The sequence below is a fragment of the Microbacterium sp. NPDC007973 genome (genome assembly GCF_042958465.1).
GTDB lineage: Bacteria > Actinomycetota > Actinomycetes > Actinomycetales > Microbacteriaceae > Microbacterium > Microbacterium galbum.
The window spans coordinates 1-57671 of the sequence record NZ_JBIBJJ010000005.1; the positions used below are offsets into that span (position 1 = coordinate 1).

Annotated in this window: 43 protein-coding genes (1 of these 43 running past the window's edge); 9 read left to right on the forward strand and 34 right to left on the reverse strand. The window is 70.4% G+C overall.

Annotation, left to right across the window (positions count from 1 at the left end; translation table 11 throughout):
- Positions 1 to 129: 129 nt before the first annotated feature.
- Genes ACFZA2_RS16410 through ACFZA2_RS16420 form a run of 3 tightly spaced genes read right to left on the reverse strand, consistent with a single transcriptional unit; the run spans position 130 to position 3388 of the window.
- On the reverse strand, positions 130 to 1464 hold the full coding sequence (locus ACFZA2_RS16410) for a glycosyltransferase family 2 protein (RefSeq protein WP_391406960.1): 1335 nt from the start codon (positions 1462 to 1464) through the stop codon (positions 130 to 132).
- Positions 1461 to 2450 (reverse strand): hypothetical protein, encoded by a 990-nt coding sequence (locus ACFZA2_RS16415; protein WP_391406962.1) that lies wholly within the window; start codon positions 2448 to 2450, stop codon positions 1461 to 1463. Before ACFZA2_RS16415 ends, ACFZA2_RS16410 begins: the two co-directional genes overlap by 4 nt.
- A complete protein-coding gene (locus ACFZA2_RS16420; RefSeq protein ID WP_391406964.1) occupies positions 2447 to 3388 on the reverse strand; it encodes a WcbI family polysaccharide biosynthesis putative acetyltransferase in 942 nt (313 codons plus the stop codon). The genes ACFZA2_RS16415 and ACFZA2_RS16420 overlap by 4 nt, the downstream gene beginning before the upstream one ends.
- Before the next feature lie 67 nt (positions 3389 to 3455).
- Between ACFZA2_RS16420 and ACFZA2_RS16425 the strand changes: the two genes are divergently transcribed.
- Genes ACFZA2_RS16425 through ACFZA2_RS16440 form a run of 4 tightly spaced genes read left to right on the forward strand, consistent with a single transcriptional unit; the run spans position 3456 to position 7541 of the window.
- On the forward strand, positions 3456 to 4595 hold the full coding sequence (locus ACFZA2_RS16425; RefSeq protein WP_391406966.1) for a glycosyltransferase: 1140 nt from the start codon (positions 3456 to 3458) through the stop codon (positions 4593 to 4595).
- Positions 4595 to 5728, forward strand: a complete 1134-nt coding sequence (locus tag ACFZA2_RS16430) for a glycosyltransferase (protein WP_391407211.1) — start codon at positions 4595 to 4597, stop codon at positions 5726 to 5728. The genes ACFZA2_RS16425 and ACFZA2_RS16430 overlap by 1 nt, the downstream gene beginning before the upstream one ends.
- Positions 5725 to 6729 (forward strand): hypothetical protein, encoded by a 1005-nt coding sequence (locus ACFZA2_RS16435; RefSeq protein ID WP_391406968.1) that lies wholly within the window; start codon positions 5725 to 5727, stop codon positions 6727 to 6729. Before ACFZA2_RS16430 ends, ACFZA2_RS16435 begins: the two co-directional genes overlap by 4 nt.
- Positions 6726 to 7541, forward strand: coding sequence for a galactosyltransferase-related protein (locus ACFZA2_RS16440; protein ID WP_391406970.1), 816 nt, complete (start codon positions 6726 to 6728; stop codon positions 7539 to 7541). Before ACFZA2_RS16435 ends, ACFZA2_RS16440 begins: the two co-directional genes overlap by 4 nt.
- A gap of 67 nt (positions 7542 to 7608) precedes the next feature.
- Here the strand turns inward: ACFZA2_RS16440 and ACFZA2_RS16445 are convergent, their stop codons facing one another.
- From ACFZA2_RS16445 to ACFZA2_RS16465, 5 genes are read right to left on the reverse strand one after another with little or no spacing between them, the layout of a single operon-like run.
- A complete protein-coding gene (locus ACFZA2_RS16445) occupies positions 7609 to 8766 on the reverse strand; it encodes a serine hydrolase domain-containing protein (protein ID WP_391406972.1) in 1158 nt (385 codons plus the stop codon).
- Positions 8763 to 9722 (reverse strand): family 43 glycosylhydrolase, encoded by a 960-nt coding sequence (locus ACFZA2_RS16450; RefSeq protein ID WP_391406974.1) that lies wholly within the window; start codon positions 9720 to 9722, stop codon positions 8763 to 8765. Before ACFZA2_RS16450 ends, ACFZA2_RS16445 begins: the two co-directional genes overlap by 4 nt.
- Positions 9723 to 9751: 29 nt before the next feature.
- Positions 9752 to 10576, reverse strand: coding sequence for a carbohydrate ABC transporter permease (locus tag ACFZA2_RS16455; protein ID WP_391406976.1), 825 nt, complete (start codon positions 10574 to 10576; stop codon positions 9752 to 9754).
- Entirely contained in the window at positions 10573 to 11544 is a 972-nt protein-coding gene (locus tag ACFZA2_RS16460; protein WP_391406978.1) for a carbohydrate ABC transporter permease, read from the reverse strand. Before ACFZA2_RS16460 ends, ACFZA2_RS16455 begins: the two co-directional genes overlap by 4 nt.
- Positions 11544 to 12896, reverse strand: coding sequence for an ABC transporter substrate-binding protein (locus ACFZA2_RS16465; protein ID WP_391406980.1), 1353 nt, complete (start codon positions 12894 to 12896; stop codon positions 11544 to 11546). The genes ACFZA2_RS16460 and ACFZA2_RS16465 overlap by 1 nt, the downstream gene beginning before the upstream one ends.
- 178 nt (positions 12897 to 13074) lie before the next feature.
- On the opposite strand from ACFZA2_RS16465, the gene ACFZA2_RS16470 reads away from it, so the two are divergent.
- Positions 13075 to 14097 carry a LacI family DNA-binding transcriptional regulator gene (locus ACFZA2_RS16470; protein ID WP_315994556.1) on the forward strand — a complete coding sequence of 341 codons (1023 nt, stop codon included), beginning with the start codon at positions 13075 to 13077 and terminating at the stop codon, positions 14095 to 14097.
- 150 nt (positions 14098 to 14247) lie between these two features.
- Here ACFZA2_RS16470 and ACFZA2_RS16475 read toward each other — a convergent pair whose 3' ends face one another.
- The 4 genes from ACFZA2_RS16475 to ACFZA2_RS16490 are packed head-to-tail and all read right to left on the reverse strand — an operon-like array spanning position 14248 to position 19124.
- Positions 14248 to 15930, reverse strand: coding sequence for a glycoside hydrolase family 13 protein (locus ACFZA2_RS16475; protein WP_391406983.1), 1683 nt, complete (start codon positions 15928 to 15930; stop codon positions 14248 to 14250).
- A gap of 31 nt (positions 15931 to 15961) precedes the next feature.
- A complete protein-coding gene (locus ACFZA2_RS16480; RefSeq protein WP_391406985.1) occupies positions 15962 to 16897 on the reverse strand; it encodes a carbohydrate ABC transporter permease in 936 nt (311 codons plus the stop codon).
- Positions 16894 to 17808 (reverse strand): carbohydrate ABC transporter permease, encoded by a 915-nt coding sequence (locus ACFZA2_RS16485; RefSeq protein ID WP_391406987.1) that lies wholly within the window; start codon positions 17806 to 17808, stop codon positions 16894 to 16896. Before ACFZA2_RS16485 ends, ACFZA2_RS16480 begins: the two co-directional genes overlap by 4 nt.
- Entirely contained in the window at positions 17805 to 19124 is a 1320-nt protein-coding gene (locus ACFZA2_RS16490) for an ABC transporter substrate-binding protein (RefSeq protein ID WP_391406989.1), read from the reverse strand. The genes ACFZA2_RS16485 and ACFZA2_RS16490 overlap by 4 nt, the downstream gene beginning before the upstream one ends.
- Before the next feature lie 105 nt (positions 19125 to 19229).
- Here ACFZA2_RS16490 and ACFZA2_RS16495 point away from each other — a divergent pair, with 105 nt between their 5' ends.
- Both ACFZA2_RS16495 and ACFZA2_RS16500 read left to right on the forward strand, forming a co-directional pair.
- Positions 19230 to 20459 carry an ROK family protein gene (locus tag ACFZA2_RS16495; RefSeq protein WP_391406991.1) on the forward strand — a complete coding sequence of 410 codons (1230 nt, stop codon included), beginning with the start codon at positions 19230 to 19232 and terminating at the stop codon, positions 20457 to 20459.
- A gap of 66 nt (positions 20460 to 20525) precedes the next feature.
- Positions 20526 to 21809, forward strand: coding sequence for an alpha-amylase family glycosyl hydrolase (locus ACFZA2_RS16500; RefSeq protein WP_391406993.1), 1284 nt, complete (start codon positions 20526 to 20528; stop codon positions 21807 to 21809).
- A gap of 77 nt (positions 21810 to 21886) precedes the next feature.
- Here ACFZA2_RS16500 and ACFZA2_RS16505 read toward each other — a convergent pair whose 3' ends face one another.
- Complete coding sequence (locus ACFZA2_RS16505; RefSeq protein ID WP_315994549.1) at positions 21887 to 22537, reverse strand: response regulator; 651 nt, start codon at positions 22535 to 22537, stop codon at positions 21887 to 21889.
- On the reverse strand, positions 22534 to 24228 hold the full coding sequence (locus ACFZA2_RS16510; protein WP_391406995.1) for an ATP-binding protein: 1695 nt from the start codon (positions 24226 to 24228) through the stop codon (positions 22534 to 22536). The genes ACFZA2_RS16505 and ACFZA2_RS16510 overlap by 4 nt, the downstream gene beginning before the upstream one ends.
- Positions 24229 to 24343: 115 nt before the next feature.
- Here ACFZA2_RS16510 and ACFZA2_RS16515 point away from each other — a divergent pair, with 115 nt between their 5' ends.
- Positions 24344 to 25870, forward strand: coding sequence for a CitMHS family transporter (locus ACFZA2_RS16515; protein WP_391406997.1), 1527 nt, complete (start codon positions 24344 to 24346; stop codon positions 25868 to 25870).
- A gap of 178 nt (positions 25871 to 26048) precedes the next feature.
- On the opposite strand, the gene ACFZA2_RS16520 is transcribed toward ACFZA2_RS16515, so the two are convergent.
- The 11 genes from ACFZA2_RS16520 to ACFZA2_RS16570 all read right to left on the reverse strand — a co-directional run bounded on the left by ACFZA2_RS16520 (position 26049) and on the right by ACFZA2_RS16570 (position 45892).
- Entirely contained in the window at positions 26049 to 30473 is a 4425-nt protein-coding gene (locus tag ACFZA2_RS16520) for a beta-L-arabinofuranosidase domain-containing protein (RefSeq protein WP_391406999.1), read from the reverse strand.
- Positions 30474 to 30701: 228 nt separating this feature from the next.
- Positions 30702 to 32075: a hypothetical protein gene (locus ACFZA2_RS16525; protein WP_391407001.1), complete on the reverse strand. Its 1374-nt coding sequence runs from the start codon at positions 32073 to 32075 to the stop codon at positions 30702 to 30704.
- Entirely contained in the window at positions 32056 to 32811 is a 756-nt protein-coding gene (locus tag ACFZA2_RS16530; protein WP_391407003.1) for a TIGR03943 family putative permease subunit, read from the reverse strand. The genes ACFZA2_RS16525 and ACFZA2_RS16530 overlap by 20 nt, the downstream gene beginning before the upstream one ends.
- Positions 32804 to 33841 (reverse strand): permease, encoded by a 1038-nt coding sequence (locus ACFZA2_RS16535; RefSeq protein WP_391407005.1) that lies wholly within the window; start codon positions 33839 to 33841, stop codon positions 32804 to 32806. Before ACFZA2_RS16535 ends, ACFZA2_RS16530 begins: the two co-directional genes overlap by 8 nt.
- A gap of 87 nt (positions 33842 to 33928) precedes the next feature.
- Complete coding sequence (locus ACFZA2_RS16540) at positions 33929 to 38338, reverse strand: family 43 glycosylhydrolase (RefSeq protein WP_391407007.1); 4410 nt, start codon at positions 38336 to 38338, stop codon at positions 33929 to 33931.
- 181 nt (positions 38339 to 38519) lie between these two features.
- On the reverse strand, positions 38520 to 39557 hold the full coding sequence (locus ACFZA2_RS16545; RefSeq protein ID WP_391407008.1) for a LacI family DNA-binding transcriptional regulator: 1038 nt from the start codon (positions 39555 to 39557) through the stop codon (positions 38520 to 38522).
- On the reverse strand, positions 39550 to 41085 hold the full coding sequence (locus tag ACFZA2_RS16550; RefSeq protein ID WP_391407010.1) for a sugar ABC transporter ATP-binding protein: 1536 nt from the start codon (positions 41083 to 41085) through the stop codon (positions 39550 to 39552). Before ACFZA2_RS16550 ends, ACFZA2_RS16545 begins: the two co-directional genes overlap by 8 nt.
- 73 nt (positions 41086 to 41158) lie before the next feature.
- Positions 41159 to 42178 (reverse strand): sugar ABC transporter permease YjfF, encoded by a 1020-nt coding sequence (locus ACFZA2_RS16555; protein WP_391407012.1) that lies wholly within the window; start codon positions 42176 to 42178, stop codon positions 41159 to 41161.
- Entirely contained in the window at positions 42178 to 43221 is a 1044-nt protein-coding gene (locus ACFZA2_RS16560) for an ABC transporter permease (RefSeq protein WP_391407014.1), read from the reverse strand. The genes ACFZA2_RS16555 and ACFZA2_RS16560 overlap by 1 nt, the downstream gene beginning before the upstream one ends.
- Positions 43218 to 44795: a sugar ABC transporter ATP-binding protein gene (locus tag ACFZA2_RS16565; RefSeq protein WP_391407016.1), complete on the reverse strand. Its 1578-nt coding sequence runs from the start codon at positions 44793 to 44795 to the stop codon at positions 43218 to 43220. Before ACFZA2_RS16565 ends, ACFZA2_RS16560 begins: the two co-directional genes overlap by 4 nt.
- Positions 44796 to 44914: 119 nt before the next feature.
- Entirely contained in the window at positions 44915 to 45892 is a 978-nt protein-coding gene (locus ACFZA2_RS16570) for an ABC transporter substrate-binding protein (protein ID WP_391407018.1), read from the reverse strand.
- 484 nt (positions 45893 to 46376) lie between these two features.
- Here ACFZA2_RS16570 and ACFZA2_RS16575 point away from each other — a divergent pair, with 484 nt between their 5' ends.
- Complete coding sequence (locus ACFZA2_RS16575) at positions 46377 to 46937, forward strand: flavin reductase family protein (RefSeq protein WP_315994539.1); 561 nt, start codon at positions 46377 to 46379, stop codon at positions 46935 to 46937.
- A 141-nt stretch (positions 46938 to 47078) separates the two neighbouring features.
- Here ACFZA2_RS16575 and ACFZA2_RS16580 read toward each other — a convergent pair whose 3' ends face one another.
- The 9 genes from ACFZA2_RS16580 to ACFZA2_RS16620 all read right to left on the reverse strand — a co-directional run.
- Complete coding sequence (locus ACFZA2_RS16580) at positions 47079 to 47885, reverse strand: MaoC family dehydratase N-terminal domain-containing protein (RefSeq protein ID WP_391407021.1); 807 nt, start codon at positions 47883 to 47885, stop codon at positions 47079 to 47081.
- Positions 47882 to 49111, reverse strand: a complete 1230-nt coding sequence (locus tag ACFZA2_RS16585; protein ID WP_391407023.1) for a CaiB/BaiF CoA transferase family protein — start codon at positions 49109 to 49111, stop codon at positions 47882 to 47884. Before ACFZA2_RS16585 ends, ACFZA2_RS16580 begins: the two co-directional genes overlap by 4 nt.
- Positions 49108 to 50073, reverse strand: coding sequence for a hydroxymethylglutaryl-CoA lyase (locus tag ACFZA2_RS16590; protein WP_391407025.1), 966 nt, complete (start codon positions 50071 to 50073; stop codon positions 49108 to 49110). Before ACFZA2_RS16590 ends, ACFZA2_RS16585 begins: the two co-directional genes overlap by 4 nt.
- Positions 50070 to 51344 carry a hydroxymethylglutaryl-CoA reductase, degradative gene (locus ACFZA2_RS16595; protein WP_391407027.1) on the reverse strand — a complete coding sequence of 425 codons (1275 nt, stop codon included), beginning with the start codon at positions 51342 to 51344 and terminating at the stop codon, positions 50070 to 50072. Before ACFZA2_RS16595 ends, ACFZA2_RS16590 begins: the two co-directional genes overlap by 4 nt.
- 121 nt (positions 51345 to 51465) lie before the next feature.
- Positions 51466 to 53268 (reverse strand): helix-turn-helix domain-containing protein, encoded by a 1803-nt coding sequence (locus tag ACFZA2_RS16600; protein WP_391407029.1) that lies wholly within the window; start codon positions 53266 to 53268, stop codon positions 51466 to 51468.
- A 7-nt stretch (positions 53269 to 53275) separates the two neighbouring features.
- A complete protein-coding gene (locus ACFZA2_RS16605) occupies positions 53276 to 54463 on the reverse strand; it encodes a M20 family metallopeptidase (RefSeq protein WP_391407031.1) in 1188 nt (395 codons plus the stop codon).
- A complete protein-coding gene (locus ACFZA2_RS16610) occupies positions 54460 to 55230 on the reverse strand; it encodes an ABC transporter ATP-binding protein (RefSeq protein ID WP_315994532.1) in 771 nt (256 codons plus the stop codon). The genes ACFZA2_RS16605 and ACFZA2_RS16610 overlap by 4 nt, the downstream gene beginning before the upstream one ends.
- Positions 55227 to 56996: a dipeptide/oligopeptide/nickel ABC transporter permease/ATP-binding protein gene (locus ACFZA2_RS16615; protein WP_391407033.1), complete on the reverse strand. Its 1770-nt coding sequence runs from the start codon at positions 56994 to 56996 to the stop codon at positions 55227 to 55229. The genes ACFZA2_RS16610 and ACFZA2_RS16615 overlap by 4 nt, the downstream gene beginning before the upstream one ends.
- A 3-nt stretch (positions 56997 to 56999) precedes the next feature.
- Positions 57000 to 57671: the 3' portion of an ABC transporter permease gene (locus ACFZA2_RS16620; protein ID WP_391407035.1), read on the reverse strand. Its footprint extends 372 nt past the window's final position; only the last 672 of its 1044 coding nucleotides appear in the window; its start codon lies off the right edge, out of view; the stop codon is at positions 57000 to 57002.

Consider the following 57671-nt stretch of genomic DNA (forward strand, 5'->3'; position numbering starts at 1 on the left):
CGCTCCGCTCTCCCCTGTGGGGCGAACAAGTAATAAGTTACGCCCGAACCACCACCCCGTCGAATCGAGCACACACCCCGGGCGTGTCGCGACCGCATCCCGGCCTCGAGAGTCGCCGTGCAGCGGGCCTCACACGAACCGTCCGACACTCCCCCATCCCCCGACCCACGCCTCCACGTGGGGCTGTGGACGGAGGACGTGCACCCCGTCCACCGTGACGGTCCGTCGGGCGAGCCCTTCGTCGTGGGCCCACCGCGCGACACGTCGACGAGCGCGTCTGCTGCGCGCACGGCCCACCGTCGCACCGTCCGTCGTCCTCAGGATGACGGTGCCGACGTCGCTTCCGCTGAGGGACGCCAAGGCGATGACGAGTTCGGCGTCGTCCACGATGACGAGGGGGACATCGAGCTCGAGGACGACGCGGGCGTCGAGCGGAGTACGGTCGGCCCGCACGCGCGGATCGTTCGAGAGCGCGCTCCCCGGGGGGATGGCATCCACCGTCACCGTCGCCCGCGGGAAGGCGGACAGGATCGAGTCGACGCAGACGAAGGCGGCCGCGGCGGTCAGGTCGCCGCGGACGCGTACTGCGAGGTCGGGTGTGCCGGGAAGAAGACCACGGCCGGCGGATCCGTCGATCGGGATCAGCTGGGCGAGCTGAAGGCTCTGTCGGTTGCCCTCCTCCGCGCGGTCGCGGTCGTCGCGTCCGGCCCAGTCGGGTCCGTCGTGCCACGCGACGGCGCTCGGGACATGGGCGAGTACCGCGCCGGCCTGCCAGGCGCGATGCGCCCACTCCCAGTCCTCTCCCCCGTAGGCGCAGAACGCTTCGTCGAACCCTCCGACGTCGTCGAAGAGCGCACGGGAGCAGGCGAGCACCGCGCTGATCACGTATCGGTACGAACGGTCGTCGGCGCGGAGCAGATCACCGCTGTCCGCGTAGGCCTCGCGCAGCCAGGCGGGCTCGTCCAGTTCGACGGCGGGCGCGACCTCGGCGATCGGCGCATCGACCGCCACGCCGGAGAGATCGGCGTGACGGCGGCGTCCGACCGTCACCGCCTCGGGCAGCAGGGCCGGCAAGCGGGTGAGCGTGCGCACGTACGCGGGCTCGGGCGTCGTGTCGGCGTCGAGGAAGCAGAGCACGTCGCCGGTGGCGACCGAGGCCCCCAGATTCCGCGCCGCCGCCGCGCGGAAGCCGCGGTCGTCCTGACGGACGAGCCGGACGCCGTCGGGGACGACGGGCGGTTCGGGGGAACCGTCGTCGGCGACGACGATCTCGAGGCGATCGGCCGGGTGGTCCTGACGGGCGAGCGCGGTGAGCGTGCGCGCGAGCTCCCGGGGCTGCGCGTAGTGGGTGACGACAACGGTGACCCGCGGGGGATCCGGCTCGCGGTGGGACACCAGGTCCCACCGGTTGCCCGGGACCCATGGCATCCGGTCGTTCCATCCCTCGGGGATGTCGGCGGTCATGGCGCGAGCCCTCCCCACCACCGCAGGTAGGCGCGGGCGGCGTCGGCGCGATCGAAGGGCAAGGGGGCGACGCCGTGCCAGGTCGACGAGGCGTCGGCGCGGGCCGCGGCGACGGCTCCGGCGAGCGCCTCGGGCTCGACGACGGTCAGGGTGCGGGGGCGCAGCTGCGCCATCTCGTCGACGTAGCGGTTGCGCACGGCGAGGGGACGACGACCCCACCCGATCCACGAGGTCAGCGAGCCCGACGCCGACACGTGGCGGTGGGCGATCACCGGCACCGCGACGCGGGCCACGCGCGCGGCCATATCGGCGTCGTCGAGCCATCCGGTCACCTCGACGGAGACGCCGGCGGCATCCGCGCGGCGGACGAACGCGTCGAGGTCGGCCGCGTGCCCCTCCGAGGCGCGACCGAGCACGGTGAGCCGGGGGACGCCCGCCGCGACGGCGGCCGCGAGCGCTTCGTCGTGGCCCTTGCCGGGGTAGAAGTAGCCGAGCACGCCGACGCCGTCGTCGGAGGAGGCGACGGACGCGGGACGCTCGTCGACCGGGAGCGGCACGACGGCGATGTCGCCGTGCCACACGTCCTCCTCGCGGAGGAGCTCGCGTTCGTGTGCGCTGTTGACCGCGACGGCACGTGCCGCCTCGGTGACCGCGCGGTAGAAGGCGCGGCGACGGGGACGATTTCGTTCGCCGTCGGACTCCTGCGGCACGTCGTGCAACGTGACGGTGAGCGGATGCCGAGCGGCCAGCGCCACGACGGTGCGCGTCGCCTCTTCGGGCGAGGCACCCCAGAGACGGTCGGTGACGTGGGCGTGCACGGGCGAACCCGGAGCGAGCGCGGCGAGCGCGTCGGGCGTGGCGATGCGGGCCCCGGGCGTCAGGCGGACCACCTCGGCGGCGATCTCCCGGGCGTACACCGCGACCCCGTGCGGCCCGGGGTGGACCAGGAGCACCGGGGGCGCGGCATCCGTGGTCTGCAGACTCATGCGGCGGCCGCCCAGGTGGCGAGCAACGGTGCCATGCGGTCGACGACGGCGGCCAGCAGGGCGGGACGCTCGCGGTAGAAGGCGAGGTGGGCCTCGCGGACGACGTCGGCCGGAAGCGTCTCTCCGGCGACGATCCAGTCGGGCCGGGGCGTGGCATCCAGGTTCCAGGCGTCGACGACCCAGTCCTCGAGCGGCGCGCGCACCGAGGCGAGGATCGGGCGCCCGGGATCGACGGCCCCTCCGGGCGCGCCGAGGGCGGCGACGATCCGCTCGCCGAGCGGGAGGAACAGAGCGTTGCCGGGATGATTCACCGTGCGCGCCAGATCCTCGACGACGGGGGCGAACAGATCGGATGCCACGACGTCGAGCCCCCGCGCCTCGCGGCGACGCAGTTCGGCACGGGAGCCCTCGGCGATCTCGCGCACCGCGGGGGGTTCGAGGGCGGCGGGGATGTCGATGCGCGCCGCCTCGGCGACGGTTCGCACGTCGTGGTAGGCCACGAGCGGTGGATCTTCGGGGAAGTCGGGGAGCCGCAGCACCGCCTGGAACGGGTGGAGGCCCGCGAACCGGACGGCCGGGACGGTGACGACACGGGCTGACGGCGCGAGGGACGCCCGGAGCTGCGCCGTTCCCAGCGCGAGCCCCCGGTAGTCGTCGCGGATCGGCTGGGTGACGAGGAACGACGCGCCGCGGAGGAGGTCGTGCACCCTCGCGGTGTCTTCGGCCGACAGCTCGTGGACCGCGGGCATGCGTACCGTCGGGAGGGCGTCGGAGGAGATCACCAGGCGCAGGGACTCGGCCTGACAGTTGCCCACGACGAGGCCGTAGCCGGAGGGCAGCGGAGCCTCTCCGTAGAACCCGGCGTAGTGGGCCCGGCGCGCTATCACCGCTTCGCCGTGGTCCGCAAGGCTTCCCAGCCGCGCCATGTCGCCACCCATGATGTGAACGTATCCGTCGGTGTCATCGTCGTCCCAACCGCCCCGTTGCATTGCGATGTGCCTGGCGATGCGGTACACGCACCGTCACGCACGCCTGCACGAGGAGGAAGAGAAGATCGTCACCAGCACCGTCCCCCCGGTCCGGGTCGCCGCCGTCCCCTCGGCGCACCCCTACGTCACCGCCGTCGCGGATCCCGCGCACGTGCTCCTGCTCGCCGATCCGCCTCCCCCGGGCGCCCCGGCCGGACAGTGGTGGCCGCCGCAGATCCTCCTGCCGGAATGGCTGCGGACGAATGCGGCGGACTTCGACGTGGTCCACGTGCATTTCGGCATCGAGTCGTATACGCCCGAGGAACTCTCCGAGACCGTCGCCACGCTGCGGGCCCTGGGGCGGCCCCTGGTCTACACGGTTCACGACCTCGAGAACCCCCAGCTGCTGTCGCAGGAGGCGCACCGCGCCTCGCTCGCCGTGCTGGCCGAGGCGGCCGACGAGCTCATCACCCTGACCGGGACGGCCGCCGACGAGGTCTTCGCACTCACCCGTCGTCGCCCGACGGTGATCGCCCACCCGACCCTGCTCGCCGAGACGGACCGCCCCTCCGGCGCGGCGCACGCAGCGACGCGCGTCGGCGTGCACCTGCGCGATCTGCGCCCGAACATCGACGGGGTGGGCACCACCGCGACGCTCGTGCGCGCCGTGGCCGACCTGCGAGCCCAGGGCGCGCGGGTCGAAGCGGTCGTGCGGATGAACGAGAACGTCCGCGACGCCGAGGCGGCGGCATCCATCGATCTGCTCGCCCGCGATGCCGAGGGCGTCACCGTCGAGCGTGGTGCCCGCCTCGACGACGAGGCGCTCTCGCACTGGCTCGCGGACCTCGACTCGTGCCTGCTGCCCTACCGGCACGGCACCCAGTCGGGATGGGCGGAGCTCTGCTACGACCTCGCCGTGCCCGTCATCGGCACGCGCGTCGGGCACATCGCCGCCCAGCACCCCGGCGACTTCCACAGCTTCGACGTGGGAGAGCCCGTGTCGCTCGCGCGGGCGATCGTGGATGCCACGGACGCTGCGTCGTCGACACCCGGCTCGCCGAAACGGGCGGCGGAGATCGAACGTCGGCGCACCGAGCGCCTCGGCGAACGGGATGCCGTGCGCGCCGCGCATCTCGCGCTGTACCGACGCGCGATGGCGACGGAGGAGGCGGCGTGATGCGGATCGGGAAGGCCCTGCGGGTCCTGGTGGTGGCGCCCTCGCGCTACGCCCTGCGCCAGCCGCACGCCGGCGGCCTCGAAGCGTGCGTGTGGGATCGCGTGCGATGGCTGCGCGAACGGGGTCACGAGGTGACGCTGTGCGCCGCGGACGGTTCGGACTTCCTCGGCGACGTGCCCGAGTTCCGGCTGCCGACCCCGGAGTGGAGCCGCCCCGAGGAGTCGTCCGACACCGAGTACCCCGCGGGGTACGTCGCCGCGGTCGAGGCCGCCTACGACGCGGCCCGGGAGCGCCTCATCGCCGATCGTCACCTCTACGACGTGGTCGACAATCACAGCCTGCACCCGGCACCCATCCGCTGGAGCCGGGAAGCCGGCATCCCGGTCGTGACGACGCTGCACACCCCGCCCTTGGAGCCCATGCTCGAGGCGGCCGCGGACGTGCGCGACAGCCCTCACCGCTTCGTCGCGGTGAGCCAGGCGACGGCGCGCGCGTGGTCGGTCGAGGGCGTGGACGCGTTCGTCTTCCCGAACGGTGTCGACACCGACCAGTGGACCCGCGGGACCGGCGGCTCCTCGTGGGTCTGGTCGGGACGCGTGGTGCCGGAGAAGGCCCCGCATCTCGCGATCGAGGCGGCACGGGAGGCGGGAGCGCACATCGTGCTGGCCGGGCGCATCGGCGACGTCGATTACTTCGAACAGGAGATCGCCCCGCGCCTCGGCGCCCACGCCCGCTACGTCGGCCCCCTGCGTCAGCCCGACCTGTGCCGACTCGTGGGGTCGTCGGCCGTCGCCCTGGTGACACCCATGTGGGAGGAGCCCTTCGGCCTCGTCATCGCGGAGGCGCTGGCCACGGGCACGCCCGTCGCCGCGTTCGACATCGGCGGCGTGTCGGAGGTCCTCAGCGGGATGCCGGGGTCGGCGACGGTCATGCCGGGCGACGTCGTCGCCCTCGCGAAGGCCGCCTCCCGCCTGGCGGCGGAGGGAGCGCAGGAACCGCTCACCCGCGTGTGGACCCGCCGCGCGGCGGTGCGGCAGCACTCGCTTGCCCAGCGCTATCGCGAGGTGGAGCGCGTGCTCGCCCACACCGCGCAGCCGGTCCCGGTGCGGCGCGCGCCGGCGGTGGCGTGGTGATCGGCTGGTACGTCCACCATCACGGCTACGGCCACGTCGCGCGCTTCCTGGCGGTGCAGCCGCACCTGCGCTCGCCCGTCGTGGCGTTCTCGTCGATGCCGCGGCCCACGACGCTGCCCGCCGAGGTGGAGTGGGTGGAGCTGCCCCCCGACGCCGATGAGTTCGAGGGCGCGGACGGGTCTCTCCACGATCCGCGCGACGCGGAACCGACCGTCCGCGGACACCTGCACTGGGCCCCGCACGGCCACCCCGGTCACCGCGCCCGCCTTGCGGCGATCGCCGCGGCATCCGTCACCCGGGATCTGCAGGCGTTCGTCGTCGACGTGAGCGCCGAAGTGGTGGCTTTCGCGCGTCTGCTGGGCCTGCGCACCGTCGCGGTGACACAGCCGGGTGCCCGCACCGACGCCCCGCACGCGCTCGCGTACGCCCTGGCCGACCGCATCGTGGCCCCGTGGGCGCACGGCGCCGTGCCCACCGCGGGCCTGTCGGCGCACGGTGACCGAGTCGTGTGGACGGGCGGGATCTCGCGGTACGACGGGCGCTCCCCGGAGGGCGCCCGCGCCGAGCGCGCGGTTCTCGTGCTCGGTCGCGTGCTCGACGACGCCGTGCGGGCGGAGACCACCGCCCGCCTGCGGGAGCGCGGGTGGGACGTCTCGGCCGTCGGCCACGACGCGACCTCGCGCGTGGACGATCCGTGGCCGCTGCTCTCGCGCAGCACCGTGGTGATCAGCGCCGCCGGGCAGAACAGCGTCGCCGATCTCGCGACGGCGGGTGCGCGCGCCGTTGTCATCGCGCAGGAGCGCCCCTTCGACGAACAGGTCCACACCGCCGACGCCCTCGACCGCTGGGGACTGGCTCATCGGGCCGACGCCACCGTCACGGCGGCCGAACTCGTCGCCCTCGTCGAGGCCGCGGCCGACGGCGAACCCGACTGGTCGCGCTGGCAGGTCGCCGGGGGAGCCGAGCGCATGGCCGCCGCCGTCGAGGCGGTACTGCCGTGAAGACCGCGGTGATCACGGTCGCATCGAGGGCGCGCGCCGAGCACCTCGAGCGACAGCGCCGCGTGCTGGCCGAGGTGGCGACCGACATCGTGCGCGTGGAGGCGTGGCTCGACGCGTCGCCGCCGGACGGCATCCCGGATGCCGACACCCTCACGCTGCACGTGCCCCCGGGGCCCTACGGCATGCGCGTGGGAGAGGGCCGTAATCGGGCCGCCGCCGCGGCCGTCTCGGCCGGCGCCGAGCTGCTCGTCTTCCTCGACGTCGACTGCCTCCCGGGCGCGGACCTGCTGCCCGCCTACCGCGACGCGGCCCGCGCGCACCCGGATGCGATCCTCGCCGGAGCGGTCACCTACCTCGCGAGCGTGCAGCGCCCCGGATCCGCCTCCGACCTGCCGTTCCTCGTGCGCCCGCACCGCGCGCGTCCCGCGCTCGAGCCGGGCGCGACGCGCACGGCATCCCGCGAGGAGTACGACCTGTTCTGGTCGCTGTCGTTCGCCGTCACCCCCGCGACGTGGGACAGGATCGGCGGTTTCCACCCCGGCTACGAGGGCTACGGCGCCGAGGACACCGATCTCGCGTGGACGGCGCGCGCCGCCGACGTCGAGATGCGCTGGGTGGGCGGGGCGGATGCCTTCCACCAGTGGCATCCGGTGTCGTCTCCCCCGTGGCAGCATCTCGACGACATCCTCCGCAACGGCGCGACCTTCCACGCGCGGTGGGGGTCATGGCCGATGGGCGGATGGCTCGAGGCTTTCGCCGCGGCCGGCGCGATCGAGCAGCGCGACGACGCCTGGGTCCGCTCCCGCACGTGAGGTGCCGGGATCTGTCGCTCCGGAATGCCCGGAAGCGACGAACCTCGGCACCTCGCGCAGGGAGGGGTCAGACCAGCGCGCGGAGGGCGTCGACGATCCTCGTGGCGCGGGAGTCGTCGGCCTCCATCCAGTTCGTGACGAAGGCGAAGCCGACGCGGGCCGCGCGATCGGCGAACGCCACCTGACCGCCTGCCCCGTCGTGGCCCAAGCTCGTCGGGCCGAGGTAGCGGCGCGCGTCGGAGTCCAGCTGGAAGCCCGCCGCCCAGCGCGGCCAGGGGGCGGGCGCGGCGAACACGGGTGCGCCTGCCGTGCGCTCTCGCGTGACCTCGTCGAGCGTGTCGTCGCGGAGCAGACGGATGCCGTCGGTCTCGACCACCGTGGCCGACCACATCGCCGCGACCGCCCGGGCGGTGGCGACGGCGCCCGCCCCCGGGATCACGGCGGCCCGCACGTCGACGGCGTTGAATCCGTCGTCGTCGGTCACGAGCGTGGCCGGCAGTGCGCCGCCGAGCGTCATCGCCCGGTCCAGCCAGTCGACGACGCCGGGGTCCCGCTCGGCCGCCTGCCGCGCGACGAGGGCGTCGAGCGTCGGCCCGACGCGCAGGTGAGCAGCGGATGCCGCGACCTCGGCCGGCATCCCGAGCCACGCACCGCCGCCCACCGACTCCGCCATCGCCGCGAACGCGTCGCCGGGGGCGACGCCGCCGGCCCGACGCACGATCTCGCCCGACAGCCAGCCGTGGGTGAGAGCGTGATACGCCCAGCCGGCGCCGGGCTCCCACAGCGGTTCCTGCGCGGCGACGATCCGGGTCATCGCGTCGAAATCGAGCAGCTGCGCGCGCGTGACGTCGATCCGGGGGGCCGAGACGCCCGCCCGGTGCGCGAGGGCGTCGCCCACGCTCACCCGGTCTTTGCCGTGCACCGCGAACTCGGGCCAGAGCTCGGCCAACGGACGGTCGAGGTCGAGCATCCCGTCTTCGACGAGCCGCGCGGCGAGGATCGACATCAGACCCTTCGTGCACGAGAACACCACGGAGGGCGTGTCGCTCTCCCACGGCCGACCGTCGCGGCTGTCGGCCGTGCCGCCCCAGACGTCGACGACCGTGCGTCCGTCGACGCGGATCGCGAGGGCCGCGCCCATCTCGGGCAGCCCCGCGAATGCGGCGGCGAAGGCCTCCCCCACCGGCTCGAATCCCGGGGCCACGACGCCCTGCACCGCGGTCACCGGACGACCTCCGCGACAATGAGACGGTCGCCGTCCCAGCGCAGCGGGAGCGGGTCGGACAGGGTGCCGAGGAACGCGCCGTCGGTCGTGACGTTCTCGAAGGCCAGCATCACGGCCTGGCCGTCGGCGTCGTCGGCGACGACGCGACCGCTGTAGAGCCGCTCGTCGGCGACCAGCGTCGCACGCTCGACGGGGTACGGACCCCGCGGGTCGTCGAGGGCCACGGCCCAGATGCCTCCCGCCTGACCGACGCGGTCGCCGGCCAGATGAGTCGCGTCGCAGGAGAAGACCAGAGCCCACCGCCCCGCGATCCGCACCACCTGCGGCACCTCGAGGTGAGCGAAACCGGCGCCCGGCGTGCTGCGCGGGGGGCGCACCTCCCACTGGTGCAGGTCGCGCGACCAGGCGTGCCCGATGACCCCGCGGTCGCGGTCGCGGCCTTCCCGGGCGCGGGCGGTGACGAGCATGTGCCATCCCTCCCCGTCGGGATCGGCGAACACCCACGGATCGCGCCAGGCCTCCTCGTGCCAGGTGCCCGCGTCGAGCGTCTCGTACCAGCGCGGGTCGGCGGCCACGACCACCTCGGGATCCTTCGCCCACGTCGCCAGATCGGTCGAGGATGCCGCGAGCACCGTCTCGACGTTCGTGATCTCGCCCTCGCGCAGGAACCGCGAGCCGGTGTAGAACATGCGCCAGTCGGCATCCGCCCCGACGATGCTGCCGGTCCAGGTGGCCGTGGCATCCGGAGCATCTCCCCCGGAGGGCTCCAGCACCGTTCCGTGGACGGTCCACGAGCGCAGGTCGTCGCTCGTGGCGTAGCCGACGCTGGCGTTGCGGTGACGCAGGTCGGGGTCGCCCAGGCTCGTCGGCGCCTGGAGGAACATCATGTGGTGGGTGTCGCCGTCACGGGCGAGCCAGAAATCCCAGACCCAGTGGTCGGGCAGCGTGAACGTCATGAGGTCCGTTTCGGGGAAGAGGGGGGTGATCAGCCCTTGACCGCGCCCTGCACGAGGGCGCGGATGAACTGGCGCTGGAACACGAGGAACAGCAGCACGGCGGGCGTGATGATGATCAGCGCTCCCGCGTTGAGCAGCGGGATGCTGAGCGAGTACTGGCCCTGGAAGAAGGTCAGGGCGCCCGCGACCGTGCGCTGCAGGGGGTCGGCGATGAGGACGACCGGGAGCAGGAACTGGTTCCACGTCCAGATGAACAGCAGGATCGCCAGGGCCGAGAGCGCGGGCGCGGCGAGCGGGAGCTGGATGCTGCGGAACTCCCGCCAGATCGAGGCACCGTCGACGCGGGCCGCCTCGGACAGCTCGCGGGGCACGTTGATGAAGTGCGCGCGCATCCAGAAGACGCCGAACGGCATGTAGAGCCCGATCAGCGGGAAGATCACCGCCCAGGGGGTGTTCACGGTTCCCATCGACTGCGCCTGGTAGTAGAGCGGGATGATGAGCGCCTCGAACGGGATGGTCAGGCCCAGGACGAAGAAGACCAGGATGCCGCGGCCGAAGCGCACCTGCAGGGCGCCGAGCGCGAAGCCGGCGAGGGTCGCGGCGATCAGGCTCACCGGCACGACGCCGAGCACGATGAGCAGGCTCGAGCCCATGAGCTGCCACACGTGGCCCGTCTCGAACGCGGTGGCGAAGTTGCCCCACTGCGGGTCTGTCGGCCAGGTCAGGCCGGTCGGGTTCTGATCGGCGGGCTGGAGCGCCGCCGAGAACATGCTGACCAGGGGCAGGAGCGTCACGATGGTCGCGACGCTGAGGAGGACGATCCCGAGGTAGCGCTCGGTGCGGCTGGCGATCACGAGTCACTCGCTCTCGAGAGGCGTTGGATGGGAAGCACCACGATCAGCACCAGCACCATGAGCACGATGCCGAAGGCCGAGGCCAGGCCCACATCGCTCTGGGTGAAGCCGATGCGGAAGATCGACAGGCCGGGCACGAGGGTGGCGCGGCCGGGACCGCCCTGGGTCGAGGTGTAGATGATGTCGAAGCTCGACAGGGCGGCGATGACGGTGACGGTGACGAGCACCGCGATCTCCTGACGGAGGCCGGGGAGGGTGATGGTGAAGAACTCGCGCCACCACCCGGCACCATCGAGGCGGATCGCCTCGTACAGCGAGACGTCGATCTTGCCGAGACCGGTGAGCAGCAGCACGGTGCACAGACCGGTGAGCACCCACGATCCGATCAGGCCCACGGCCGGCAGCGCCGTGCCGTAATCGGCGAGCCACGGGCGGGTGATCCAGCCGAGCCCGATCCAGCCGAGGATCTGGTTCACCGCGCCGGTCTGGGCGTACATCCACGACCAGGCGATACCGACGGCGGCGAGCGGGATGATCTGCGGCAGGAACAGCACCGTCTGCGCCGTGGCGGCGAAGGCCTTGTACCGGATGCCGCGGATGAGGGTCGCGAGCACGAGCCCGAGCCCCACCGGGATGAACGTGAAGAACGCGATGAGGATGAACGCGTTGCGGATCGCGCCGAGCAGGTCGGGATCGGTGAACACCGTGAGGTAGTTCTCGAGGCCGACCCAGCGGGCGAGCCCGATGCCGTTCCAGTCGTAGAACGAGTACTGCACCCCCTGGAGCAGGGGCCAGATGACGAATCCGACGTAGAACGCGAGGGCGGGGACGAGGAGCACCCAGCCGACGAGGGTCGCCCGTCGGGCCACTGCGCGTGCAGCGGCCCGGCGAACGGGTGCGGTCGCCGTCGCCGAGGAGGCGTCGCCGTGTCGAGGGGCCGCCGCGACGGCGACCGCACGGTCGGTCATTACTTCCCGACCTCGCTCTCGTAGAACTTCTGCACGCGGTCGACGAACTCCTGGCCGGTGATCTGGCTGGTCACCAGCAGCTGCGACTCGGGGATGATCGAGCCCGCGTAGATGCCGGCGGTGGTGTTGGCCATGAAGTCGACCTGGCCGTTCTCGGCGCCGATCTGCGCGGACATCTTCAGCGCGTTCTCGATCAGCGAGCCGGACTCGACGGTCGGCAGCTCCTGGGCGGGGTCGCCGCCGGGCGACGCACCGGTGACATCGACGATGATCTGGCGCGCGGTCGGATCGGTGTGCACCCAGTTCAGGAAGTACGCGACCTCGTTGATGTGCGGCGACTTGGCTGCGACCGAGAACGAGTTCGCCGCTCCCATGGCCACGTGATCGGCTCCGGCCTCGGCCGGCGGCACGAGGAAGAATTCGACGTTGGAGCCGAGCGCCTTCTGGTAGTTCGCCGCCTCCCAGTTGCCGTTGAAGGTGAACAGGCCCTCGCCCGCCGAGAAGCGGCTGGTGAAGGTGAAGTAGTCGATCGCGTTGATGTCGGACGGGAAGTACCCGGCATCCGCCCACTCACGCACGAGCTCGGCACCCTGGACGTTGCCGGACTCGTCGTAGCGCGCACCCGGCTCGTTGAACATCCACGACAGGAATTGGTCCTTATCGACGTACTGGTTCATCGCGGCCTGGACCACGAAGTTGACGACGCCGTCCTTGTCGCCGGCCATGATCGGCAGGATGCCGGCGGCCTTCGCCTTCGCCATGTCGTCCTCGAGCTCGGACAGGGTCTGCGGCGGGGCGTCGATGCCGAGCTGGTCGGCGAGCGTGGTGTTCATGTAGATGCCGGTGATGCTGTAGCCCAGGCCCAGCTGGTAGAGCGACCCGGATCCGCGGACGCCCTCGTCGTTCATGCGCAGCGGCGCGAGCTGCGACGCCGGCCAGGCGTCCCACCCGTAGGCGTCGAAGTAGGGGTCGAGGTTGGCCACGAGCCCGTCTCGCACCGTGTCACCGAGGGTGGGGAGGCGGATGAGGTCGGGCGGGGTGGAGCTGGCGAGAAGCTTGGGGGCGTTCGCGGTGAGGTTCTGGAACGTGTCGCGGTTGATCGTGAAGGTGACGTTCGGGTGCTGCTTGGTGAACTCCTCGGTCAGCTTGTCGGTGACCGGGAAGCCCGTCTCGTCGGCGATCGTGAGCTGGACGGGGTCGCTGGTGAGCTCGGTGCTCACCTCGACGTCGTTCTGCGCGGCCGGGGCCGCGCTCCCGGGCGCGCACCCGGTCAGGGCGGCGCCGGTGAGGCCGGCGATGGCGAGCAGGGCGAGGGATGCCCCTCGGCGCCGGCGCGGGATGCGCGTGTTCATGTCGACTCCTTCGTCTGTGCTGCGTGCCGGCGCTCGGGCTGTTCCGGCGACGGACTGCTGGTGCGCTAACCTGTGCTGAAAGGATTTAGCAGCATCATTTACGCAGACGCACGGAGCGCTGTCAAGATCACTGCGAAGATCGTGACCGCGGCGCCGATGCCGCAGAACGGGAGCACCGATGGGCAAGAGGGTCACACTGGCCGACGTCGCCCGGCGAGCCGGCCTGTCTCCCGCGGCGGCCTCCATGATCTTGAACGGTCGTCCCGACACCCGCCTCTCGAAGGACGCCCACGAGCGCGTGCACGCCGCTGCCGCGGAGCTCGGCTATCGCCCCAACATGTCGGCGCGGGCGCTGCGCACCGACACGTCGCACACCGTCGGCTTCGTGTCGGACCTCGTCGCGACCACCCGCTTCGCGAGCGGGCTCATCAAGGGCGCGCTCGGTGCGGCGGAGGCCGCCGGCCAGGTCGTGCTCGTCGCGGAGACCGGGGGTGAGCCCGAACGCGAGGCCGAGGCGGTCTCGGCCCTGCTCGACCGTCAGGTCGACGGCATCATCTTCGCGTCGATGCGCGCGCGGGAGACATTCGTCCCCCGCCTGCCGACAGGACTGCGCACCGTCATGCTGAACGCCACCAACGAGCTGCACCGCTGCAGCGTGCTGCCCGACGAGGAGACGGGAGGTCGACGGGCGGTCGAGCTCCTCCTCGATGCGGGGATCCGCGACGGCATCCTGCTCCTCGGGTACGACGCGGAGGCGGAACGCGATCTGTTCCGCTCGGCCACGGTGGCGGCGCGCGTGCGCGGGATCTCCGCGGCCATGGCCGACGCGGGGGCGAGATTTCTGCACGAGGAGTCGATCTGGCTGTGGGAGCCCGCCCCCGGCTACGAGTTCACCGCGCGGCTGCTCGCCCAGGGGATGCGTCCGCGGGCGATCGTCTGCCTCAACGACCGGCTGGCCTTCGGCGCCCTCCAGGCCCTGGGGGATGCCGGGCTGCGCGTCCCCGACGACGTGTCGCTGGTGTCGTTCGACAACGACGAGCTCGCCGCCTATCTGCGTCCGGGGCTGACGACGATCGGTCTTCCGCACGAGGACATGGGCCGCCGCGCCGTCGAGCTCCTGCTCACGCCGGACGGCCCGCCCGAGGGCCAGCACCTCGTCGAGATGCCGGTGGTGATCCGCGACTCGATCCGCCGCCCCTGAGCGCACGCGGGAAGGACTCCTCCCGTCGAGTGTCCAGGACACGCCGCGGGCGCCCGGCGAGCCCGGCGTGCCTTGGACACTCGAAAGGGTCCAGGCCCCCGCGCACGGGAGCCCCGGCGAACGAGGGCGCCGGGGCTTGCGGGCATGGGGTCAGGCGCGTCGCATCCAGACCGTCGTCTCACCCGGCAGGGCGTCGCCCGCGAGCGGGCCGCTCGACAGCAGTACCTCACCGGCGGGGAGCGCGGCGGGCTCGGTGCCGAAGTTCGTCACGACGGTCCACCCGCCGGGGCGGGAGAACGAGACCACGTCGGCGCGGTCGGTATCCATCCACTCCAGCCGCTCGTGGGTCTGCAATCCGTGCCGCAGGGCGAGGGCTCGACGGTACAACGACAGCGTCGATGCGGGATCGCCGTCCTGCACATTGGCGGCATAGGTCTCGAACCACTCCGGCTGCGGCAGGTGCGCGCCGCCCCGGCCGAATCCGAACGCCGACCCCGACGAGGTCCAGGGCAGCGGCACACGGCATCCGTCACGGCCCATGTCGACCCCGGGGCTGCGGAAGAACGTCGGATCCTGGCGCTCGGTATACGGGATGTCGGCCACCTCGTGCAGCCCGAGTTCCTCGCCCTGGTACAGATACGCGGACCCCGGCAGGCCCAGCACGAACAGCGCCGCCGCTCGTGCGCGACGCTCGCCGCGCTCGGCGTCGAGGGTCGGCGACTGCCCGCCCGACAGCAGCCACTCGTTGCCGTGCTTGAGCGTCGGGCGTCCGTCGGTGCCGCGCTCGGCGTCGGGCAGGCCGTACCGCGTGGCGTGGCGCACGACGTCGTGGTTGGACAGCACCCACGTGGTCGAGGACCCCGATCGAGCGGCGAGGGCGAGGTTGTCGGCCACGATGCGACGGAACTGCCCGGCGTCGAAGTCGGCCTCCAGCAGGTCGAAGTTGAACGCCTGCCCGAGGCTCTCGGCGCTGGCGTACAGCGGGACCCGCGAGGGGTGCACCCAGGCCTCGGCCACCGCGGTACGCGGCGGGTCGTACGAGTTGAACACGGCACGCCACTCGGCGTAGACCTCGTGCACGTCGTCGCGGTCGAGCAGCGGGTGCGTACCGTCGATCGGCATCGCCTCGAGTTCCGCCCGCGAGGGCAGCGGCTCCGTGAGGTCCTTCGTGAGCATGTGCGCTACGTCGATGCGGAAGCCGTCGACGCCGCGGTCGCTCCAGAAACGCAGGGTCTCCACGAAGTCGGCGCGCACCTCGGGGTTCGACCAGTTCAGATCGGGCTGCGAGACGTCGAAGTTGTGGAAGTACCACTGGCCGTCGGCGACGCGCTCCCACCCGGGGCCGCCGAACACCGAGACCCAGTCGGTCGGCGGCTCGGAGCCGTCGGGACCGGTGCCCTCCCGGAAGATGTAGCGCTCCCGCGCGGCCGAGCCGCGACCGGCGGCCACCGCCTCCTGGAACCAGACGTGCTTGTCGGAGGTGTGATTGGGGACGATGTCGACGACGACGCGGATGCCGTGGGCGTGCAGCTGCGCGATCAGCTCGTCCATGTCGGCCAGGGTCCCCAGCCGCGGGTCGACGTCGCGGTAATCGGCGACGTCGTAACCGCCGTCGGCGAGGTCGGACGGGTAGAAGGGGCTGAGCCAGATGGCATCCACCCCCAGCTCGGCCAGGTACGCAACGCGAGAGGTGACGCCGGGGATGTCGCCGAGGCCGTCGCCGTTCGTGTCGGCGAAGCTGCGGGGATAGACCTGGTACACCACGGCCTGGCGCCACCAGTCGGGGGTGTCGGAGAGCGCGCGGGCGTGCACGGAAGGTGCGGCGGTTGTCACGAAGGGTCCTTTCGGGGAGGGGATGGTCTGCTCAGCCCTTGACGGCACCCTGCGTGACGCCCGCCATCACCCATCGCTGGGTGAAGAGGTAGGCGACGATCGCGGGGGCCATGGCCATGAGGTAGGAGGCGAAGGCGACGTTGTAGTTGTTGCTGAACTGCGTCTGGAACAGGTTCTGGCGCACCGGCAGCGTCTGAAGGGCCGGGTCGCTGATGATGAGCGACGGCATCATGAAGTCGTTCCACGCGTAGAGGAACGCGAAGATGCCGACCGTGGCGCTCATCGGTGCGAGCAGCGGGAAGATGAGGCGCCAGAACGTCTGCCAGGTGGTGGCGCCGTCGATCCGCGCGCTCTCCTCCAGCTCGAGGGGGATCGAGCGCAGGAAGGCCGTGAACAACAGGACGCTGAAACTCAGCTGGAACATCGTCGCGAGGATGATCACGCCGAGCGGGTTGTCGAGACCGAGGCGCCCGGTCAGCTGGATCTGCGGGAGCGCGATGACCGGGAACGGGATGAACATCGCCGCGAGCAGGTAGAAGAACGAGTAGCGGAAGAGCTTCCGGTCCCAGTTGCGCGCGATGGCGTACGACGCGCACGCCGCGAGGATGATGGTCGCCACGACCGTGCCCGCGGTGACCAGCAGTGAGATCGCGAGGCCCACCGGGAACTTCGTGAGCGTCCACGCCTGGACGAAACCGTCGAAGCTGATCGGCGAGGGGATCGAGAACGCGTTGCCGTCGACCACCTGCGTGCCGCTCTTGAGCGCCATCGAGACGGTGACGTACAGCGGCAGCAGCACCGTCAGCGAGCACAGCACGAGGATGGTCGTCGTCGACCAGCTGATGCGCTCGGCGCCGACGCGGCGGAAGCGGGAGCGCCGGGGGCCGGAGCCCGTGGGGCCCTGGCGCTCGGGGACGGCGAGTTCGGCCTGCTCGAAGGCGAGCGCGGGCTGGTTGAGGGCGGTCATGACAGGGTGTTCCTTCCGCGGGTCACCGAGAGCTGCAGCAGGGAGATGACGACGGCGACGACGAAGAAGAGCGCGGCGTTGGCCATCTGGTAGGCGTAGTCGCCCCCGTTGAATCCGAGGATTATCGACATCGCGACGCTGCGGGTCGCGGTGCCGGGGCCTCCACCGGTGAGGCCGACGATGATGTCGTAGGCGTTGAGGAACCCCTTGAAGCCGAGGATGACGTTGATGACGACGTAGCCGGCCACGAGCGGCAGCGTGATGCGCAGCAGCTGCTGCGTCTTGCTCGCCCCGTCGAGCCCGGCCGCCTCGTACACGTCGCCCGGGACCGAGAGCAGTCCCGCGATGTAGATGAGCAGCGTCCCGGGGATCGCCTGCCACGCGGTGACGATGACGATCGCGACCCACGCCAGATCGGGGTTGGCGAGCAGGCTCGTCTGCAGCCACGGGATGCCGAGGGCCTCGCCCGCCGAGGGCACGGAGTTGCTGAAGAGGAAGTTGAAGACGTAGGCGATGATGATGCCCGAGATCACCATCGGGATGACGAAGACCGTCCGCAACGCCTTCGTGAAGCGGATCCGCGCGGTCAGGCCCACCGCGAGCAGGAAGGCCGCGACGTTGACGACGATGACGGTGGCGATCGAGAACCCGAAGGTGAACAGGTAGGCCTGCAGGATCGCGGGGTCGCTGAAGATCGCGATGTAGTTCGTCAGCCCCGTGAAGTTCCACTCCCCGAGACCGATCGAGTCGGTGAAGCTGAAGAAGATGCCGATCAGACCCGGGATCGTGATCGCGAGCGTGAACAGCACGAGGGTCGGCAGCAGGAACAGGTAGTAGATGGGCTCGGTACGGCGCGAGCTCCGGCGAGCCGTCGCCTTCCCACCCGTGACGATCGTGGTGGTGGTGGTCATCGCGCGGCCTCCTCGCCAGCGGCATCCGTCGTCGAGGCGGGCGGCTGGCGGAATGCGAGCCGCGACCAGTCCTCGTCCATCGTGCGCAGGGTGGCCTCGGGCGAGGCGCCGAAGATCATCGCCTGCGCGTAGTTGAAGGTGGGGATGGTCTTGGGGACCAGCACCGAGGCGCCCTGATAGATACGCCCCTCGTCGTAGTACGGGATCATTCCGGCGACGCGCGAATCGCTGGGCGACGGGGCGTCCTTCGTGGGTGCGAAGCCGAGCTGCGACTCGTTGTAGGCCTCGATGATCTCGGGCTGATACAGGTACTCGAGGAAGTCGCGGGCGGCATCCTGGTGACGGGATGCCTCGGGGATGATGGCCGCGAGATCCATGTTCACGCGCACCTTGAGGTCGTCGGGATCATCGGTCATCGGCAGGGGGAACGTCCCGACCGGCAGGTCGGGCGCGGTCTTCGCGATCTCGCCGAGCGCCCAGGGGCCCTGCAGATACATCGCGGCCTGACCCTGCGCGAACGCGAGGTTGCCGTCACCGTAGGCGCGACTCTCGGCATCCTCGTTCGTGTAGTCCTGTGCGAGCTGGAGCATGCGGTCCATCGGCTCGGTGAAGTCCTTCGCGAACGAGACCGTCGAACCGGCCCCGACCTGGTCGCCCTCGGCGGCGAGGCTGTCGAAGAAGTCGATCACGTCGAGCGAACCGCCGACGGAGTAGTCGTACCAGCCCTGCGCCACGGTCCAGTCGTCCTTGAAGGTGCCGTAGAACGGGGTGACGCCGTTGGCCTTCAGCGTGTCGGCTACCTGCAGGAGCTCATCCCACGTGGTGGGGACCGCGAGCCCGTACTGCTCAAAGATCTGGGTGTTGTAGATGACGGATGCCGCCATCACGGAGTACGGCAGGGCGCTGGTGCGCCCCTCGCACGAGCCGTACTGGTCCATGAGCGGCTGCAGGTCCTCGCGGACCGCGCCCGCGGCGGTCGTGCCGGAGAGGTCGCTGAGCGCGCAGCGCTGCACGAAGCGGGCGACCTCGTAGTTGTAGTTGGCGAGCATGATGTCGGGCGGGTTGCCACGGACGAAGCTCGCCGAGACGACGTCGACGCCCGAGCTGTCCATCTCGACGCGCACCTTGTCCTGCGAGGCGTTGTACTGCGCGACGACGTCGTTCATGAACGACAGCGCCTCGCGCTTGCTGAAGGTGAAGCGGATGGTCTCGCGCCCGTCGGCGGAGCAGCCCGCGAGCAGACTCGCCCCGAGCACCCCCACCGCGGCCGCGGCGAGCCATCGCCACCCCGCTCTCGTCTTCGTCGACACCTGCATCCTCCTCGCTGCACTGCGAATTTGTTGTGTCGCCGAGTAAATTTACTCGCCAAATCAACTTGGTGAGGGCAGTATTGCATCGGACGCGAAAGGGGTCAAGATCTGATGTCGGATGCCACATCGGCGGCGGCCTCCTTGCGCAGACGCAGCCTCGACGCCGTGCTCGCCCACGCCTGGGACGCCGAGGCCTTCACCGCCAGCGACGTCATGGCGGCGGTCGGCCTGACGCGGTCGACGACCATCGACGTGCTCGACGAGCTCGTCGGGCGGGGCCTGCTCGCCGAGATGCCGAACGCCCGCACCGTCGGGGAGTATTCGAAGGGGCGCCCGGCGCGCCGCTTCGCGTTCCGTCCCGACTCGGCCGTGGTGGTCGGCGTCGACGCCGGCCGCGGGCACGTCACCGCCACCGTCGCCGATCTGCGCGGACGGGCGCTCGCGACCTCGCGCCTCGCGGTCGACCCCGAGCGGGATTCTCCGGAACGCCGTCGACGCGCCGCCGAGGCGACGGTGGACGCGACCCTCACCCGGGCGCACCGCGACCGGTCCGAGATCGCCGCCCTCTGCGTCGGCGTCCCCGCGCCCGTCGATCGATCGGGTCGCTCCCCCGTTCATCACGACCGCTTCTGGGAGCGCATGAACCCGGGCTTCGTCGACACGTTCGCCGAGTGGGCTCCGGTGGTGCGCGTCGAGAACGATGCCTCCCTCGCGGCCGTCGCCGAGCGTGCGCACGGCGCCGCGGTCGGCGTCGACGACTTCATCGCCCTCCTCGCCGGCGAACGTTTCGGTGCGGGGATCTGGGTCGACGGGCGTCTGCTGCGCGGTGCTCACGGCGGCGCCGGCGAGACCGTCGCGTTCGATCGGGTCACCGGCGTGGGCGGCGCCGAGGGCCTGGCGCCGCGGTGCGTCGACGCGGCCCGCGACGCCCGTGCCACCGGGCGCCTTCCCGCCGGATCGGCTCTGGCGACGATCGACCCCGCCGCGCTCGACGCCAAGACCGTCCTCGACCTGGCCGGCACGGGCGATGCCGGGGCGCTCGCCGTCGCGCAGGAGGTCGGCGGCGCGCTCTCGATCGTCGCCGCGACCCTGGGCAGCCTCTTCGACGTGCGAAGGGTCGTGGTCTCGGGCGCGATCGCCGCGGGCGCCGAGCCGATCATCGCCGCGGCACGAGCCGCTCTCCCCCGCGCTCTGGACCTTCCGGCGCCCGAGATCGTGGCATCCCCCCTCGGCGCGGACATCGTCTCGATCGGCGCGGTCGCCGCGGCCGTCGACGCCGCGCGCTCCCGTGCGCTCGACCTCCTCGCCTTCGCCGCGCCCGACGCTCGCGCGCGCGCCTGAACGCGCCCCTCGGCGACCGCCGCAACCCCGCCTCGCGATCCGCGCGACCTCGGTAGCGTCGGTCGTATGCCCGATTGGCCCGAACACGTCCTCTGGTGGCACCTCTACCCGCTGGGGTTCGTCGGTGCGCCGATCCGCGACGGCGTGGACCCGGACGCCGAGCCCGCGCATCGCCTGGACCGTCTCGAACCGTGGCTCGACCATGTCATCGAGCTCGGGCTGAACGGCCTGCTGCTGGGGCCGGTCTTCGCGTCCGAGACCCACGGCTACGACACCGTCGATCACTTCCGCATCGACCTGCGGCTCGGAGACGACGCCGATTTCAGCCGTCTCGTGGGCGCGGCGCGGGAGCGCGGCATCCGGATCCTGCTCGACGGCGTCTTCAACCACGTGGGGCGCGGGCACCCCGCCTTCCGCGAGCAGACGGAGGACGGACCGCAGTTGTTCCGCGGGCGGTGGATCGACGGCCGGTTCGAGGCGGACGTCTTCGAGGGGCACGACGCGCTCGTCGCCCTCGATCATTCCTCCCCCGCCGTGGCCGACCTGGTGGTCGAGGTGATGTGCCACTGGCTCGAACGGGGTGTCGACGGATGGCGATTGGATGCCGCATACGCGGTGCCCCAGACCTTCTGGGCCGAGGTGCTGCCGCGCGTGCGGGAGCGCTTCCCCGACGCGTGGTTCCTCGGTGAGGTAATCCACGGCGACGCGGCGCGGATCGTGCAGGAATCGAGCATGGACTCCCTGACGCAGTACGAGCTGTGGCAGGGCATCTGGCACGGCATCGCCGTCGGGAACCTCTTCGAGCTCGGTCACGCGATGGAACGGCACGACGAGCTGCTCCGCGTGTTCGTCCCTCAGACGTTCGTGGGAAACCACGACGTCACGCGCATCGCCTCGGCGGTGGGCGCCGACCTCGTGCCGCACGCCCTCGCGGTGCTGTTCACCGTCGCCGGGACCCCCTCGGTCTACGCGGGCGACGAGTTCGGCTGGACCGCGGTGAAGGAGGAGCGCCTCGGCGGCGACGACGCGGTGCGTCCGGAGTTCCCCGCCTCACCCGACGCGGTGGACGGCGACGCCCGGATCCTCGAGGCGCACCGGGCGCTCGTCGCCCTGCGGCGCCGTAAGCCGTGGCTTTGGCGCGCGCACACCGACGTGGTCGAGCTGGCCAACACCAGCATCGTGCTGCGGACGGCGACCGCCGACGACGCGGTCGTGGTGACGCTGAACATCGGCGACGAGCCGGTGTCGCTTCCGTCCGCCGACGCCCGCACGGTCGTCACCGGCGACGGGACGCTCGTCGGCGATCGGGTCGAGCTGGGCCCGCGGGGCTGGGCGGTGCTGGAGGCCTGAGCGCCAGGCCACTCGCGCACCCAGGTCCCAGAGCCTGTCGAAGGGACCGAGCCCGCCCCGAGCACCGGTGCCGCGCCTCACCCGCCCGCGCGGAACCGGTGCTCGGGGCGACCCGTCGACCCGTAGCGCAGGCTCACCTGCACGAGCCCCCGCTCCGCGAGCGCGGTGAGGTGTCGCTGCGCCGTGGCGCGCGAGACCCCGATGCGCTCGGCCACCTCCGACGCCGAGGCCTCGTCTCCGGCCAGCGCCCCCAGCACCGTCTGCTCGGTCGCCGACCGTGCGAGCGAGGCCCCCTCGCGCTCGCCGCGCATGAGGGATGCCGCGCGGTCGATGTCGTCCTGCGAGAGCGGTCGGACGCTCGTCAGTAGATTGCGATACCGGGCGTAGCGCTCGAGGCGCTCGGCCAGCACACGGGTGTCGAACGGCTTCACGAGGTACGCGAGGGCACCGGCCGAGAATGCGCGGCGCACCGTCGCGGCATCCGTCGCCGCCGACAGCACGAACGCATCGACGTCGAGGGTGCGCACCAGGTCGATCCCGTCGCCGTCGGGCAGGTAGACGTCGGCCAGCACGAGATCGGGGGCGTGCGCCGCGATCGCGATGCGCGCCTCGCCGATCGTGCGCGCCGGCTCCAGCGCGACGAACCCCGGCCGCGCGGCGACCGCCTCGCGATGGAGCCCCGCCACGCGGAAGTCGTCGTCGACCACCAGAACCCGGATGCCGCTCACGCGTCGCCTCTCTCTCGTTCCACGTCGTCGCGGCTCCGGCGTACGCCGGGCAGGCGCGCCGCCACAAAAGCGCCGCTCTCCTCGTCACCCGCGTCGACGACCCACACGTCCCCGCCCCGGCGCCGGGCGAACTCGCGCGACAGGGGCAGCCCGATCCCGAGGCCGTGCACCCTGTCGGTGTCGACGTCGGTTCCCCGCTCGCGCTGCGCGAAGATCTCGTCGACGTCGGCGATCCCGCCCCCGCTGTCGGACACCGTCATCACCACCGCGTCGCGATCGTCGAGCACGCTCACCTCGACCTCGCGGGGCGCGGGGGCCGCCGCGGCGGCCGTCACGGCGTTGTCGATGAGGTTCCCGAGCACCGCAACCACGTCTTCGACGTCGTCGATCGTCTCCCTCGAGAAGGTGTCGTCGGCGACGCGCAACGCCACACCGCGCTCCCGGGCGGCGAGGGCCTTCGCGCCGAGGAAGGACTGCAGCATGGCGTCCCCCACGAGCTCGATGCCCGGCACGGCCCAATCGACCGAGCCCCGATCGACGAGGTCGGCGAGGAACCCCCGCGCCTCCTCGACCCGGCCTGCGTCGAGGAGCCCCACGGCGGCGTGCAGCCGGTTGGCATTCTCGTGCCGCTGCACGCGCAGAGCGTCGCCCATGGCGCGCACGCTGTCGAGGCGGCCCGAGAGGGCCATCACGTCGGTCCGGTCGCGCAGAACGGCCACCCGGCCGAGGGCGCGCGCCCCGCGTCGCACGGGCCGCACGTCGACGAAGACGACGCGGTCGCCCAGCGGCAGCCCGGTCGCGGCCCCGGCGCCCGACAGCGCGGCCGAGACGGCCGGCGCGAGACCGAGATCGGCGATCGGTCGCCCCACGGCGCCGGTCACACCCAGCAGGCGTTCGGCGGTGGCCGTGCACACCCGCACCACACCGGCTTCGTCGAGGGCGACGACGCCCTCATCGGCTCCCTCGAGCACGGCGGTCTGGGTCTGCACGAGCGCGGCGAGCTCTTCCGGCTGCACGCCCAGGGTCAGCCGCTCGAGCCGGCGTCGCATCAGCAGGGCCACGAGCGCGCCGATGGCCACGGCGAGCGCGACGGCCACGGCGATACCGGCGATCAGCGCGGGGAGGTCGTCGAAGACGCTGGCGCGTTCGAAGCCCACGCTCACCTCGCCGACCGGCGCCCCTCCGCCGGGCGGATAGATCGGCACCTTCGCCCGCGCCGATTCGCCGAGCGTGCCGGTCTCCCAGGTCACCACCTCGCGACCGGCGAGCGCGTCGGCGAAGCTCGTGCTCACGACCTGCCCCAGCCGGTCGGGGTCGGGGTGCGCCAGACGGATGCCGTGATCGTCGGTGATGACGACGAACAGCCCCTGCGTGCGCCCGGTGACGTCGGCGGCGTAATGCTGCAGCGTCCCGTCGCGCAGCCGGGCGGCATCGGGGGTTCCGGGGTCGGCGGAGAACGCGGTCACGAGCGAGCGCACGTCGGGCGCCTCGGCGACCGAACGGGCGATGTTGAGGGCCGACGAATCGGCCTCCGCCTTGAGCTGCTGCACCCCGAGCCACGCGAACACGGCCGTGCACACCGCCACGACGACGAGTTGGGTGGCGACCTGCACCACGAGCATCCGGGTGGCGAATCGCATGCGCACCTCCCGGTCGGCGACGTCGTCATGCGCGAAATGCGCAGAAGACACGGTACGCGCATAACGACGCTCAATGCGAGCAAACGCGCGCCCGAGAACCCGGTATCCGTACGGTCGGCAGATCGATGGCGCACCGGGCGCCCACATCCACGACGAAGGAGTCGCGATGACCCCCCTGATCCTTGCGGCCGAGGCCGAAGAGTACGCGGTGGCCTACACGCCCGCCGACGGTGTGCTCGTCGCCCTCGGTTTCCTCATGGTGCTGTCGTTCATGGCGTTGATCATGACGCGGCGCATGACCCCCATGGTCGCCCTCATCATCGTGCCGACCGTGTTCGGCCTCATCGGCGGCGCCGGTTTCGGCCTCGGCGACATGGTGATCGACGCGATCGGCAAGATGGCACCGACCGCCGCCCTGCTGCTGTTCGCCATCATGTACTTCGGCATCATGATCGACGTCGGCCTGTTCGATCCCCTGATCCGCGTGATCACGCGCTTCCTGGGCGACGACCCGGCAAAGATCGTGCTCGGCACGGCGATCCTCGCCGGCGCGGTGTCGCTCGACGGCGACGGCTCTACCACCTTCATCATCACCACCTCGGCGATGCTGCCGCTGTACCTGCGCCTGGGCATGAGCCCCGTGGTGCTGACCTGCGTCGCGGGTCTGATGAACGGCACCCTGAACATCGTGCCGTGGGGCGGCCCCACCGTGCGCGCCGCGACGGCGCTGGGCCTGCAGCCCACCGACGTCTTCGTGCCGATGATCCCCTCGCTCCTCGCGGGCCTGGTCGTCGCCCTCGCCTTCGCCTGGTTCCTCGGCCTGTCCGAGCGCAAGCGCCTCGCGGGTTCGGTCGACACCTCGAAGATCGACGGCTCCGGCGGCTTCGGTCGTCTGGGCGCCCCGAAGATGTTCCGCGGCGCGGAGCACAAGCCCGGCGCGCTCGCCTCGCTGCGCACGGGCAACATCGTGACCGTGCGCGGGGGTCGCGACGCGATCGCCGCCCCGCAGCTGGTCGAGGCCGCCGACACCGCGATGGCCGACACCATGCTCGACCCGAACCGCGCGACGCTCCGGCCGAAGCTCATCTGGTTCAACCTCGTGCTCACCGTCGCCGTCATGGTGCTGTTGGTGATGGACATCTTCCCGCTCGCCTTCGTGTTCATGGTCGGTGCCGCGATCGCCCTCCTCGTCAACTTCCCCAAGCTGCGCGGGCAGGCCGACGAGATCGTCGCCCACGCGCCCAGCATCGTCGGCGTCGTGTCGATGGTGCTGGCCGCGGGTGTCCTGGTCGGAGTGCTGAACGGCACCGGAATGGTCACCGCCATGGCCGACTGGATCACCCAGGTCATCCCCTCGTCGATGGGTCCGTTCCTCGCCGTCATCACGGGCGTGCTGTCGATCCCGTTCACGTTCTTCATGTCGAACGACGCGTTCTACTTCGGCATCCTCCCGGTGCTCGCCGAGAGCGCCGCGAACTACGGCATCGCGCCCGTCGAGATGGCCCGCGCCTCGATCACGGGTCAGCCCGTGCACCTGCAGAGCCCGCTCGTGCCGGCCATCCTGCTGCTCGTCTCGCTCGCCGGAGTCAACCTCGGCGACCACCACAAGAAGGTGCTGTGGCGCGCGACCGTCGTCTCGCTGGTCATGCTCGCAGTCGGCGTGCTCGTGGGCGCGGTGCCGCTGCTCGGCTGATCTGCGACGGTCGGAGACCCCGCGCCCTGGCATCCGGGGTCTTCGATCGTCGCCGGGTACCGGGGTCGACCGAACGGTCAGGCGTTACGTCGGGCGACCGCGGACCTCAGACTCGTCGGGCGGTGAGGATGCACGAAGCGGCGGCCCCTCGAAGGGGACCGCCGCTTCGTGTTGTGCGTCAGACCGCCCGACGGCGCGGGCGACGCAGCACCCACGCTCCCGCGCCGCCGACGAGCAGCAGCGCGCCGAACAAGGCGACACCGAGCGGCGCCTGTGCTCCGGTGGCAGCCAACGTGCCCTTCGCCGCGACCGAGATCGGCAGGCGCGCAATCTCGGTTCCGTCCGCGGCCCACACCACGATGTGGTGCGTTCCGGTCGGGAGATTCGCGGGAACCCGCACGTCGAACGTCACCCGTCCGGCTGCGTCCGCCGCCGGAATACCGGTGATGCGGATGGGGTCGCTCTGGAGCTCAGCGGTGATCTGCTCACCCGGCTTCACCCCGCTGACTGTCACGCGAACCACGCCCCCGCGCTCCACCTGCGAGGCGGACGCGGCCGCCGTCGGCACGCCGGGCGCGTTCGGACCGACCGACGGCGTCGGCTGCGACGTCGGGGAACCGGTGGGCTCCGACGTCGGCACGCCGGTAGGCACCGGAGTTGCCGTCGGCTCCGCAGTCGGCGTCGCGGTCGGCGTCGCCGTCGGCTCCGCGGTCGGCGTCGCGGTCGGCGTCGCGGTCGGCGTCGCAGTGGGCGTCGCGGTGGGCGCCGTCCCGTGCACGACGGAGACCGTGTATGCGGTCTTCGTCAGATGGTCCTGCGCGAAAGCCTCGAGCTTGAGTGTGGTCGGCTCGCTCTCGGCAAGCTGCACCGTACGCGGCTTCGTGTCGTCGATCAGGATGCCATCGGCGTAGATCAGACCACTCGGCGTCGCCGGGTCGGCGTCGAAGGTGACCGACGTGGCACCCTGGCGGGCGTACACCGTGTAGGCGGTCGTCGAGCCGGTGAACGTCGGCGAAATGGTGGCATCCGAGAACGACAGACCCTTCAACGCCGACGTGGTGTCGTACGCGGTCTGGGTCGAGGTGAAGACGCCGTAGACGCCGCCGACGAGGCTGTTCCCGTTGCTCTGGAAGCGCACCGTGACGATCGGGATCTTGTTGCCGTTCTCGTCGAGGACGTACTTCCCGGCGGAGTCGCGACGGTAACGATCCGCGCTCGCGGTGTCAGCCGTGAACGAGGCAGGGATCTCGTCGTACTGGACGTACCACTGGTCGTTCCCGGCACCGTTGTTCACCCGCTCGCTCTTCAGCTTCTTGTCGTTGACATAGACGTCGAAGGTGCGGCCGGCGTCGCCGCCGTAATAACGGACGCCGAGGTATCGCTTGTCCGCCGACAGATCGACGGCCATGTCGTACGAGAAGTACGCGGCGGCATTCCGCTGCGCGTCGCGGTACGGCATGCCGCGCCAGACGCCCACGGTGGACAGGTTCGTCTTGTAGTTCTTGCCCGCCTCGCTGTTGTTGTTGTCGAACGACGTGAGCGAGTCCGTGGTGGTCTCCTCCGTTCGCTCCTGCTGCTTCTCCTTCAGGATCATCGCCTGCGCGGCGTCGGAGTCGGGCTCGATGAGGTTCATGTACAGCGCGTAGCGAGCGTTGTACATGCTGTAGTACGGCTCGAACACAAGCTTCGACGCGTCCTCGTCCACGTTCTTCAGCGCGAACTTCATGACTTCGTGGCCGTTGTTGTCAGGACCGTTTTCGAGACGCACGACGTTCTGCGCGATGTTCGCCTTGAAGTCCTCGACGTTCGACACCAGCACGTTGTTGCTGAGCGACTTGTCCGGGGTGCTCATCCGCACGAGGATGCCGGCGAGGTAGGTCTTGTCGACCGCGACGCGGCTGAGTTCCGCCGACAGCAGTACCGGGCCGTACCGGAACGCGGCCCAGTCCGGATTCTCGGTCTTCGCGTCGACGGACACGGTCGCCGGGACGGTGTAGTCGATGCGGTCGCCGGCGGAGATCGGGACCACGATGTAGCCGTTCTCTCGATTCGAGGCGTCTCGAACCTGGCCATTCACCTTCAGCGTCGGATTCTGCGACCAGTCGGGAACGCGCAGTCGGAGGGTCGTCCCCTCGGGGAGCGCACCGCCGTCGATCGAGGCCACCGTGAGGGCGACATCGTTCTTGTTCGGTACGTCGGCCACCTGCGTCAGCCTGAGGTTCTGCGGCTCGGAGGTCCAGGTCGACGACCGGAACATGTTGACCCACACAGACGACCCCTTGCGGAAGTAGATCGAATCGCCGAGCTTGGTGAAACTTTCGGTCGCACTGGCGTGGTCGCACCAGAACTCGCCATCCCGGGCCCCGAACACCTTGGCGTATCCGGCTGTCTGCGGCTGGAAGTACGTCATCATGCCGGTGTCGCGGTTCTGCGAGGCGAGGATGGTGTTGATGTACGTGTTCTCGTAGTAGTCCGCGTACTTCACATCGGGGTTCACTTGGAACAACGCGCGGGTGAGGCGAAGCATGTTGAATTCATTGCAGCCTTCGACCGTCGAGTTCTCTCCATAGCCGTTCGCCTCACCGTTCGTGGCGAACTGGTAGAGCGTTCCGGGCGCCTGAAAGTGCTCCGAATAGCTGTTGCCGCCGCCTGCGTACGACCTGTTGTTCGCGACGAACGACCAGAAGTTCTCAGCAGCCTTGTGGTACATCTCCAGATCGTCCTTCTCCGCCTGCGTAAGCCGTGCGTAAAGGTCGGGAGTGTTCGTGAACAGCGTGTAGCGCTTCATCGCCCCGATGATCTTGGGGATCGTGGCGTTGGCGTGGAGACCGGCGAGCACGTCATTACCGGCGGCGAGCTGGCGGAAGAGCGTGACCTCGTCGAAGTACTCCGCGGCCCTCTTGTGGTCGTCGTTCTTCGTGACGGCGTACAGGTCGTACAGTGCCTCGTTCATGCCGCCGTATTCGACCGCCATCACCCGGGCGGGGTTGTCCAGGCTCGCGGAGTAGTTCTTGATCCAGGTACCGAATGCCGAGGCTACGGCGAGCGCGTCAGACGAAACATCGCCGGGTGCCAGTTCCTGCGCCTTCAGCAGACCCGCCAACACCTTGTGCAGGTTGTAGAACGGCACGATGAGACCGTCGGCACCATTGGGCAGGACGCTCGTCGGGAACGGTGCGACGTACCCCTTGTTGGCCGGATCCTTCTTCGCGTATGCGTCCTGGGCGGCCTTCAGCCCCTCTACGAGGGTCGTCAACTTGTCGAGCAACTGCGCCTTGCGAGTCGCGTCGGCCTCCGTCGAGTACGCCTGAGCGAGCGCGTAGAGGTACGAGCCGACGAAGTGCCCTTGGAAGCGCGGGCCGGTCGGGCTCTCCCATCCACCGTACGGCTGCGCGTCGGTGGGGATGCCAGCGAGCTGGTCGAAGGAGTACAGGAAGCGCTTCGGGTCGAGCTCGAGCAGCCAGTCGACCATCTTGGTGCGGCTGTTCTGCAGGTACGGATCGGTGACGAGCACCTCGGTGATCTGCGTGTCGTCGAGGTACAGCGACGCGTTCTCCCCGTCCTTCGGCACCGACACGGTGAAGGTCTTCGTCTTCGCCGTGCTACCGCCGTACGTCGCGGTGGCCGTCAGCGTGACTGTCGCATCGGCGATGGACGGCCGCACGACGGTCGCCTTGTCTGCGCTAACCGCGATGACCGCGGGCTTCGAGGAGGTCCAGGAGATGTTCGAGCCGTTCGAGGTCGTCGTGGTCAGACCGAAGTCTGCGACGGCCGTCGTGGGCACGGAGACCGTGTCCAGACCCTTCTGGGCGATGGCGGACGGGTCGAATGCGGGGTTGTTCTTCTGCTCGAGAGCGACCACGTCGTCGATGCTGGCGACGGCGTTGTACAACGTCCAGTCGTCGATCGCTCCGCGCGTATAGGCGCCGCGATAGACGGTGCCGTTGTATCCGATCGTCTTCTCCACCGTGGACTCCGAGCCCAGCACGCCGCTGGCCCCCGCGCCGAAGTTGACGTCGACGTTCGACACCTGCCGCTCGCCGTTACGGTAGAAAGTCACAGCTTTGGTGGACTTGTCGTAGGTCACGACGACATGGGTCCACGCATCCGTCGGGAAGAAGGTGTTGCGCGCACCCTTCACCGAGACCTTGTAGGGCTGTCCCCCGCTCGGGCCGATCGACAATGCGAGGGGGGTCCCGTCGTTCTCAGAGCTGAGATACCACCCCTCGGAGTTGTAGGCCGCCTTGCTCCACGTGAGCACCTGCTCACCGGTCATCGCGCCGTTCGGCTTGAACCAGAACGACAGCGTCAGATTCTCGGGCTGCAGGGTGGGATTCGTGCCGAGCGTGAGGGCGTCGTCGCCGCTGAGGTTCAGGGCCTGGCCTGAGATTCCGGTGACGTACTCGGCTGCTCCCTGCTTCATCGCGACGGGATTGCGCCCCGCGCTCGCGTCGGTGAGCGACCCGTCGAATTGCAGGTCGAGGACCTTCGCGGCATCCAACCCGGATGCCGCGGTCGCGGCGACGGGCGCAGTGAACGCGATCCCGCTGGCGACGAGGAGGGCGGTGGCGCCCAGCGCCACAGACCTTCGGAGGAGGGACATGCTGTTCCTTTCTGCGGCATCGCAGAGCAGGAGAAAGGAACGTCGATCGAGCCGGTTCGGGTACCGGCCGTCGACTCCCTTCTCAGGGTGGGCATCGTTGCGAGTGGCGACGTCTGCGTCGTTGGGAAAATGTTAGCGCTCACACGAAGGTGTGGCCAGAGTCCGTCGAACCGGTTTTACCTTCGTTACCGGTCTGCAATGGGTGGGACCGATTCCACGTCGCACACCTCACCCACACCACCCGGGCCGGGTTCCCTCGACGTCAGCGATCACGTCACCGTTCGTCGCGTCCACGATCTGCGTCCGACGCCCGACGCGATCGGCTCGAGCCGGATAGCCGTCCATCGGCCCCGCGTCGGGAACCACACCTATCGCCAAATGCCTCCCGCTCGGCGAGGCGCAGACTTCGACGATCCGGCTGCCCGACTCGGCCGCGGCGACAAGAGCGCCGGGACGGCCGGGCGCCCCGCGCGTCACCTCGACGGTCGTCCAGGTCGCGATCGCGTCCGGAGCGAGCATCAGACGCCCCGTCCCGGGAGCCGCGTCGATCGCTCGCGTGCCGTCGACATCGGTGACCGACCCACTCGTCAGGTCGAGGATCGACAGTCCGTCCGCGCCGCCGAGGACGACCGACGTCGTTCCCGGCAGGAACGACAGGAGATCGCCCAGCTGCCCCAGCACCCGCGGGGGCGCGGCCCCTGTGGCATCCACCAGAAGCAGGCTCCGATCCGTCGTCTGCGCGACCAGATAGGCGCTGCCCGGCACGAACTGCCATGCCTCGGTCCGCACCGGCTCGCCGTCCAGTCCGGCCACCGTGCGCGGTGGGGCGGACGGGTCGGAGAGGTCCGCGAGGAACAGAACCCCGGTGTACTGCTGCACACCGTCCTCGGAGGAACCGGTGAAGACGTATCCGATGCGGCCGGCGTCGCTCGAAGCCCGCAGGAGGCGCACATCACCGCGACCCGGCAGCGGCAGCGTCGCCTCGGAACCGTCGCCGCGGGCGAGCTGCACCGACGTCGCACCGTCGCGGTCGACGGCAACCGCGACGGTGTCGCCGCCCGATTCGGCGTACTCCTGGATACGCGGGGCGCTCAAGATCGTGGCGTCCGATCCATGAGACAGGTCGTGTCGCACGACCGCGTCGTCCCCCTCCGCGCGCTCGAAGGCACCACCGCGCTCGAGCGTCGTCATCGTCAAGGGCGGGGTCGTGAAGGAGTACTCGGTGCTGCTGAGTGTGCCCGTGGTCTGGCCGCGCAGGGCGGGCACGACGAGGCGGTACGCGGTGGCGTACTCCAGGGACTTGAGAAAGCGCACCCGCAGTGAGGCGCCGACCACCTCCACCTGCATCGGGGCGGCCGGCTCCAGCGCGATGCCCTCCGTCGACGACGGATCGAGCGGCTGGTCCGTGCGGACCGACACGACGACGTCACGCTGAGCGACGGCGGACGCGGGGTCCCCCGTGACGGCACGAACCTGTGGGCCCTGTGCGAAGGCGGCCGCGGCCAGGAGGGAACCGGCGATCACCAGGACGGCGATGACCACCGTCGAGACGAGGGCGAAGTGACGCCCGCGGTGCCGCGGCTCAGGAGATGTACGGGTCATCGGGCTCCGACACCTCCTCGGCCGAGTCCGCGACGAGGCGCGTCGCCCCGTCGGCGTCGGCGAACGTCCCCGTCAGCCGCACCCAATCGCCCGACTCCGCTCCCGCGGGTAGCGTGTCGCGGTCCACCGCGATGGCGAACAGCTGCGCGTCGACGGTGCAGCACGTCACCGCGTAGCGACCGATCCGCGCGGCGCCGGCGCCGTCGAGCAGGACGATGCCGGTGACGTCGGCGCGCTGTCCGACGAGGTCGTTCGCCGTCGAGCCCGTGCCGAGAATCGTCGCCCAGTCGCGGATCGAGAAGCGCGTCGGATCGCTGCCCACGAGCACCGGCGCCGGCACATCTCCTCCGCCGTCCGTTGCGGCAGCGCTCGTCAGCGCGCGCTCCGCGCTGAGGGTGGCCGGCGGCACCACCAGCAGGGCGACGGCGGCGACAAGCATCAGGATCGAGGTGCCCACGGTCGCGACCGCCCGCCATGGCGGGGCGGCGGCCCCTCCGTGATGGTCGTGATGCTCGTGGTGGTCGTGGTCATCGTCGGGACGGGTCGCGGCTCCCCAGACCGCGAGAACGAAGAGCACCGCCCCCACCACGTTGAGCACGACCGTGAACATGACATAACGCGGATGGATGTACAGCGTCAGGTCATCGGCCGCGGCGAGCGCAAGAGTGGCGACGAGCCCGGTGCCGCACAGGAGCATGCCGCCCCAGCGCGAGAGGAACCCCGAGACATCACACAAGGAGATTCACCCCCAGCCCCAGCACGGCGGCGCACAACGCCACGACGACCGTGATCACGGCGAGCGCCCGGGCGCGGAAGGTCGTCGAGAGCATCGCGAGCATCTTCACGTCGATCATGGGGCCGAACACGAGGAAGGAGATGAGCGCTCCCGGGGAGAACGACGATGCGAGGGAGAGGGCGAAGAACGCATCGACGTTGGAGCAGATCGCGATGACGAACGCCAGCGCGATGAGCGCGAGCACACCGTAGACGGGGTGACCGCCGACGCCGACGAGCGTCTCGCGCGAGACCGCGACCTGGATCAGACCGGCGATCGCGGCGCCGAAGAACAGCGCGGGCAGCATTGCGGACATCTCGTCGCGGAACATCGCGGCCACCCGACGCGGGCTCGGCCGTGAGCGCTCCTGGACGGAGACGGCGCAGGCGACCGCCCACGCCGGTGTCAGCATACGGGACGGGTCCGGGTGCAGGCTCACGAGCCAACCGACGAGGTTGGCGATGACGAAGCCCCCCACCAGGCGTGAGATCAGGATGCCATCGCTCCACCCGAACGCCTGGTAGGTCGTGACGAGGGTGATGGGGTTGAGGATCGGCGCGGCCAGCAGAAAGGTCACCGAGTCGGCGACCGAGAAGCCTCTCATCATGAGCCCGCGGGCCAGCGGCACGTTGCCGCATTCGCAGACGGGCAGGATCACGCCGAGCAATGACAGGACGGCGCGGCGGAGGATGCCGCGGCGCGGGACGATGGCATCCATCGCCCGCGTCGGCACCCAGAGCTGGACGGCGATCGAAATCACGACGCCCAAGATGACGAAGGGCAGGGATTCGACGACGACGCTCGCGGCGAGGGTGATCCCGTCGGACAGAACGCTGGGTAGCGGGTTGTCCGCACCGACCGTGGACACGCGAACGACGACGGCGACTGCGAGCACGAGGGCGGCGCCGATGAGCGTCCGACGCACGGCGGGTCGCGGAGGGCGTGTGGGGGTGGGCCGACGCACCGGGGGGGCGATGCGGGTGCTCGTCATGGAGCCTCCTGGGTTCGATGGGTCGTCGGACGAATGCCGGCGCCGCGCCCCGTGGAGGGGCGCGACGCCGACATCGGTATCAACGGGTCAGGCTGCGGTACGACGCGGGCGACGCATCGCCCACAGCACTCCACCGGCGACCAGCAGCATCGCTGCGAGGAGTCCCGCGGCCAACGGCACTTGCGCGCCGGTGGCGGCGAGCTGACCCTTGGCGACAACCGTGATCCCCACGCGTTGAATCTCGGAGCCGTCGGCGGCGAAGACCACGATCGAGTGCGATCCCGTGGACAGGTTGCCCGGGATCTGTACGTCGAACGTGACGCGTCCGTTGCCATCGGCCGCGGGGATGCCGGCGATGCGGATGGGGTCGCTGCGCAACTCGGCGACGACCTGCTCACCCGCTGTGAGCCCGGTGACCGTCACCGACACGACGCCGCCGCGTTCGACCGTGGTGGCCGAGACCGTGACCCGCGCGGCCGCGGGCGCCGAGGTCGCGGTGGCGTCGGGCGTCGCTCCCGGCGTCGACGTGGACGTCGGCTCCGGGGAGGCCGTCGGGCCGGTCGTCGGCTCGGGCGACGCGGTCGGCTCTGCCGTCGGGGTCGCCGTCGGCGATGCGGTGGGACTCGCCGTCGGCGAAGTCGTCGGGTTCGGCGTCGCGGGGACCTCGCGCGGGTCGACGCTCGTCAGCGTCGGCGTGACGGGCTGGAAAAGTCCGTCGGAGCCGATCGTGACGCGATCGATCGTTGTCTCTCGATTGGTCCCGTTCCCACCGGGGATCGCGAATCGGTGGTACGCGATGTACCACTCGTCGGTACCGGGCACGTTGATGATCGAGCTGTGCGCGGTGGCGAGGATGCCCTGCGACGGGTCCTTCTGCAGCAGGATGCCGCGGTAGGTCCATGGTCCGTCGACGCTGGTCGACGTGGCGTAGCCGACGCGGTAATCGGGCGAACCGGTGTCGTCGATCGAGTAGGTCAGGTGGTACAGACCGTCGCGGTAGTTCATGAAGAGCCCCTCACGGAAGTCGGGCAGTCCGCTGATGCGCTTGATCGTGCCCGCCTTGATGCTCTTCATGTCGTCGGACAGCTCCCCGTAGACCGGGCTCCCGTTGCCCCAGAACAAGTAGGAGGTGCCCGTCTTGGGGTCCTTGAACGCCGCGGGATCGATCGCCTGGCCGCTGTTGACACTCTCACCGTTGGTGATCATCGGCTGCGCCTCCGCGGTGAACGGCCCTTCGGGATTGTCGGCCACGGCGACGCCGATCTCCTTGCGGTTGTCCGCCGGGTTGTGCCCGCTGAAGTAGAAGTAGTACTTCCCCCCCTTTTCGATGATGGTGGGCGCCCACGCGTTGCCGGTGGCCCACGGGACATTGCCGTTTGAACCGTCGAGGGTCAGGAACGGCTTGTCCGAGCGGGTCCAGTCGACGAGGTTCTTCGACTTCCAGACGTAGAACGTGTTTCCTCCCCAGCCGGGGGTGCCGTCGGTCGTGGCGTAGATGTAGTACGTGTCGCCGAACACCGCGATGTTCGGGTCGGCGTAAAGTCCCGGGAGCACCGGGCTCTTCATCTCGATCGCCTTGAGCGTCCAGACCACGTCGGCCTGACCGTCCGTCTTCAACGTCACCGTCATGGGTGTGCTGAGGTTGCGGACAGTGCCCGAAGCGGGGGTGGCCGTCGTACCGGCGGCTGTTGCGAACGTCGGCCGGAGGGTCGTCAGGTCGGTGCCGGGTGTGACCGGGAACGTCACGGTGCGATTGGCGGCGTCCACGAGGGGCGCGACCTTGAGCGCGGCGGGATCCTCGAGGCTGACGTTGCCGAGGAGACCGGCGTTACCGGACTGCTCGACGATCTCCTGACCGCTCAGCGCGCGGTTGTAGAGCGCGAACTCGCGCATCTGCCCGCGGAAGAGGTTGTCGGCGTTGTACACCGACTTGCCGAGGTAGTTCGCCAGCGTCGAGCCCCCGCCGATGTCGGCGGGCCGCACCGTCACGTTGGTGTTCACAGCGACCTGCTGCCCGTCGAGGTACAGGCGGGCCGTGCTTCCGCTCAGGGTGTACGTCAGGTGCACCCAGCGATCGCGCGGGAGCGCCGAACCCGAGTTCGCATTCTGTTCACCCGTCCAGTTGCCGGTCGTCACCGCGGCACGGTATTGCCCGTCGCCGGTGGCGAACAGGTAGCCGTTGCCCGTGCCGTTGCCCGCCGTATTCCCGATCCCGTAGAGGAAATAGGGGCTGCGCTGGGCCGGATCGATCTTCACCTCGGTCTCGACCGTGAAGTCGTTCACCCCGACGACCAGGTTGTCGGGTAGGTCGACGTAGTCGTTCGTGCCATCGAAGGTGAGCGCGCCGTTCGAGAACGTCGCACCCCCCTTGATCTGTGCGTCGCGACCAGCCCCGGAGCGGTCGTGCAGGACTGCGCCGGATGCATCGGCGAAGTCATAGCGCACGATCTCACCGTTGGCGTTGGCCGACAGCGGCTGCGGGAGGTCGGCACGCAGCGCGGCCAGTTCGGACGCCGTCACCGGCATGACCGTTCCGTGACGGGGGCTGGAGGGGAGGCGATAGCTCGCGGGGACCTTCCAGTCGGGCGCGTCGAGGTTGTTGGTACCCAACGGGATGTACCCGCGTCCGCCGTACTCGTCGACGAAGAGATAGTACGCGTTTGCCGATGTGTCGCCCGGGTTGGCCTTGAAGATCGTCGGTCCCTCGACCGCACCCAGTCCTGCGTCACGACCGATGCAGCTGTCCTGCACTTTCCAGGCGGCGTTCGCCGGGTTCCAGCCTGCGGCGTCCTTATCGTCGACGGCGGTCAGGCTGCTCGAGCGCTCCTGGATGATGTCGCGGCAGCCGGTGGTGCTGGCTTCGTCCTTCGTGAAGCGGTAGTACTGCCCGTTGTCTTTCAGCACGGTCGAATCGATGCGCGACGCACCGAAGTCCTGCCAGACCTTGGCCTCGCTGAAGGTGACGAAATCGCGCGTGGTGGCGTACATCATCGTCTGATAGAAGTCGCCCGTGTGATTGGGGTCGTTCTCGCCGAAGAGAGACGAGGCCCAGAACACGACGTATTCGCCGAGCGCATCGTCGTAGTAAGCCTCCGGCGCCCAGGTGTTGCCGGCGTTGTCGGGGGCGATTCTGACGTGGCGCTGCGTATCCCAGTGCACGAGGTCGTGAGACTCCCACACTTCGATGTACTTCGACCCCTGGCGCTGCGCGCGACCCCAGTCGCCGTTTCGTCCGATCGACAGATCGGTGGCGATCAGGTAGAACGTGTCGCCCTCGGGCGAGCGGATGATGAAGGGGTCGCGGAGGCCCTTCTCCCCCTCGGTCGAGGTGAGCTCGGGCTGGCCGCCGTTGAGCTCTGTCCACGAGAGGGCATTGTTGCCGTTGCTCGCAGCGAAGTAGATGTTCTCCCCCGCGACGGAGTTGCCGGTGAAGTATGCAAACGTGTACCCCTCGAACGGGCCGATCTGGGCGGCCTTGCGGACGACTGCGGGGAACGTCCGCTTCTGCGTCACGGCGTTCTTGGTGATGGACGCCGTCAGCTCGACGGTCGTGTCGGCGCTCGGGCGCGTGACCTTTCCGTCGACGCCGATGACGGCGGTGTCCGCGGAGGCCCACGTCACCGGCAGCCCTTGCGAAGCGGCCGGCAAGGTCAGGTTGCCGCGCACGTCGTCGACGTTGGTCACGGTCAGCGCCTGGAGCGCGCTCGCCACCGCCGCATCGTCTTCGGGAGTCTGGATGAGACCCTTCACCTGCGTGGCCGTGAGCGCGCCGTCATAGAGCCGGAAGTCGCGCAAGCTGCCCGCGAGCAGTTTGTCGGGGGCGTAGTTCGAGCGGCCCAGGTAATTCTTGGTCGTCGTGCCGTTGCCGATCTGCCCGGGCGTGATGGTCGTGTTGGTGTTCTCCGCGACCTGCTGACCGTCGATGTAGAGACGCGCGGTCTTGGTGGGCGCGTCGAGCGTGTAGGTGACCTTCTTCCAGACACCGCGTTCGAGAGGGGATCCCCCCCTGGTCTCCTGCTCGGTCGACCAGTTGCCGGAGGCGATACCTGCGCGCGCGGGATTACCGGTGGCGAACAGGTAACCGTCGCCGAACCAATCGGTCGTGTTGCCCAGACCCCAGAGGAAATAGTTGCCCGACTGCTCGGGGCGCACGACGACGTCGGCGCTCACCGTCACGGAGGTCAGCCCCTTCAAGACGTCGTCGGGCAGCTTCACGTAGTCGTCGATGCCGTCGAGACGCACGCCGTTGCTGCCGCTGAGCGTGGGGGCGCCCACGAGGGTCGCGTCCAGACTCGAGCCGCGGGGAGACGTATTGTGGGCGACGGTTCCACTGGTCTCGTCGAGGGGATACGACAGAACCAGCTGAGGGTCGGCTTCAACGGCGACGGCCGCGAGGGGCACGGTCAGCGGAGAGGCGAGCAGGGCGGCGATGACCGGGACGGTCAGCGCGAGCTGAGAGCGACGCCGTGGGGGCGGCGAAGCGGAAATGTCAGGCACGGGGGCGGGGTCCTCTCGTGATGCGTCATTGCAGGGCCGTCGTCCTCGACAGCGCCCTCATGTTAGCGCTCACAGTGGGATCGGCACCAGCATGTCGACGTCATCACGCCGGGACACCTCGCGGGGACGTCGCGCTTGGTGGCCCGAGGGGGAGCGCGCGCTGCGTCAACAAGCAGCGCGCTCAGCGCGCGCGTCGTGCGGCAGCCGGCCGCGCCGCGGGAGCAGAATCGCGCACGATCAGCCGCGTGGGCAGCGGCGTGCTCTCCGTCGCCGTGTCCGGCTCCTCGACGGCGAGCAGGACCTTCTGCATGAGAATCTCCCCCAACGCCCCGAAGTCCTGCCGGACGGTGGTCAATGAGGGGTGGAGGAAGGCGGCCTCGGGCAGGTCGTCTACACCGACGACACCGACGTCCTCGGGGACTCGCATCCCGCGCTCGCGCAGCGCCGACAGCACCCCGATCGCCATATGGTCGTTGGCGACGAAGATGCCCTCACCGGGCGCGACGTCGGCCTCACCGGCGATACGGTACCCGCTCGCCGCCGACCAGTCGCCGTGGACGACGGTCGTCGATTCGCTCCGCGACGACGCCATTTCATCACGCCACCCGCGCAGACGTTCCACCGCGTCGGGGTTGCGCGCCGGCCCCGCGATATGGCGGATGGGGCCGTAGCCCGCCTCGATCAGGTGCCGCACGGCGCTTCGCGCGCCGCGGTACTGGTCTATGGCGACCAGGCGTGAATGCGGCCTACTCGAAGACGCGGCCGCGATCAGCGGAATGTCGAGCTCGAGCGCCTGGATCGCCGCGAGCACCTCCGTGTCGACGACGATGAGGACGATGGCGTCGACTCGCTGTTTCAGCAAACCGTCGATCGCAGAGCGAACGGCGGCGATGTCGTTCTCGGGCGTGCTGATCGCGTCGACGTTGTACCGCGCGGCACGGGCGGCGAAATTGAAGTTCATCGCAATCGATGACGGGCCATAGCTCACCGTTCCGGGCTGCACCAGCCCGATCGTCCGAGTGCGCCGGGTGACGAGAGCGCGTGCGGCGGGAGACGGACTGTAGCGCAGCTGAGCGATCGCCTGCTCGACGCGGGACCTCGTGGCCGGCCGCACATTCGGCATGTTGTTCAGCACGCGAGACACAGTCTGGTGCGACACCCCGGCAAGCCTTGCGACGTCGAAGATATTGGCGGTGCGTGCCGGTTTGTCGTCACTCATTCGCGGCCCCCTCCGGACTCTCGGGCTTGGCCACGAGAGCCAGGAGGGCGTCGGGGGTGATTTCGGATGCCGGGACGATCTGCGCCAGGACGCCGTCGCGCATGACGGCGACGAGGTGCGCGACGCGCAGGACCTCATCGAGCTCGGCGGAGATGTAGACGATCGACAGGCCGTTCTCGGAAAGTTCACCGACGAGGCGCTGGATTTCGGCCTTCGCGCCGACGTCGATACCGCGGGTGGGCTCGTCGAGCACGATGACCCGGGGAGACAAGGCCAGCAGCCGCGCCAGCAGAACCTTCTGCTGATTGCCGCCCGACAGCGTCGACACCGGTCGGTCGATGTCGACCGGCCGGATGTGCAGGGCCTCAACCCAGCTGTGGGCGAGTTCACGCCGCCGCGCCGTGCTCAGACGATGAAACACCCCGCGCTGGGCCTGCAGAGCGAGGCTGATGTTGTCGAGCACACTGAGGTCTCCGATGATCCCCTCGGTGCGGCGGTTCTCGGAGGAGTACGCGATGCGCTGCGCGATCGCGTCGCGGGGCGAGCTGAGACGGACAGGTCGGCCGTCGATGAGGAGTTCGCCAGAGGCCGGCCGATCGACGCCCGTGAGCGCCCGCGCCAGCTCGCTGCGTCCCGAGCCGAGCAGGCCCGCGACGCCGATGACCTCGCCTTCGGCGAGATCGAGGTCGGCCTCGCGCAGGCGCGGACCCGACCCGATCCCCCGCGCGCTCACGATGGAGGGGCTCTCGTCGGTGTCGATCGTGCGCTGCCCCAGAGGAGCGAGCGAGGCCGCCGCGGCCCCGAGCATCTTCTCGACGAGGTCGATTCGTAGCAGCTCGCGGGTGGCGTACTCGCCGACCAGGCGCCCCCCGCGCAGCACGGTCACGCGATCGCAGATCTCGTAGACCTGGTCGAGGAAGTGCGAGACGAACACCACGGCGATGCCCGTGTCCTTGAGCTCGCGGATGACGCGGAAGAGCTCCGCCACCTCGTCCGCGTCCAGGCTCGAGGTGGGCTCGTCGAGAACGAGCACCTTGACGTCGACCGACACCGCGCGGGCGATCGCGACGAGCTGCTGGACAGCCAGCGGGTGGGAGGAAAGCACCGATGCCGGGTCGACATCGACACCGAGGGCCGCCAAAGCGTCTCTGGCCTGCACGCGCATGGCGGCGTGGTCGATCACGCCCCAGCGCCGCGGCTCTCGGCCGAGGGCGATGTTCTCGGCGACGGTGAGATTGGGCAGGAGGTCGATCTCCTGGTAGACGGTCGAGATGCCCGCCGCCTGCGCGTCGGCCGGAGAGGAGAAGCGCGACACCACGCCGTCGACCAGGATATCGCCCGAGTCGAGGCGCAGCGCGCCCGTGATCGCCTTGATGAGGGTCGATTTGCCGGCGCCGTTCTCGCCCATCAGCGAGTGCACTTCGCCCGGACGGAGCACGAAGTCGACGCCCGCCAGCGCCGATTCCACACCGAAACGCACTGACGCCCCGCGCACCTCGAGGAGGGGCGGGGCGTCGGTGGCGGGCATGGGGTCAATCATGCCCCGGACTTCCCGAGAGCGCTAACACCGCGACGGGAGTTTCGTTGCTGCGGTTCGACTGTCAGCGACTCAAAGCGGAACGCGAGACGATCACTCGCTGCACGACCACGAAGAGCAACAGGAGGGCACCGACGGTGATGCGCGTCCAGGACTGTTCCGCTCCGGAGAAGGAGATGATCGTGCGGATGAGGCCGTAGACGAACACGCCGATCATGGAACCGACGACGAATCCACTGCCGCCGGTGAGAAGCGTGCCGCCGATAACGACGGCGGCGATCGTATCGAGTTCGGTTCCCACACCGTTCAGCGGGTACCCGGCACCGGAGTACGCGGTCAGGACGATGCCCGCGAGCCCGGCGCACACGCCGCTGATGACGTACACCGACAGCTTGGCCCGGACGACAGGCAGGCCCATGAGACGGGCCGACTGCTCGTTACCGCCCACCGCGTAGACCGTGCGTCCGAAGCGGGTGTAGCGCAGCACGAAGGCGGCGATCGCGACCGTGAGCAGGGCGATGATGCCCGTCGGTGTGATGTACCAGCCCGCGAACGAGAAGCGAGTGGACTGCAGCCACAGCAGACCGTCGTTCTCGACCTTGATCGACTCGAGGCTGACCACGAAGGCGAGGCCGCGGGCGAGGAACATGCCCACGAGCGATGCGATGAACGGCTGAACGTCGAAGAACTGCACCAAGACGCCGATCAGCAGACCGATCGCGGCCCCGATCACCACCATCGCCGGGACGGCGACCGCTACCGGCACTCCGTCGCCGAGCATCTTCGCGCAGAGGATGCCGGTGAAGGCCATCACCGCTCCGACCGAGAGATCGATGCCGCCGGTCAGGATGACGAAGGTCATGCCGACCGCGAGGACGAGCAGGTAGGCGTTGTCGAGCAGGATCGACGAGATGATCCGGTTGAGCTGGAAATTTGGGAAGTACCACATGGACCCCGCGATCATCAGCACGAGGATGATGACGGCAGCGAACACGGGAACCCACGAGATGTGGCGGCTGAGGAACCGGCGGTAAGAGCCCGCGGGCGACGACGCGACGCGCCGTTCTTCGATGAGAGAGGTCATCAGGACAGCACCTTTGCGTCAGGACGTCGGGTGAGGGGGCGGAGGGCGCTACGACCGGCCGTGTGAAAGAAAGCGCGGAACCGAGCCGACTGCAGGAGCACGACGATGAGCACGGCCGCGGCCATGAACACCGGGCTGACGGCGGGCGGGACGCCCAAGAAGGTGATCGTGCTCTTCAGCGTCTGAATGGTGAACACGCCGACGACGGTTCCGGCCAGGCTGAACTTGCCGCCGGCGAGCGACGTGCCGCCCAGGACGACCGCCAGGATGGCATCCAGTTCGATGTAGAGACCGGCGGCGTTGGCGTCGGCGGCCATGATGTTCGAGCTGTAAAGGATGCCGGCGATACCCGCCAGCGCACCGCTGGCGATGTAGGCGCCCCAGATGATGCCGCGCGAGCGGACGCCGGCGAGGCGACTCGCCTCGGGGTTGATGCCGACGGCCTCGGTCAGCATGCCCAGCGCCGTCCGACGCTCGAGGACGCCGACGACGACCACCGCGAAGACCGCGACGAAGAACGCGAAGGGCAGGCCCAGCACGTATCCGCCGGCGATGAACTTGTAGGGGTCGCTGTTGATCGTGGTGATGAAACCGCCGGTGATGAGCAGGGCGACACCGCGACCGGCGAGCATCAGGACCAGGGTGGCGATGATGGGCTGGATGCCGAGGACCGACACGAGGAAGCCGTTCCAGATGCCGAGCAGCAACGCCACCCCCACGGCCGCCGCAATGGCCGTGAACACCACGCCGGGGTTGCCGGGTTCGGGCGAGCCTTCGATCACGGTCAGCGCGACGGCTCCCGAGACGGCCATGATCGCACCGACCGACAGGTCGATGCCGCGTGTGGCGATGACGAGCGTCATCCCGAGTGCGACGAGCATGAGCGGCGCGCTATTGCGCAGGATGTCGATCAGCGATCCGTAGAACTGGCCGTTCTGCATTGTGATGCTGAGGAACGACGGCCGCGAGATCGTATTGACGGCGATCAGCGCGAGCAGGGCCGCAATGGGCCAGACGAGGCGGTGCGTGAGGAACTTCTTCATGCGATCTTCTCCCGATCGGACGACAGTGTCTCGGGGGCGAGCTGCGGCGCAGCCTCATCGGGCTGCCCCTGGGCGATGTAGGACACGAGTCCGTCGAGGTCGACGTCGCGGGTGGCCAGCTCGCCGATCTTACGACGGTCGCGCAGGACCGCGACCCGCTGCGCGAGACGCAGCACCTCTTCGAGCTCCGAGGAGATGAAGATGACGGCGAGCCCCTTCTCGGCGAGCTCGGCGACCTTGCGCTGGATATCCGCCTTGGCTCCGACGTCGATGCCGCGGGTCGGCTCGTCGAGGATCAGCAGTTCTGGAGCGGTGGCGAGCCAGCGCGCGAGCAGCACCTTCTGCTGGTTGCCACCCGACAGGTTGCGGATGAGCGCGTTCGGGTTGGCGGGACGTACTCCAAGCGCGGTGATGTACTCGTCGACGATGGCCTGCTTCTCGGCTGCGCCGATCTTGCGTAGCGCGCCACGACGGGCCTGCACACCCAGGATGATGTTCTCGGCCACCGTCAGATCGCCGACGATTCCTTCGGCGCGCCGGTCCTCGGAGGAGAACGCGACGCCACGGTCGAGGGCGTGGCGGGGAGAGCCGAGTCGAGCGCCGGTTCCGCTGACGTCGATCTGCCCATCGTCGGCACGGTCGGCGCCGGCGATGAGCCGAGCGAGCTCGGTGCGTCCCGAACCGAGGAGGCCAGCGAGACCGACGACCTCGCCCGGATACACGTCGAGGTCCACCGGCTCGAGGGCATTCTTCCGCGCGAGCGACGTGGCGTGTAGGACGGGGGTGCCGGACCGGTCGATCGCACGTTCGGCGCTGGCGGAAATGGCATCCAGTTCGCCCAGTTCTCGACCGATCATCTTGGCGACGAGCTGTTCACGACCGAGCTCTTGGATGGAGTACTCGCCGACGAGTGTCCCGTTGCGCAGCACCGTGAGGCGGTCGGAGATCTCGTAGATCTGGTCGAGGAAGTGCGACACGAACAGGATTGCGACGCCGCGGTCGCGGAGGTCGCGGATGACGCCGAACAGCTGCTCGACCTCGCCCCGGTCGAGGCTGGAAGTGGGCTCGTCGAGCACGAGCACCTTGGTGTCGACGACCATGGCGCGGCTGATGGCGACGAGCTGCTGGACCGCGATGGAATGGCTGGCGAGGATCGATCGGGTGTCGATGTGCACGCCCAGCTCCGCAAGGTATCTCGCCGCTGCGGTATGGGTGGCCTTCCAGTCGAGCAACCCGGCACGGCGGATCTCGTTTCCGAGCATGACGTTCTCGCCGACCGTGAGGTTCTGGCAGAGGTTGACCTCTTGGTAGACGGTCGCGATACCGGCCGTCTGCGCGTCGGCGGTGGAGCGGAACTGCCGCTCCTGTCCGTCGACCCGGATGACGCCTTCATCGATTCCGTACACGCCGGTCAGGGCCTTGATGAGGGTGGACTTGCCAGCGCCGTTCTCCCCCATGAGGGAATGCACCTCGCCGGCGTAGAGCCTGAAGTCGACGCCGTCGAGCGCCTTCACTCCGGGGAATTGGATGCTGATGCCGCGCATGTCGACGACGGCAGCACGTTCGGAAGTCATGTCCGACCGCTTTCTGAAGAGTCATGGGGTGTGCGGGGCCGGTCGAGCGAACCGGCCCCGCACACCGGGAGGGTGCGTCGGGCGTCGGGGGAGGCACCGTCCGCGGGGGGATGCCTGGATCAGTAGGGGCGGCTGTCCAGGACCTTCTTGGCCTGCTCCTGGTCGAATGCCTGGTCCTCGACGATGTAGCTCTTGTCGACGGACTCGCCGGCCACGACCTTCTTGACGACCTCGGCCGTCTTCTCTCCGAGGAGCGGGTTGCACTCGACGATGTAGTTGAACTCGCCGTTCGACAGAGCCGTCATGCCGTCCTTCACCGCGTCGATCGTGACGATCTTGATGTCGGTGCCGGGCTTGAGGCCCGCGGCCTTGATGGCCTCGAGGGCTCCGAGGCCCATGTCGTCGTTGTGGGCGAAGAGCACGTTGATCTGGGAACCGTACTTCTGGAGGAAGCCCTCCATGACGGTCTTACCGTCGGCGCGGGTGAAGTTACCCGTCTGGGAGTCGAGCACCTTGATGTCGGTTCCGGCGATAGCCGAGTCGAAGCCCGACGCGCGGTCGGTCGCGGCCGACGAACCCGTGGTGCCCTCGAGGACGACAAGGTTGGTGGGCGTGGAGCCGAAGTTGTCGGCGACCCACTTGCCAGCGGTCTCGCCCTCCTTCTTGAAGTCGAGGCCGATCCAGCTGGCGTACAGGTCTTCGGAGGCCGAAACCGTGCGGTCTTCGAGGATGACGGGGATGTTTGCATCCTTCGCCTCCTTCAGCACGTCGTCCCAGCCGTCGGTGACGATGGGGGCGAGCACGATGGCATCGACGCCCTGGTTGATGAAGCTGCGGACCGCGGCGATCTGCGCCTCGGGCTTGTTGTCGGCGGCGTTGAAGATCAGGTTGAAGCCGTTGGCCTCGCTGAACGCCTCCTTCATGGACTCGGTGTTCGCGCTGCGCCAGCCGCTCTCCGAGCCCGTCTGCGCGAAACCGACCGTGATGACGCCGTCGCCACCGCCATTGCCGCCCGGGGCACCGCCCGCGCAACCGGTCGCCGTCAGGGCGAGCGCGCCCAGGAATGCGACCCCCGCGATGATCTTCTTCGCCTTCATGGTGAAACCTCCTCGTTTCGCCGGCCACTGTGCCGGGTCATGTGATGCAGCTCTCGGGTGAGCCGTTCCTGAATGTTAGCGCTCACACGACGCGCGCTGTCAAGAAAATCTTCGCAACGAATGGATCACGGAAAACCTGCTGTCGCGATGATGTGAAGCCTCACATGAGGCGCCCGGGATCGGACCGTGTCTGCGCTCCGTGGCGGATCGCACATGGTCGCTCGAGGGACGGCGAGCGGCTCCGACGGCGCCGGTGCGCCGCGACTGGCAGACCTCGCGTCGTCGGGACCCCCGGCGAGACGACGACGACGGGCTCTCCTCTATACATGTCGCTCGCCATGACGAGAGCATCGGGGCGACGATCGTCGACGGGATGCCGGGGACCGCGCCCCGACGCACCCGACGTGCCGCGGCGTCCGGGCCCGTGTTTCGTGATGTTGCTGCTCCGATGCCGGCTCGGGATGCAGGGATTACCGTCGTAGGTATGACTTCGCTTCCGCACAGCACCCCGGAGAGCACGCCCGCCATCGGCACCTCGGTCTCGGCGGACGACTTCAAGCGCGCGTTCCGCGGCCACCCGGGCGGCATCGCGGTCATCACCGCCTACGGCGAGAACGGCCCCGTCGCCCTCACCGCCTCGAGCGTGTCGTCGGTCAGCGCCGACCCGCCGCTGCTCATCTTCTCGGTCTCGGCCCTGTCGTCGGCGACGCCGACCATCATCGCCGCCGACACGATCGTGGTGCACCTGCTCGACGCGGAGGACATCGGCCTCGCCCGCACCGCCGCCACCAGCGGGCTCGACCGTTTCGCCGACACGTCGACCTGGTCGCGCCTCGCGACGGGCGAGCCGGTGTACCACGGCGTGCGTGCGTGGCTGCGCTGCAAGATCGTCAGCCGCATGGATGCCGGCGGCTCCACCGTGATCGCCGCCCAGGCCCTGCAGGTCGACGTGGAGCGCGACCTCGAACCGGGCGAGCCGGGAGCCGCGCTGGTCTACCACAACCGCACGTGGCACCGCCTGGGCGAGCACTCGCGGTTGGACTGACCGCTCCGCCGTCGGTTCCGGCCTGCCGCAGCTCGGCCGCGGCATTCCGCTGAGCTCGAGCTCGGAACGACCGAGGCGCGACCGACGACATCCCGGGCCCTGGCGGATCAGCGCATCCGGCGCGCGCGGCTGCGACGGAACTCAGGCGAAGGTGATCTCGGCCGTCGCCAGGACGACGTCGCCGTGCCCCACGGCCACGACGCGTGCGGCGTCGACTGTGCCGCACAGGCGGATCGGCTGATCGACGAACGCCGGCGAGGTCACGCGCACCCGTAGGGCGGCGATACGCCGATCAGGGGCGTGCCGACGGGCGGCATCCACGAGCAGGATGCGCAGCAACGGCCCGTGCACCAGCAGGTCGGGCAGCCCCTCGACCTCGTGCGCCCACCGGCGGTCGTAGTGCACGAGGTGCGTGTTGAAGGTGAGGGCCGAGAAGCGGAAGAGGCGGCGCGCGTCGAGGGTCGCCGTCTCGATCCACGCGGCCTCGGCGGCGACGGTGGGGTCGGTGCGCGGCGCGCGGGCGGGGGTCGAGGGTGCGCCGAGGAACACGTCATGCCACCTGCTGCGCACCACGACCGCGCCGTCGACGGCGTAGGTGCGCTCGATGTCGGCGAAGACGAGGCGCCCGCTCGCGCCGGTCTTCTCGATGACGGACCCCGCGGCCGCCGTCTGCGTCACCTCGTCGCCGAGACGGAGCTCCCCCTCGAACGCCGTGTCTTCGCCCGCGTACATCCGACGCGGCAGGTCGATCTCGGGCAGGATGCCGTCGCGAGCGGGCGTGCCGTCGGCGCGCAGGTCGTCGAGCGACACCGCGAACGGGAAGTACACGCCCTCCCAGCCCGGCGGGAGCTCGTCGCCGATGGACCGTACCGGATCGGCCGCCGCGAAGGTCCCGCGATACGCCTCGGCCGGAGCAGCATCCAGGATCCCCGTGCGGACGACGCTCACGACAGGGCGCCCGATGCCCGCAGAACGGCGAGGCGCTCGGCGTCGTAACCGGCGAGCGCGGTGAGAACGACGTCGGAGTGCTCCGCGAAGCGGTTCGCGACGCGCGCCGGCGTCGCGGGGGTCGCGCCGAGTTTGATGGGCTGGCCGAACATGCGCAGGGTTCCCAGCGTGCCGTAGTCGGCCTCGACGATCATGTCGCGCTCGGCGGTCCCGGGATCGTCGACCACCTCACCGATCGTCTTGACGGCGGTCAGCGGGATGACATCGCCCGCCATCTCCTCGAGCTCCGCCTTGGTGTGCGGGGCCAGCCACGCCGAGACGAGCGGTTTGACGCGCCGCGCGTAGACCTCGGGGTCGAACCTCTTGCGCATCGTGTCGATCTCGGGGTCGTCGGCGACCTCGGACGCCCCGAAGAGCACGCAGCTCGCGCGCCACAGCTTGTCGGTGTACGCGCCGAAGAACACCTGGCCGTCGGCGCAGTGGAAAAGCTCGTACGGGCGCACCCAGGCGTGCTCGTTACCCGCGGGGGCGGCCTCGACGCCGCGCACCGTGTAGTCGACGACCGCGGTCTCGGTGAGCGCGAGAACGCTGTCGACCTGAGCGACATCGACGAGCTGCCCCTCCCCCGTGCGCTCCGCGTGACGGAGGGCGGCGAGGGCGCCCACGACGGCGAACAGCGTCGCCGACAGATCGCCGATCGTGACCCCCACGCGCACCGGCGGCTGGTCGGGGTACCCGTTCATCGACCACAGGCCGCCCGCGGCCTGCGCGGTGTTGTCGAACGCGGGCCGACGACTGCGCGACCCCGTCTGCCCGTACCCCGAGACGGCGACGTACACGAGCCGGGGGTTCACCTCGCGCAGCACGTCGTAGCCGACGCCGAGCTTGTCCATCGTGCCGGGGCGGAAGTTCTCGACGAGGATGTCGGCGCTGCGCACGAGGTCGATGAGCGCCTCGACGCCGCCCGGGGCGGCGAGGTCGAGGCCGACCCCGAGCTTGCCGCGGTTGTACTGGGCGTAGTACCCGCTGAACTCCTCGTCGCCGTCGCTGAGGTACGGCGGGAAGCCGCGCGAGACATCGGGGTCGCGGGGGTTCTCGATCTTGACGACCGTCGCCCCCAGATCGGCGAGCATCTGCGCCGCGTAGGGACCCGCGAGCACGCGGGAGAGGTCGAGCACGACGACACCGCCGAGCGCGCCGGTGCCGGGGACGAGGGGGTCGGTCATGCGGGGTGCTCCTCCGAGGTGGTGGTCAGGGCGTGGGCGACGCGCGACGCGTGCGGGCGACCCCGCACACCGGCCAACCAGGCGCTCGTGCGCGCGAGCGCCTCGATGTCGAGGCCGGTGCGGATGCCGAGACCCTCGAGCATCCAGACGAGGTCTTCGGTCGCGAGATTGCCCGTTGCTCCGGGAGCGTACGGGCATCGGCCGAGTCCGCCCACGGACGCGTCGAACTCGCTCACCCCGGCCTGGAGGCCCGCGAGCACGTTGGCGAGCGCCTGACCGTACGTGTCGTGCAGGTGCAGAGCGAGCGCGGAGCGGGGGATGCCGGCATCCGCCACCGCTTCGACGACCCGATCGATGTGCCCCGCCGTGGCCACGCCGATGGTGTCACCGAGGGCGATCGTGCGGCACCCGGCGGAGTGCAGCGCGACGGCGGCCTCGACGACGGCGGCGATGTCGACGTCGCCCTCCCACGGATCACCGAACGCCATCGAGACGTACCCGCGCGCCGGAACGCCGACGAATCGCGCGTCGCCGAGCACCGCGACCGCGCGGGCGATCGTCCCCGCGCGGTCGGTGTTCAGGTTCGCGCGGGCGAAGGACTCGGTCGCGCTCACCACGACCGCCATCTCGCGCACCCCGGCGGCGAGGGCGTCGTCGAGACCCCGACGGTTGGGCACCAGCGCGACGGCACGCGCCCCCTCGGGCGGGCGGAGGGACGCCGCGACCTCGCGCGCGTCGGCGAGCTGCGGGATCCATGCCGGCGGTACGAAGCTGGTGATCTCGAGCGCCCGCGTCCCGGCGGCATACAAGCGCGCGCACAGCTCGGATTTGACGGCGGTGGGGATGACATCGGTCTCGGCCTGGAGTCCGTCACGCGGACCCACCTCGTACACGGTGACCTCGACGGGCAGCCCCTCCGTCGGGACACGGTGCGGGGCTCGTCGCGGGGCCGGCGCACTCACGAGGACCGCCCGCGCAGCTGGGCGAGCACCTCGGCGGCGTACTCGACTCGGATGCGGTCGTCGGCGACGATCCGGGCGGCGACCTCGGCGATCTCGCCCACCTCCGCGCCCGCGCTCGCCGCGATCGTCCGGGCGTGCAGGGTCATGTGCCCGCGCTGGATCCCCTCCGCGGCCAGCGCCCGGCACGCCGCGAGGTTCTGCGCGAGACCCACCGCGGCGATCGTCGCGGCGAGCTCGCGTGCCGTCGTGATCCCCAGCAGCTCCACCGCGGCACGTGCCGTGGGGTGGGCGCGGGTGGCCCCGCCGACCAGTCCCACCGCGAGGGGCACCTCGAGCGTGCCGACGAGATCGCCGTCGGCGTTGCGCTCGAAACGCGAGAGCGCGCGATAGGCCCCCTCCCGCGCGGCGTGCGAATGGCATCCGGCCTCCACGGCCCGGGTGTCGTTGCCGGTGGCCAGGACGACGGCGGTGATGCCGTTCATGATGCCCTTGTTGTGGGTGGCTGCGCGGTACGCGTCGGCCTCGGCGAACGCGCTCGCCGCCTCGATGTCGGCGACGACCTGCGCGCCGCCGAGCAGGTCGGCGGAGAAGACGGCCCGGGCGCGGGTGAGGCGACGGTCGGCCTTGTTCGTCAGGATGCGCAGGAGGGTGCGGGCGCCCGCGATCTCGGCGATGCGCGGCGCCAGCGCCTCGGCCATCGTGTTCACGGCGTTCGCGCCCATGGCATCCCGCACGTCGACGTGCAGGTGCAGGATGACCTGCGTTCCGACGCGCGTGAGCAGGGTGCGCACCGAGATGTCGATCGCGCCGCCGCCGAGGGACACGAGCATCGGGTCCTGCGCATCCGCGAGGGCGAGCAGCTCGTCGCGCGCCTCGAGGAGGCGGAGGCGCGCGCCCTCGGGGTCGACCGCGTCGAGCACCTGCACCTGGGCGATCATCACGTCTCCGGTCGACGAGGTGGAGAAACCCCCGGTCGCGCGGGCCATCCGCGCAGCGTTCGACGCGGCGGCCACGACCGAGGGCTCCTCGGTCGCCATCGGGACGAGTCGGTCGACCCCGTCGATGCGGAAGTTCGTGGCGATGCCGACGGGGATGCCGAGGAGACCGACGACGTTCTCCACCAGGTGATCCGCGTGCGAGAGCGACAGCCCCTCGGCGGGGTCGAGCGCGACGAGGCGGTCGGGGTCGAGACCCGCGGCCTCCGCGACGAGACGACGTCGTTCGAGCGGGGTGTGGTCGCGCAGACCGGGAAGTCGGCTGGAGGGGGTCACGCGGGCTCCTTCGCGGACGGGAGGGTGCCGCGTCGACCGCGGCGTCCCCTCGACGCTAGGTCGACGTCGAACCGCGCGGTACGGACCCACGACACATCGGACGATCGCGCGAGTGGGTGTCTCACCCATCGCCGTCGCGCTCCAGACGCTCGCGCAGGTCGTCGAGGCGCACCGCGATCGACAGGCGGAAGAAGCGCTCGTCGTCGCGCCAGCCCTCCCCGAGCAGAGCGTCGAGCTTCTCGAGTCGCTGCAGGATCGTGTTGGTGTGGAACGTCAGGGCCCGAGCCGTGCGGGTCGGGCTCGCGCCGTGCTGCACGAACGCGCGCAGGGTCGCGAGGAGCTCGCTGCCCCGCGCGCCGTCGTGGCGCCGCACGGCGCCCAGGGCGGAGTCGAGGAACGCGTCGAGAGCGCGCCGGTCGGCGCCGATCGCGGCGGCGTACGGGAGGAGTTCGTCGACTCCGACCAGGGCGTTGCGCAGGCCGAGAGCGCGGGCCAGGGCGACCGTCGCCCGCACGTCGCGCGCGGCGGCGGCGATGCCGTCGGGTGCGGCGACGGTCGTCACGGCGAGGACGTCGAGATCCATCGCAACGCGCAGCTGCCGGAACGACTCCGCGTCGAGGGGTGCGGCGTGCGCCGCGACCACGAGTCCGTCGAGCTCGCCGACCAGCGCCGTCTGTCCGAGGTGGTGCGCGAGGGCGCGAGCGGCCGCGGCGCGGCGCTCCCCGGTCACGGCCAGCGCCGTCACGGCGCCGAGCACCTGTTCATCGATGCCCGAACGGCGCAGCGCGGCGACGACGTCGGCCCGGCGCTGCGCGGAGGCGGTGACGAGGTCGACCAGCAGATCGGAACGCTGGCGGTGATCGGTCTCCGCGACCGCCTCCTCGGAGAGGGCGAGAAGGGCGGCGACCTGACCGGCCCGCTCGATCGTGCGTCGGTCGACGTCGTCGAGCTCTCGCGCGGACGGACCCACGACGATCGCCCCGAGGCCGCGTCCGCCGGCGGCGATCGGGCTGATCACCGACACACCGGCATCCGTGTCGTCACCGCTGCGGGCCGCGTCGATGAGCGCGTCGGAGGCGTCGCCATGCATCGCGCGCACCCTGCCGGGGGCGTCCAGGATCGCCACCGGCGCCTGCAGCGCGACCGAGAGCGCGGTCGCCACCGGCGCGAGCCCACCCCCGGCCAGCACCGCGTCGACGAGCTCGCGATGCACGCGGTTCGCGCGGTCGCGCGCGGCGACGTGCGCCGTCAGTTCGGCAGCCGCCGCGCGGGCGCGCTCGGCCTGTCGGCGGGCGTCGGCGAGGGCGGCGGCGGTCTGCAGGACGACCGAGGCATGGTCGGCCAAGGCGGCCAGCAGAGCGGTGTCGTCGGGTCCGAACGCACGCTCGCGGCGCTCGGCGACGAAAAGCACGCCGAGCACGCGATCCTCGGAGAGCAGCGGCACCCCGAGCATCGAGACGATCCCCTCCCCCGCGACCGCCGCGTCGATGCCCGTCGTGTGCCGGTCCGGATCCACCGCGTCGTAGCGGCGCACCGCGTGCGGCATCCGCGACTCGGCGATGGCACCCACGAGCCCGCGACCGGGCGGGACGACAAGGCCGCGCAAGGCAGCAGTCACTGTCCCGCGCGTGGCACGGACCCGCAAGGTCGCGTCGGTCTCATCGAACTCCGAGAGATACGCGACGTCGGCCGCGAGCAGCTCGTGCGCCCGGTCGACGAGGCGTTCGAGCACCGCGTCCGCGTCGCGCATCGCCGCGAGCTCCCGCGCACTGGCGTAGAGCGCGGCCAGCTCACCGGTGCGACGGCGCAGCGCGGCGACGTCGGCGGCGGTGGGCGGTGGCGGGTCCGATGCGGCGGCCGGGGCGGGCGCGGCAGGGTCCGGCAGCGGGGTCTCGGGGCCGGGCTCTGCGGCGGGGTGGAGCATGTCGACCTCAGCGCCCGCGCCGGTGCACCCGGTCCCACGCCAGGCCGGCGAGCGTCGCCGCGTGCAGCCCGAGCTGCCCGTCGTCGAACACCGCGCGATCGGAGTGCAGCGGCGCCCGCCCCTCCGCGGGTGCGACGCCGAGGAAGACGAGCACACCCGGCACGCGTTCGAGCACGTACGCGAAATCCTCGGATGCGGGCGACGGGGCCTCGAGCACCCGCACCCGCTCCGGACCGTGGGCGGAACGCAGCGCATCGAGCACGACGGCGGTCTCGTCGGCATCGTTCACCGTCACGGGGTACGAATCGACCCAATCGATCTCGAGGGTGCACCCGTACGCGTTCGCGATCCCCGCGAGGAGCGCCGGCAGGTCGTCGCGCACGCGGGCGCGGGTGCTCTCCGAGAACGTCCGCACGTTGAGCACCAGCGTCACCGTCTCGCTGAGCACGTTCCCGGCCGCCGAGTCGCTGCGGATGCCGGTCACCGACAGCACCGCGGGGTCGGTCGCGGGGAGACGGCGGGCACCGAACGTCTGCACCGCGAGCACCAGCTCCGCGGCCACGGGCACCGGGTCGACCCCCTGGTGCGGCATCGCCGCATGCCCGCCCGTGCCGCGCAGGGTCAGGGTCGCCGCGCTCACGCTCGCCATCATCGGGCCGGGGCGGGTGACGAACGTCCCCGCGTCGGTCATCGTGTCGACGTGCAGCGCGTAGGCGGCCACGGGCGTGTCGCCCGCGGCATCCAGCACGCCCTCCTCGATAATCAGGCGCGCGCCGGCGTATCCCTCCTCGCCCGGCTGGAACATGAAGACCACGGCACCCGGGAGCTCCCCGCGGCGGGCGGCGAGAAGGCGGACGGCACCGAGCAACCCCGCCATGTGCAGGTCGTGGCCGCACGCGTGCATCGTCGCGCGCGGAGACGCGAACGGCAGTCCCGTCGCCTCTGCCACGGGAAGGGCGTCCATGTCGGCTCGCAGCAGCACCACGGGCCCGGGGCGTGCCCCGCGGAGCACCGCGGTGACCGACGACAGTCCCGCGCCGACGGAGACCTCGAGCCCGAGGCCGTCGAGCTCGCGGAGCAGCAAGGCCTGAGTCTCGGGCAGGTGCAGGCCGATCTCGGCGACGGCGTGGAGCTCACGCCGGACGGCGACCAGCTCGGGGACGAGCGCCGACGCCGCGTCGGCGAAGCCGTTCATCCGGCCGCCATCCGCACCCCGAGCACGGGCACGGCGTCGAGCAGATCGAGCGTGTACCGCTCGGTGGGCGCGGCCAGCAGCTGCTCGGTGGGCCCCGACTCGACGATACGGCCGTGACGCATGACGGCGATCTCGTCGCTGATGTAGCGGACGACGGCGAGGTTGTGGGAGATGAAGAGCATCGAGAGCCCGAGATTCTCCTGGAGTTCCCTCAAGAGGTTGAGGATCGCGCCCTGCACGGACACGTCGAGAGCGCTCGTGACCTCGTCCGCGATGAGCACGCGGGGCTCGCCGGCGAGCGCCCGGGCGATCGTCACCCGCTGGCGCTGACCGCCCGAGAACGCGGCCGGTGTGTCACCGGCGCGGTCGGGGTCGAGGTGCACGAGCGTCAGCAGCTCCCGCACGCGCTCCACGCGGGCGTCGCGCGAGAACGTCCGACCGCTCGCCCGGAGGGCCTCGGCGATGGAGTCGCCGATGCTCATGCGGGGGTCGAGGGCGGAGAACGGGTCCTGGAAGACGAGTTGGAGACGCCGGCGCGCGGCGCGCGCCGCCGCTCCTCGACCGGATGCCACGACCCCGTCGGCGCGCACTTCGCCGGTCGCGGGCGGCACGAGGCCCACCGCGGCGGCGGCGATCGTGCTCTTGCCCGACCCGGATTCCCCGACGAGCCCCAGCGTCCGACCGGCGGGGACGACCAGGGATACGTCGTCGACGACGGTGACGCGGCCGTACCGCACGGACAGGTGATCGATCTCGAGGGCGTTCACACCCCCACCTCCTCGGCGAGCGCGGATGCCGCGACATCCGGCGGGATCACCGGAAGCGGGCGGGTGCGGTCGGACGTCATGTCGGGCAGGCACGCGATGAGCGCGCGGGAGTAGGGGTGGGTCGCGTCTTCGCGGATGCGTTGCGCATCGAGCTCCTCCACGACGACACCGTCCTTCATGACGAGCACCCGGTCGCAGAAGGCCGAGACCAGTGCGATGTCGTGCGAGATGAACACGATCGCCGCTCCCGTGTCGGTCTGCGCGCGCCGGAGCACGCCCATCACCTGGCGCTGCACCGTGACGTCGAGCGCCGTCGTCGGTTCGTCGGCGATGATGAGCTTCGGTCGGCCGGTCAGGGCCTGCCCGATCATGGCGCGCTGGCGCATGCCGCCGCTGAACTGGTGCGGGTACTGCGACAGTCGCCGCGGGGCATCCGCGATGCCGACCGCCTCGAGGGCGGCGGCGGCATGCGCACGCGCATCTGCTCGCGACATCTTCAGGTGCACCTCGGGGACCTCGGTGAGCTGCCGGCCGATGGTCAGCGCCGGGTTGAGCGAGGTGAGCGGGTCTTGGAACACCATCCCCAGCTCCACGCCCAGCGTCGAACGATCGACCGCGCTCAGCGGCCGGGTCATGTCGATGCCGTCGAAGGTGTGCGCGGTCGTGGCGATACGTGCGTCCGGGCCGAGCAGCCCCGCAAGCGCCATCGCCGTGAGCGATTTGCCCGATCCCGACTCGCCGACGATGCCGACGACCTCGCCGGGGAGGATCCGCAGACTCACGCCCTTCACGCGTTCCACCTCGCCCCCGTCGGCCGTGGCGAAGGCCACGCGGAGGTCGGCGATCTCGGCGACCGGTTCGCCGACCGCGAGAGGCTGACGCGGTGTCGCGGCCATTCCCGCGCGGCGGGTGGGAGCGACCGCTCCCAGCGCCCGCCGGGCCACGGCACCCCGGCCGCCTCCGCGGGTGTCCGACAGCGCCTCGCTCACGAAGGTGAAGACCAGGCCCGCGAGGACGACAGCGATGCCCGGGCCGATGGCGGCGAGCGGGTTGACGTAGATGCGCGTGATGCCGTCCTGCAGCAGACGCCCCCAGTCGTACTCGGGGGCCTGCACACCGAGTCCGAGGAACGACAGACCCGCGAACGACAGCAGGGTCACGCTCGCGGTGGCCGCGGCGTTCACGAAGAGCGGGTTGGCGATGTTGGGCAGGATGTGCCGGACCAGGATGCCGATCGGCCCGACGCCCACGACCCGCGCCGCGCGCACGTAGTCGCGGCCCGACACCGAGGAGGCGAGGTTGTAGACCAGACGGGCCATGAAGGGGATGCCGGAGATGCCGATCGCGAACATCGCGCTCATCGCGCTCGCGCCCCAGATCACGGTGAAGAAGAGCACCATGAGCAACCACGGGAACGCCAGCAGGATGTCGAGCAGTCCCGTCGCCAGGCGTCGCACGTGGCGGGGCAGGATGACGGCGATGAGCCCGTAGGCGATGCCGCCGATGGTCGACACCACCGTCGCCCCGAGGGTGAGCAGGATCGACACGCGCGCAGCGACGAGCACCCGCGAGAAGATGTCTCGGCCCAGGTCGTCGGTGCCGAACGGGTGGGCGGGGCTGGGCGCGAGCAGGCGATCGGGCACGTTCGAGGTCTCGGCCGCGGCGAGGAAGAGCACCGGCCCCGCGATCGTGAGGAAGAGGAAGAGCAGCACGCCGATGACGGCGGCGATGCCCGAGGGGGACAGCAGACGGGAGCGCCAGGTCACGGTTCAGCCCTCCGTGATCGAGGACCGCGGGTCGACGGTCACGAGGATGAGATCGACGAGAAGGTTCACGCCGAGGATGATGAGGGCGTACACGATGACGAGCCCCTGCACGATCGGGTAGTCCTTGGCCCCGACCGCGGGCACCATGACCCCGCCCATGCCGGGGATCGCGAACACCGTCTCGATGAGGACCGTGCCGGCGATCATCCCGCTCAGCAGCAGACCGCTCACCGTGAGCGAGGCGGTGATGATGTTCGGCAGCGCGTGACGCAGGTAGACGAGGTGTCCGGGCAGGCGCTTCGCACGCGCGGTGGTCATGTAGGTGGCACCGAGCACGCCCGACATCTCCACCTGCACGATGCGGGCGAGGTACGCCATGGGGCCGAGAGCGAGCGCCAGCACGGGGAGAACGGCATCCTGGGGCGTGCCCCACCCGGCCGCGGGCAGCCATCTCAGCTGCACCGCGAAGAGGGCGATCAGCCCGACGGCCAGCAGGAAGCCGGGAACCGCGATGAGCATGCCGAGGACTCCCGAGATCGCGGCGTCGGCCACCCTCCGGCCGGGACGCTGGAGGGCGACGGCCGCGCCGATGCCGAGCGGCACCGCGGCGAACAGAGCAACGAGGAAGCTCAGCACGCCGAGGGTGACGGTCGCCGGGAAACGCTGCCCGATCGT

Bases quoted from the DNA above. Each gene is read 5' to 3' on its own strand.
- ACFZA2_RS16535 (WP_391407005.1), bottom strand. From the start codon at position 33,841: ATGACGAGCACCCGCATCGCCCCCCCGGTGCGTCGGCCCACCCCCACA.
- ACFZA2_RS16460 (WP_391406978.1), bottom strand. From the start codon at position 11,544: ATGACCGACCGTGCGGTCGCCGTCGCGGCGGCCCCTCGACACGGCGAC.
- ACFZA2_RS16500 (WP_391406993.1), top strand. From the start codon at position 20,526: ATGCCCGATTGGCCCGAACACGTCCTCTGGTGGCACCTCTACCCGCTG.
- ACFZA2_RS16550 (WP_391407010.1), bottom strand. From the start codon at position 41,085: ATGCCCGCCACCGACGCCCCGCCCCTCCTCGAGGTGCGCGGGGCGTCA.
- ACFZA2_RS16575 (WP_315994539.1), top strand. From the start codon at position 46,377: ATGACTTCGCTTCCGCACAGCACCCCGGAGAGCACGCCCGCCATCGGC.
- ACFZA2_RS16470 (WP_315994556.1), top strand. From the start codon at position 13,075: ATGGGCAAGAGGGTCACACTGGCCGACGTCGCCCGGCGAGCCGGCCTG.
- ACFZA2_RS16515 (WP_391406997.1), top strand. From the start codon at position 24,344: ATGACCCCCCTGATCCTTGCGGCCGAGGCCGAAGAGTACGCGGTGGCC.
- ACFZA2_RS16490 (WP_391406989.1), bottom strand. From the start codon at position 19,124: ATGCAGGTGTCGACGAAGACGAGAGCGGGGTGGCGATGGCTCGCCGCG.
- ACFZA2_RS16555 (WP_391407012.1), bottom strand. From the start codon at position 42,178: ATGACCTCTCTCATCGAAGAACGGCGCGTCGCGTCGTCGCCCGCGGGC.
- ACFZA2_RS16545 (WP_391407008.1), bottom strand. From the start codon at position 39,557: ATGAGTGACGACAAACCGGCACGCACCGCCAATATCTTCGACGTCGCA.
- ACFZA2_RS16465 (WP_391406980.1), bottom strand. From the start codon at position 12,896: ATGAACACGCGCATCCCGCGCCGGCGCCGAGGGGCATCCCTCGCCCTG.
- ACFZA2_RS16560 (WP_391407014.1), bottom strand. From the start codon at position 43,221: ATGAAGAAGTTCCTCACGCACCGCCTCGTCTGGCCCATTGCGGCCCTG.
- ACFZA2_RS16415 (WP_391406962.1), bottom strand. From the start codon at position 2,450: ATGAGTCTGCAGACCACGGATGCCGCGCCCCCGGTGCTCCTGGTCCAC.
- ACFZA2_RS16480 (WP_391406985.1), bottom strand. From the start codon at position 16,897: ATGACCGCCCTCAACCAGCCCGCGCTCGCCTTCGAGCAGGCCGAACTC.
- ACFZA2_RS16600 (WP_391407029.1), bottom strand. From the start codon at position 53,268: ATGCTCCACCCCGCCGCAGAGCCCGGCCCCGAGACCCCGCTGCCGGAC.
- ACFZA2_RS16520 (WP_391406999.1), bottom strand. From the start codon at position 30,473: ATGTCCCTCCTCCGAAGGTCTGTGGCGCTGGGCGCCACCGCCCTCCTC.
- ACFZA2_RS16570 (WP_391407018.1), bottom strand. From the start codon at position 45,892: ATGAAGGCGAAGAAGATCATCGCGGGGGTCGCATTCCTGGGCGCGCTC.
- ACFZA2_RS16485 (WP_391406987.1), bottom strand. From the start codon at position 17,808: ATGACCACCACCACCACGATCGTCACGGGTGGGAAGGCGACGGCTCGC.
- ACFZA2_RS16450 (WP_391406974.1), bottom strand. From the start codon at position 9,722: ATGACGTTCACGCTGCCCGACCACTGGGTCTGGGATTTCTGGCTCGCC.
- ACFZA2_RS16495 (WP_391406991.1), top strand. From the start codon at position 19,230: ATGTCGGATGCCACATCGGCGGCGGCCTCCTTGCGCAGACGCAGCCTC.
- ACFZA2_RS16425 (WP_391406966.1), top strand. From the start codon at position 3,456: ATGCGGTACACGCACCGTCACGCACGCCTGCACGAGGAGGAAGAGAAG.
- ACFZA2_RS16430 (WP_391407211.1), top strand. From the start codon at position 4,595: ATGCGGATCGGGAAGGCCCTGCGGGTCCTGGTGGTGGCGCCCTCGCGC.
- ACFZA2_RS16420 (WP_391406964.1), bottom strand. From the start codon at position 3,388: ATGGGTGGCGACATGGCGCGGCTGGGAAGCCTTGCGGACCACGGCGAA.
- ACFZA2_RS16565 (WP_391407016.1), bottom strand. From the start codon at position 44,795: ATGACTTCCGAACGTGCTGCCGTCGTCGACATGCGCGGCATCAGCATC.
- ACFZA2_RS16605 (WP_391407031.1), bottom strand. From the start codon at position 54,463: ATGAACGGCTTCGCCGACGCGGCGTCGGCGCTCGTCCCCGAGCTGGTC.
- ACFZA2_RS16585 (WP_391407023.1), bottom strand. From the start codon at position 49,111: ATGACCGACCCCCTCGTCCCCGGCACCGGCGCGCTCGGCGGTGTCGTC.
- ACFZA2_RS16410 (WP_391406960.1), bottom strand. From the start codon at position 1,464: ATGACCGCCGACATCCCCGAGGGATGGAACGACCGGATGCCATGGGTC.
- ACFZA2_RS16525 (WP_391407001.1), bottom strand. From the start codon at position 32,075: ATGACCCGTACATCTCCTGAGCCGCGGCACCGCGGGCGTCACTTCGCC.